Source organism: Desulfovulcanus ferrireducens (genome assembly GCF_018704065.1).
Lineage (GTDB): Bacteria > Desulfobacterota > Desulfovibrionia > Desulfovibrionales > Desulfonatronovibrionaceae > Desulfovulcanus > Desulfovulcanus ferrireducens.
In genome coordinates, this window is sequence record NZ_JAGUQP010000001.1 from 114,879 (window position 1) to 172,549 (window position 57,671).

The 57,671-nt window shown below is 41.0% G+C and carries 48 protein-coding genes (1 of these 48 only partly in view); 23 read left to right on the forward strand and 25 right to left on the reverse strand.

The features are described from left to right. From KFV02_RS00555 to dapA, 9 genes are all read left to right on the forward strand, one after another. Positions 1–777, forward strand: the 3' portion of a protein-coding gene (locus KFV02_RS00555) for a hemolysin family protein (RefSeq protein ID WP_252379579.1). The gene continues 63 nt to the left of window position 1, outside the view; only the last 777 of its 840 coding nucleotides appear in the window; its start codon lies beyond the left edge, outside the window; it ends in the stop codon at positions 775–777. Next, positions 765–2,276 carry an apolipoprotein N-acyltransferase gene (gene lnt, locus KFV02_RS00560; protein ID WP_252379580.1) on the forward strand — a complete coding sequence of 504 codons (1,512 nt, stop codon included), beginning with the start codon at positions 765–767 and terminating at the stop codon, positions 2,274–2,276. Before KFV02_RS00555 ends, lnt begins: the two co-directional genes overlap by 13 nt. Before the next feature lie 110 nt (positions 2,277–2,386). Beyond that, positions 2,387–3,503 (forward strand): peptide chain release factor 2 gene (gene prfB / locus KFV02_RS00565; RefSeq protein WP_252379702.1). Its coding sequence is split into 2 segments (ribosomal slippage): positions 2,387–2,461 and positions 2,463–3,503, totalling 1,116 coding nucleotides; the frame shifts between segments, so codons are not numbered across the junction. Positions 3,504–3,640: 137 nt separating this feature from the next. Further along, entirely contained in the window at positions 3,641–4,492 is an 852-nt protein-coding gene (locus KFV02_RS00570; protein WP_252379581.1) for a GGDEF domain-containing protein, read from the forward strand. Between the two features lie 202 nt (positions 4,493–4,694). Further along, positions 4,695–5,498 (forward strand): MinD/ParA family protein, encoded by an 804-nt coding sequence (locus KFV02_RS00575; RefSeq protein ID WP_252379582.1) that lies wholly within the window; start codon positions 4,695–4,697, stop codon positions 5,496–5,498. A 203-nt stretch (positions 5,499–5,701) separates the two neighbouring features. Continuing rightward, on the forward strand, positions 5,702–5,977 hold the full coding sequence (locus KFV02_RS00580; protein WP_252379583.1) for an HU family DNA-binding protein: 276 nt from the start codon (positions 5,702–5,704) through the stop codon (positions 5,975–5,977). After that, complete coding sequence (locus KFV02_RS11545) at positions 5,977–6,834, forward strand: UshA-like (seleno)protein family 2 (protein WP_420705202.1); 858 nt, start codon at positions 5,977–5,979, stop codon at positions 6,832–6,834. The genes KFV02_RS00580 and KFV02_RS11545 overlap by 1 nt, the downstream gene beginning before the upstream one ends. A gap of 2 nt (positions 6,835–6,836) precedes the next feature. Then, on the forward strand, positions 6,837–7,685 hold the full coding sequence (gene dapF, locus KFV02_RS00590; protein WP_252379585.1) for a diaminopimelate epimerase: 849 nt from the start codon (positions 6,837–6,839) through the stop codon (positions 7,683–7,685). Positions 7,686–7,775: 90 nt separating this feature from the next. Next, positions 7,776–8,660 carry a 4-hydroxy-tetrahydrodipicolinate synthase gene (gene dapA / locus KFV02_RS00595; RefSeq protein WP_252379586.1) on the forward strand — a complete coding sequence of 295 codons (885 nt, stop codon included), beginning with the start codon at positions 7,776–7,778 and terminating at the stop codon, positions 8,658–8,660. 108 nt (positions 8,661–8,768) lie between these two features. On the opposite strand, the gene KFV02_RS00600 is transcribed toward dapA, so the two are convergent. The 7 genes from KFV02_RS00600 to KFV02_RS00630 form a co-directional block, all read right to left on the reverse strand. Then, on the reverse strand, positions 8,769–9,473 hold the full coding sequence (locus KFV02_RS00600; protein ID WP_252379587.1) for an MgtC/SapB family protein: 705 nt from the start codon (positions 9,471–9,473) through the stop codon (positions 8,769–8,771). Between the two features lie 65 nt (positions 9,474–9,538). Continuing rightward, a complete protein-coding gene (gene pyrR / locus KFV02_RS00605; RefSeq protein ID WP_252379588.1) occupies positions 9,539–10,072 on the reverse strand; it encodes a bifunctional pyr operon transcriptional regulator/uracil phosphoribosyltransferase PyrR in 534 nt (177 codons plus the stop codon). Between the two features lie 961 nt (positions 10,073–11,033). Further along, positions 11,034–12,368 carry a TRAP transporter large permease gene (locus tag KFV02_RS00610; protein WP_434800275.1) on the reverse strand — a complete coding sequence of 445 codons (1,335 nt, stop codon included), beginning with the start codon at positions 12,366–12,368 and terminating at the stop codon, positions 11,034–11,036. Then, complete coding sequence (locus KFV02_RS00615) at positions 12,365–12,844, reverse strand: TRAP transporter small permease subunit (protein ID WP_252379590.1); 480 nt, start codon at positions 12,842–12,844, stop codon at positions 12,365–12,367. Before KFV02_RS00615 ends, KFV02_RS00610 begins: the two co-directional genes overlap by 4 nt. A gap of 185 nt (positions 12,845–13,029) precedes the next feature. Next, the gene (locus KFV02_RS00620; protein ID WP_289509938.1) at positions 13,030–14,010 is read right to left on the reverse strand and encodes a TRAP transporter substrate-binding protein; all 981 of its coding nucleotides are present in this window, start codon (positions 14,008–14,010) and stop codon (positions 13,030–13,032) included. Positions 14,011–14,028: 18 nt separating this feature from the next. Next, the gene (locus tag KFV02_RS00625) at positions 14,029–15,630 is read right to left on the reverse strand and encodes a hydantoinase B/oxoprolinase family protein (RefSeq protein ID WP_252379592.1); all 1,602 of its coding nucleotides are present in this window, start codon (positions 15,628–15,630) and stop codon (positions 14,029–14,031) included. A gap of 69 nt (positions 15,631–15,699) precedes the next feature. Further along, on the reverse strand, positions 15,700–17,664 hold the full coding sequence (locus KFV02_RS00630) for a hydantoinase/oxoprolinase family protein (RefSeq protein WP_252379593.1): 1,965 nt from the start codon (positions 17,662–17,664) through the stop codon (positions 15,700–15,702). A gap of 243 nt (positions 17,665–17,907) precedes the next feature. Here KFV02_RS00630 and hpt point away from each other — a divergent pair, with 243 nt between their 5' ends. From hpt to radA, 3 genes are all read left to right on the forward strand, one after another. Beyond that, positions 17,908–18,423 (forward strand): hypoxanthine phosphoribosyltransferase, encoded by a 516-nt coding sequence (gene hpt, locus KFV02_RS00635; protein ID WP_252379594.1) that lies wholly within the window; start codon positions 17,908–17,910, stop codon positions 18,421–18,423. Between the two features lie 30 nt (positions 18,424–18,453). Beyond that, positions 18,454–19,299 carry a DUF3426 domain-containing protein gene (locus KFV02_RS00640; RefSeq protein WP_252379595.1) on the forward strand — a complete coding sequence of 282 codons (846 nt, stop codon included), beginning with the start codon at positions 18,454–18,456 and terminating at the stop codon, positions 19,297–19,299. Positions 19,300–19,402: 103 nt separating this feature from the next. Then, positions 19,403–20,734 (forward strand): DNA repair protein RadA, encoded by a 1,332-nt coding sequence (gene radA, locus KFV02_RS00645; protein ID WP_252379596.1) that lies wholly within the window; start codon positions 19,403–19,405, stop codon positions 20,732–20,734. A gap of 513 nt (positions 20,735–21,247) precedes the next feature. On the opposite strand, the gene KFV02_RS00650 is transcribed toward radA, so the two are convergent. The 17 genes from KFV02_RS00650 to KFV02_RS00725 all read right to left on the reverse strand — a co-directional run bounded on the left by KFV02_RS00650 (position 21,248) and on the right by KFV02_RS00725 (position 39,642). After that, positions 21,248–22,459: a replication-associated recombination protein A gene (locus tag KFV02_RS00650; RefSeq protein ID WP_252379597.1), complete on the reverse strand. Its 1,212-nt coding sequence runs from the start codon at positions 22,457–22,459 to the stop codon at positions 21,248–21,250. Positions 22,460–22,466: 7 nt separating this feature from the next. Beyond that, positions 22,467–24,092, reverse strand: coding sequence for a citramalate synthase (cimA, locus tag KFV02_RS00655; protein WP_252379598.1), 1,626 nt, complete (start codon positions 24,090–24,092; stop codon positions 22,467–22,469). Between the two features lie 129 nt (positions 24,093–24,221). Continuing rightward, positions 24,222–25,439: an aspartate kinase gene (locus KFV02_RS00660; protein ID WP_252379599.1), complete on the reverse strand. Its 1,218-nt coding sequence runs from the start codon at positions 25,437–25,439 to the stop codon at positions 24,222–24,224. Positions 25,440–25,514: 75 nt separating this feature from the next. Further along, positions 25,515–26,000, reverse strand: coding sequence for a tRNA (adenosine(37)-N6)-threonylcarbamoyltransferase complex ATPase subunit type 1 TsaE (gene tsaE, locus KFV02_RS00665; protein WP_252379600.1), 486 nt, complete (start codon positions 25,998–26,000; stop codon positions 25,515–25,517). Then, on the reverse strand, positions 25,984–26,454 hold the full coding sequence (locus tag KFV02_RS00670; protein WP_252379601.1) for a CBS domain-containing protein: 471 nt from the start codon (positions 26,452–26,454) through the stop codon (positions 25,984–25,986). Before KFV02_RS00670 ends, tsaE begins: the two co-directional genes overlap by 17 nt. Further along, a complete protein-coding gene (locus KFV02_RS00675; protein WP_252379602.1) occupies positions 26,441–27,994 on the reverse strand; it encodes an NAD(P)H-hydrate dehydratase in 1,554 nt (517 codons plus the stop codon). The genes KFV02_RS00670 and KFV02_RS00675 overlap by 14 nt, the downstream gene beginning before the upstream one ends. Before the next feature lie 328 nt (positions 27,995–28,322). After that, positions 28,323–28,694: a holo-[acyl-carrier-protein] synthase gene (locus tag KFV02_RS00680; protein WP_252379603.1), complete on the reverse strand. Its 372-nt coding sequence runs from the start codon at positions 28,692–28,694 to the stop codon at positions 28,323–28,325. Between the two features lie 14 nt (positions 28,695–28,708). Next, complete coding sequence (locus KFV02_RS00685) at positions 28,709–29,434, reverse strand: pyridoxine 5'-phosphate synthase (protein WP_252379604.1); 726 nt, start codon at positions 29,432–29,434, stop codon at positions 28,709–28,711. 472 nt (positions 29,435–29,906) lie between these two features. Next, the gene (locus KFV02_RS00690; RefSeq protein ID WP_252379605.1) at positions 29,907–31,049 is read right to left on the reverse strand and encodes a pilus assembly PilX family protein; all 1,143 of its coding nucleotides are present in this window, start codon (positions 31,047–31,049) and stop codon (positions 29,907–29,909) included. Between the two features lie 16 nt (positions 31,050–31,065). Continuing rightward, positions 31,066–31,482, reverse strand: a complete 417-nt coding sequence (locus KFV02_RS00695) for a type IV pilus modification PilV family protein (RefSeq protein WP_289509943.1) — start codon at positions 31,480–31,482, stop codon at positions 31,066–31,068. A 143-nt stretch (positions 31,483–31,625) separates the two neighbouring features. Next, a complete protein-coding gene (locus tag KFV02_RS00700) occupies positions 31,626–32,375 on the reverse strand; it encodes a PilW family protein (protein ID WP_252379607.1) in 750 nt (249 codons plus the stop codon). A 171-nt stretch (positions 32,376–32,546) separates the two neighbouring features. Further along, a complete protein-coding gene (locus KFV02_RS00705; RefSeq protein WP_252379608.1) occupies positions 32,547–33,119 on the reverse strand; it encodes a pilus assembly FimT family protein in 573 nt (190 codons plus the stop codon). A gap of 844 nt (positions 33,120–33,963) precedes the next feature. After that, entirely contained in the window at positions 33,964–34,086 is a 123-nt protein-coding gene (locus KFV02_RS11475; protein ID WP_353617276.1) for a GIY-YIG nuclease family protein, read from the reverse strand. 169 nt (positions 34,087–34,255) lie between these two features. Then, the gene (locus KFV02_RS00710; RefSeq protein WP_252379609.1) at positions 34,256–37,804 is read right to left on the reverse strand and encodes a pilus assembly protein; all 3,549 of its coding nucleotides are present in this window, start codon (positions 37,802–37,804) and stop codon (positions 34,256–34,258) included. Positions 37,805–37,849: 45 nt separating this feature from the next. Beyond that, positions 37,850–38,437 carry a PilX N-terminal domain-containing pilus assembly protein gene (locus KFV02_RS00715; protein WP_252379610.1) on the reverse strand — a complete coding sequence of 196 codons (588 nt, stop codon included), beginning with the start codon at positions 38,435–38,437 and terminating at the stop codon, positions 37,850–37,852. Between the two features lie 20 nt (positions 38,438–38,457). Then, positions 38,458–38,784 (reverse strand): hypothetical protein, encoded by a 327-nt coding sequence (locus KFV02_RS00720; protein WP_252379611.1) that lies wholly within the window; start codon positions 38,782–38,784, stop codon positions 38,458–38,460. A gap of 96 nt (positions 38,785–38,880) precedes the next feature. Continuing rightward, positions 38,881–39,642: a PilW family protein gene (locus KFV02_RS00725; RefSeq protein WP_252379612.1), complete on the reverse strand. Its 762-nt coding sequence runs from the start codon at positions 39,640–39,642 to the stop codon at positions 38,881–38,883. A 1,693-nt stretch (positions 39,643–41,335) separates the two neighbouring features. On the opposite strand from KFV02_RS00725, the gene KFV02_RS00730 reads away from it, so the two are divergent. Further along, complete coding sequence (locus tag KFV02_RS00730) at positions 41,336–41,503, forward strand: hypothetical protein (RefSeq protein ID WP_252379613.1); 168 nt, start codon at positions 41,336–41,338, stop codon at positions 41,501–41,503. A gap of 70 nt (positions 41,504–41,573) precedes the next feature. Here KFV02_RS00730 and uvrA read toward each other — a convergent pair whose 3' ends face one another. Continuing rightward, positions 41,574–44,318, reverse strand: coding sequence for an excinuclease ABC subunit UvrA (gene uvrA, locus KFV02_RS00735; protein ID WP_252379614.1), 2,745 nt, complete (start codon positions 44,316–44,318; stop codon positions 41,574–41,576). Positions 44,319–44,938: 620 nt separating this feature from the next. On the opposite strand from uvrA, the gene KFV02_RS00740 reads away from it, so the two are divergent. From KFV02_RS00740 to KFV02_RS00785, 10 genes are all read left to right on the forward strand, one after another. Further along, entirely contained in the window at positions 44,939–45,721 is a 783-nt protein-coding gene (locus tag KFV02_RS00740; RefSeq protein WP_252379615.1) for a class I SAM-dependent DNA methyltransferase, read from the forward strand. A gap of 659 nt (positions 45,722–46,380) precedes the next feature. After that, the gene (gene hypF / locus KFV02_RS00745) at positions 46,381–48,699 is read left to right on the forward strand and encodes a carbamoyltransferase HypF (protein ID WP_252379616.1); all 2,319 of its coding nucleotides are present in this window, start codon (positions 46,381–46,383) and stop codon (positions 48,697–48,699) included. Between the two features lie 63 nt (positions 48,700–48,762). Next, entirely contained in the window at positions 48,763–50,361 is a 1,599-nt protein-coding gene (locus tag KFV02_RS00750) for a glycosyltransferase family 9 protein (RefSeq protein ID WP_252379617.1), read from the forward strand. Between the two features lie 48 nt (positions 50,362–50,409). Beyond that, a complete protein-coding gene (locus KFV02_RS00755; protein WP_252379618.1) occupies positions 50,410–51,015 on the forward strand; it encodes a DUF8043 domain-containing protein in 606 nt (201 codons plus the stop codon). Between the two features lie 4 nt (positions 51,016–51,019). After that, positions 51,020–51,370, forward strand: a complete 351-nt coding sequence (locus KFV02_RS00760; RefSeq protein WP_252379619.1) for a hypothetical protein — start codon at positions 51,020–51,022, stop codon at positions 51,368–51,370. A 623-nt stretch (positions 51,371–51,993) separates the two neighbouring features. Continuing rightward, positions 51,994–53,046, forward strand: a complete 1,053-nt coding sequence (locus KFV02_RS00765) for an ABC transporter substrate-binding protein (RefSeq protein ID WP_252379620.1) — start codon at positions 51,994–51,996, stop codon at positions 53,044–53,046. Between the two features lie 35 nt (positions 53,047–53,081). Further along, a complete protein-coding gene (locus tag KFV02_RS00770) occupies positions 53,082–55,283 on the forward strand; it encodes an ATP-binding response regulator (RefSeq protein ID WP_252379621.1) in 2,202 nt (733 codons plus the stop codon). 662 nt (positions 55,284–55,945) lie between these two features. Then, positions 55,946–56,104 (forward strand): hypothetical protein, encoded by a 159-nt coding sequence (locus KFV02_RS00775; RefSeq protein ID WP_252379622.1) that lies wholly within the window; start codon positions 55,946–55,948, stop codon positions 56,102–56,104. A 603-nt stretch (positions 56,105–56,707) separates the two neighbouring features. Then, positions 56,708–57,040 (forward strand): NUMOD4 domain-containing protein, encoded by a 333-nt coding sequence (locus tag KFV02_RS00780; RefSeq protein ID WP_252379623.1) that lies wholly within the window; start codon positions 56,708–56,710, stop codon positions 57,038–57,040. A gap of 213 nt (positions 57,041–57,253) precedes the next feature. Beyond that, positions 57,254–57,646 carry a hypothetical protein gene (locus KFV02_RS00785; RefSeq protein ID WP_252379624.1) on the forward strand — a complete coding sequence of 131 codons (393 nt, stop codon included), beginning with the start codon at positions 57,254–57,256 and terminating at the stop codon, positions 57,644–57,646. The last annotated feature ends 25 nt before the right edge of the window (positions 57,647–57,671 follow it).

The window sequence follows — 57,671 nt, forward strand, 5'->3', positions numbered from 1 at the left end:
GACCTGCCCTTGGAAGAAGCCATTCTGGAAGCCAAAGAGGAAGGGGAGCTTAAAAGCGATGAAGTGACAATGCTTCTTAATGTGCTTCGGCTTGAACAAAAACAGGCACATGAAATTATGATCCCCCGGACTGATCTTGTTTGTGCGGAAGTAGGGGATACTTTAGAGAAAGTGGCAAAACTAATTATTGAAAGTGGTCATTCACGTATACCAATCTATAAAGTCAACAAAGATCATATTGTTGGTATTATTCATGCCAAAGATTTACTAAGATACTGTTTAATAGATAAAAGTGGTGAAGTTGCGCTAACAGACATTATTCGTCCACCATTGTTTATCCCTGACACAAAAAATATTAAAGAAATTTTGTTTGAGTTTCAGAGCAAAAAAGTACATATGGCTATTGTTCTGGATGAATATGGTGGTACTTCTGGTATAGTGACTTTGGAAGATGTTCTGGAGGAGATTGTAGGGGAAATTGAGGATGAATATGACAGGCCGCGGCCCAAAGAAATTATAAAACAAAGTGACGGGTCCTACCTAGTTACAGGAAGGACCTATTTAGAAGATTTAAACGAACAGATAAACTTGGATTTAGAGTCGGAACAGGTTGAAACGATTAGCGGTTATTTATGTCAGTTGGCTGGGAGGGTACCTCAAAAGGGGGAAAAAATTGTTGATGATAGATATGAATACCAGGTTCAGGATGCAGATGCAAAGCACGTGCGATGGGTAATTATTAGAAAGCTAAAGTCCGAGCAAAAATGCAGTTCTTGAAGAAGAATATTTTTGGGATTTTGAGCTGTTGTCTTGGCCTTTTTTTAGGTTTTGCAAACCCTATATTCCATTTTCCGCCATTTATCTTTTTATTCCTTTGTAGCCTAAATTCCATTGCCTTAAAAAAGAATTCACCAGGCGAGGTTTTTAGGACAAGTCTTGTCTGTTCTATCCCGGCTTACTCTCTAGCCCTTTACTGGCTGGTTGTCCCAGTGCATAAGTATGGACAACTACCTTTAATTTTGGCCATTCCCTGCCCTATTTTAATGGGATGTTACCTAAGCTTATTTTCATCCTGCTATGCTTTGACTATAAATTTTTTTAAAAACAAGTTTTCATGGCCTATTTTAGCTCTTGCCGGTGCGAGTGTTTGGGCCAGCTTGGAGGTCGTAAGGGAATATTTATTCACCGGTTTCCCCTGGTTAGTTTTGGCCTCATCTTTTAGCGAGTGGCCTTTTTTTATCCAGCCAGTTAAGTTTATTGGTTCTTATGGCCTGGGGTTTGCTCTCGCTACTTGCTCCATTTGGATTAGCTTGAAAAGCAAGAAAACTATTTCTTCAGCGTTTGTTTTGATAATATCAATTGCTCTGGTGGGGCTAGTATCAAAAAATAATACTCAGGTAGGAGCAGAAAAGACAGTACTTTTGGTCCAGGGCAATATTAATCAAGATAAAAAGTGGGAAAAAACTTACCAGTTAAAGACCATTAACAAATATATTTTCTTGACCAAAAAAGGGTTACAGGAAGGGAGACCAGATTTAGTCATCTGGCCGGAAACAGCTCTACCTTTTTATTTTCAGGAGGTAACAGACCTGAGCTTAAAGATAAAAAATTTTGTTAGGTCTGAAAAAATTAACCTTATCACCGGCGCACCGGGATATAAGCTACTTTCATCACGGGATAAGTATAGATTATTTAACCGTGCCTTTTTAATAAACGAAAAAGGAGATGTTCAAGGATATTACGACAAAGAACATTTAGTTCCTTTTGGAGAGTATGTTCCACTAGGAAAATATTTGCCATTCTTACATAAACTGGTTGAGGGAGCGGGCGATTTTTCCCCTGGCCAGCACACTCAGCCAATGCGCTTAGGTAATCTTGCTTTGGGGATGCTCATTTGTTATGAAGCTATCTTTCCACAGCTAGCCCAAAAGCGAGTTGAGCAAGGGGCCAATATCCTTGTAAATATTAGTAATGATGCCTGGTTTGGTGATACGTCAGCCCCTGAACAACATTTGCATTTGGCCTTACTTAGGGCAGTGGAGCAAGGGAGATACTTGGTCCGTAGCACCAATACAGGAATTTCAGTTATAGTTGATCCTTACGGAAGAATCATAAAACAAACCGATTTGTTTACGGATGCTTTTTTAAGCGGTGAAATCCGTTTACTAACAAAGACTACTTTTTTCCACCGTTACTATTTTGGTATTCATTGTCTGCTAATTTTAAGTGCTATTATCTTTATTTCTTTGGCGTTTTTTAAAAGGTGGAGAGGTTAAGGTGTAAAGTTGTTTTAAAAGATAAGCAGATGAAAATTTTATCATCTCCCACCCTAGTTTCTTTAAATCTAAATTTTTAAAATGGTACTTTTAAAATGGCTAATAAGGATATGTTACAGTTCACAGACTTAAAGATACGAGCTTCCCAACTTCTTGATAAATTTTTGTCCTTTTGGGGGCGTCTTTGACCTGGACGGAAAGAAAAAAAAGTTAGCTGAGATTGAGGCAAGGATCAGCCAGCCAAAGGCGTGGGAAAATCCAGAAGCCTTGACCCCTATTTTACAGGAAAAGAGGCAATTGGAAGAAACTATTGCCAAGTTGGAAGAATTGAAAAAGAGTGAACAGGACGTGCAGGAGTGGCTGGTTCTGGCTGAAGAAGAGCAAACTCAGGAGGTATTTTCCCTCTTAAAGGAACATTTGGATATCCTTAAAAGAAAGCTGCAGCAGGCAGAAATGGAAACCTTGCTCGCTGAGCCAGAGGATAAGTCGTCGGCCATTTTAGAAATTCATCCGGGAGCCGGTGGGACCGAGGCTCAGGATTGGGCGGAAATGCTTTTGCGTATGTATACCCGATGGGCCGAGCGCAAAGGCTTTAAAATTGATTATCTTGACTATTTACCCGGGGATGAGGCAGGCGTAAAAAGTGTTACAATTCAGGTAAATGGCTCATATGCTTATGGTCTGTTAAAAGGGGAGAAGGGGATTCATCGTTTAATCAGAATTTCACCCTTTGATGCTTCAGGGAGAAGGCATACCTCATTTGCTTCGGTAGATACTTATCCACAGGTTAGCGGTGAAATAGAAATAGATATAAGGGAAGAGGACCTACGCATTGAGGCCTTTAGGGCAAGTGGACCTGGTGGACAACACGTGAATAAAACCAGTTCAGCTATCCGTATAACTCACCTCCCAACAGGAATTGTAGTTCAATGTCAGAATGAGAGGTCTCAAAGACGAAATAAAGAGTCTGCTCTTAAAATTTTAAAGGCCAAACTTTATGAAATTGAGATCCAGAAAATAAATGCCGAAAAGCAAGCCGAGTATGCCTCAAAAGATGCTATTGCCTGGGGTAGTCAGATTCGCACGTATACCCTGCATCCCTATAGGTTAGTAAAAGATCACCGCGTTGGGACCGAAATAAGTGATGTTGATAGTGTTTTGGACGGGAATTTGGACGAACTGATTCGCAATTATCTTTTGTATAAGGCCTCTAAGAGAAGTGGCTGAGTCCAATTCTAAACATCTGAGGAACTTGTTTGAGCGGTGATAAACATTAACAAGTTGAGATTTGACTCTCTACAACTAACTTTTCATCTGATGACGCAGACAAATAATTAGTCTGAGTCTTTAACGAATTACGAATAATGAAGGTTGAAAATTTTACTGACGAAGAAAGACAAAGGTTAATCCAAGAACTCAATCTGCTTGAGCAGCATATCCTGCGTCTTGATGAAAAAGGGGAAGAAAGACGTGAAGTTAGGAACATGCAGGTTCTGATTCGTCTTTGTCCGGACTTGGACGACAAAGAACTTTCAAGAATTCTTTCCTCGCTAAATTTAAATTCTTCATGGCTTAATTTTTCTTTAGAGGAAGATAAATATTTAGTACTGTTAAAGATCCAAGAATTAATAAGAACCTTAAGTCTGGCTAAGGACCATGATCCGTTAACTAACTTGTACAATCGTGGTTATTTTGAACACGTCCTTGCAAGAGAGTTACAGTATTCAAAGGAATTTAATACCCCGGTTACTTTATCTATAATGGATATTGATGATTTCAAAAAGATCAATGACCAATATGGCCATCTCTGTGGAGACAAGGTTTTAAAGACATTGGCTGGCATTTTACGTTCAAATATCAGATCTACTGATTATGCATCCCGTATTGGTGGTGAGGAGTTCGCTTTAATTTTTTCTGGTGCAGGGATGACTAGAACCAAGGCTATTTTAAATAGGATCATGAATCAAATACGAAAAACAGTTGTTTGTTGCTCAGAAGTAAACCAGAAGGTAAAGTTTACATTATCCGTAGGTGTTGCATGTTATAGCGGAAAAGGTCTTATTGATAAAGATGAATTTATGAATATCGCAGACAAGCAGCTTTATAAAGCTAAGTCAGAGGGTAAAAATACGATTAAATACACTCCTGTGATAGGTAGATTAGAAGATGATATTTTCATTGTCAAAGGTGAAGAAAAAAAATTTCTGCTTTCCTGATCTATGTTTGGAGTTATAGGTTATGAGTTTTGAGCATGAGACGCTGTGCTGTGTACATACTGTGTTGTAACTGCTTAAGGGGTGCATCCGATGGCTGCACTTGCGTTGAGTAGTTGAGTTGGTGAGTGGTTGACTATGTAGGACGGTCAGTGGATATGGGATTCCGTTAACTCAGAACCATGGACCTTAAAAAAGGTGAGATATGCAAAACAAGACATTAAGTATTTCTATATTTAGTGGTAAGGGGGGGGTTGGTAAAACCAATCTGGCTTTAAATTTAGGCTATGCTTTATTTAAACTTGCTCAGCCAACAATGCTCATGGATTGTGATTTAGGGTTAGCGAATTTGGATGTACTTTTGGGCATAACTCCAGACAAAAACTTTCAGGATATACTTAGGAAAGGGGCGAAACCAGAACAAATTATTGTTTATCTTGAAAAAAACGAGTTTGCTCTCATCCCTGCCGCTTCCGGAGTACCGGAACTTGTTGATCTGGATGAAGATTTGCAACTTCTAATTTTTCAAAATCTGGAGCAGTTATTTAAGAGATACAACTTTTTGTTGATGGATCTTGGCGCTGGCATAAGTTCAACGGTTTTATCTTTTGCCCGGACTAGTCACCAAAGGATTTTAATTATCACTCCTGAGCCGACATCTTTGACAGACGGCTACGCCTTAATTAAAGTTTTGTATTTAAAACATAAGGTGAAGGATTTTTGGATATTAGTAAATATGGTTCAATCTGAAAATGAAGCCCTAAAGACTTTTGAACGTTTACGTGCAGCTTGTGATAAGTTTTTAAAATTGCCTATTAGTTTCTTGGGCTTTGTACGTAATGACCCAAAGATACCTGAATCAGTGCGTAAGCAGGTTCCATTTTTAAAATACGCTCCTTCTTCTCCCGGTGCGACAGATATTTTACTTATAGCAAAAAGATTGATTGAAAAGCGAGAAAAATTATTATCTACTATATCCGGTGCCTCGGTTTTAAAAATGGATTTCTAGCCTAATTAAATTTTTTAACAAATATAATGTATTAAAAAGACTGAAGATATTTTTTATATCTGCCAAATCTATTCAAAATTATCTCTCATTTTTTTATTTATCTATTGATTTTACTTGATTTTATTTTGATTTTGAGAAAAATATTATTAAGAATCCAAAGCTGATTAGGTTTTTACAGGAAAAACACAAACAGGAGGGGGGCAATGAATAAGAGTGAACTAATTAAGACGTTGGCTGAGGAAAGAAATATTTCTGTGGAAGAAGCTACAGACATTGTGAATATTTTTTTTGATTCTATGAAAGAAGCCCTCAAAATTGGAAACAGAGTTGAAATCAGGGGGTTTGGCAGCTTTAAGATAAAGGAGTATAAAGGCTACCAAGGTCGAAATCCCAAGACCGGTGAAAAAGTCGAGGTTAAACCAAAAAGGCTTCCCTTTTTTCGTGCCGGAAAAGAGTTGAAGGAATATCTCAATAGCTAATGTTGAAGCTGAGGCTATTTTTTCTTTTTTCCCTTTTTTGTTTTCTGGTCTCACCGGTCTGGGCCAAAGGTTTAAGCATTTATTACACTGCTAATACATTTGCCAAAATCCGCCCCTGTCCAACCTGAGGCGGAAAGACACTAGGTGGACTGGCCCGGCGGGCTGGTTTTTTTGAACAAAAAAGGAAAAGTTTTACTTTCTTTGTCTTTGGTCCCTATGAATTTTTAAAGCCAGCTTCAATATCTCGAAAGCCAGAAGGATTTTACACTTCTTTAGTTTCTGCTTTTAGGTCTTTAAAGTATCATGTTGGTTTTCTAACCAGTTTAGAAAATGATATTTTGAAAATAAACTCGAGCTCTATTCCTGAAAATTGGCGTGTAATGCCCAAGGAAAATCCGACGGTCTTTAAGTATAAAGTGAATAAAGATGAGATTTTTTTTGTTCTTTTTCCAGAAAAGACAAGTAAATTTGAACAGGTATGTAAAAAAGTAAATCTGTTAGCTAAAAGTATTAGTCTTAGCAATAAAGGGGCTTTGATTATTGGTCTTAGTCCCTGGGGGGCTGACCTCGAGAAGAGGTATCTAGAATTTCCAGGTTGTTTTGTGCATGTTTTATTGGGCTCTGGGGAGGGTTTTGGCACACGAGGGAAGATCGTCAACAATGCTTATACTCTTTGGATTAGACCTTATCCCCAGGGCAAGGCAGTGAATTTACTCAAAATTTTGAAGTTTCCTTCCGAGGATTCAAATTGGCAATGGAAACAAGGGGATAATGTAATTCTCGATATTTTCCCTTTAAATGATCGAGTTCCTTCAGATGAAAAAATTTTAACATTATTTAAAGGTGTTAGAGATTAATTATGACGGAGAATGAATTGGATACAGCGCAATTTTTTAAGATGCAAGGCAGTGGTAATGACTTTATTCTTTTTGATAACCGTGAATTGAGGCTTAGCCCGGAGAAGATGGGCCTTTGGGCCAAAAAACTTTGTCCACGCGCATTTGCTATCGGGGCGGATGGGATGATTTTTTTAGACGAACCGGATAAACAGGGCATTGATTATCGATGGCATTTTTTTAATTCAGATGGGTCTCGGGCGGAGATGTGCGGAAATGGGTCCAGGTGCGCGGCCAGATTAGCTTATGAACTGGGCATGGCACCCAAAAAGCATATTTTTGGAACAGATGCCGGTCCAATACAGGCTCAGGTTCTGGAAGAAGGTCAGGTTAAGGTGCAACTTACTCCTCCACGAGATTTACAACTTAATCTGTCTTTGACACTTGATGAACAAAGGGAACTCAATGTCCATTTTGTAAATACTGGAGTACCTCATGCTGTTGTTATCACAAAAAATTTGCAAAAAATGGATGTCCAGAAATTAGGTCAGACTATTCGTTTTCATACACAATTTTCACCTGCTGGCACTAATGTAAATTTTATCGAAATAAAGGATAATGACAAAATATTATTACGCACCTATGAAAGAGGGGTCGAGAGCGAAACCTATGCATGTGGAACAGGTGCTGCTGCCAGCGTTGTTGTAGCTAATAGGCTGGGATTGCTCAACAATTCTGTTCAGGTGACCACAACTGGCGGGGAAGTTTTACGTATTATCCTTGAAGATGATAAAGTTTTCTTACAAGGTAAAGCTGTTCTTGTTTACGAAGGGCGAGTTTTTTTAAAACAGTTTGGTCTGGATGAAGAGTAATTAATAGTTTCGAGTTAGGACGCGCCATACCTCGAAACTCGGAAATAATTTTAATCTTTAAACTCTAAACTTTTACTGGGAGGATATTAGATGCAATTTAAGGGCGCATTTACAGCTTTGGTTACTCCTTTTAAGGACGGCAAGCTAGATGAGGAAGCTTATAGAGAATTGATTGAGTGGCAGATAGAGGAAGGCATTAATGGCCTTGTTCCTTGCGGTACTACAGGTGAGTCCGCAACCCTTAGTCATGAGGAACATAAACAAGTGATCAAAATTTGTGTTGAACAAGCCAAAGGAAGAGTGCCGGTTCTGGCAGGTGCCGGGTCAAACTCTACCAGTGAGGCCATTGATTTAACTCGTTATGCCAAAGAAGCCGGGGCAGATGGAGCACTGCTTATAACACCATATTATAACAAGCCGACACCTGAAGGAATAGTCGCCCATTTTAAGGCCATTGCCAAGGAAGTCTCTATTCCTATGATTGTATACAATGTCCCCAGCAGGACTTCTTTAAACGTTTTACCTCCAACAGTGGCCAGGCTCTTTAAGGAAATACCTGAGGTAGTTGGTATAAAAGAAGCTACAGGAGATCTAAAGCAAGTTTCTGAAGTAATTGAGGAGTGCGGTCCGGAATTTATCGTTTTGTCTGGTGATGATTTTACAGTTTTGCCTCTGTTATCTGTTGGTGGACATGGAGTAATTTCCGTAGTCTCTAATATTGTGCCACGAAAGATGAGTGATTTATGCAAGGCGGTTTTTCAAAATGATCTGGAAACAGCTCAAAAACTTCATCAAGACATGGCTCCCCTTTGTCGGGCTATGTTTCTGGAAACTAATCCAATTCCGGTTAAAACTGCTCTTTCATTAATGGGAAAGATAAGGTTGGAGTTGAGATTACCTCTGGTACCGTTGCTTGCGGCCAATGAAGAAAAATTAAGAAGTATTTTGGTGAGCAAACAATTGATCTCTGGTTGAATGGTTTATTAGTTGAGTAGCTGAGTGTTTTATTGGGTAGTGTCCATACTCAGCTACTCAATTTTTTATCAACTCAACCATTTAACTAATCAACTAGTTCCTGCTATATTAAGGCACATCTGCTTCTTCCCAGGAAATAGCCTGTATCTGAGGTAAATCAAGTAGTTGAGATACAATCTTGTTCCAAGGCAGAGTATCTTTACTGTGTAATCTTATTTTGTAGGTTACATAGCCTTCCACTTTATCTTGATAATAATTGATAAATTTTATCCGCAAGCCGGGTTCGTAAAGGGATAGAACCGCCTTGACCATGTTCAAAGGAGCTTCGGAACATTCACATCTGAGAGTTAAAAGGGTGTGTTGATCATGGGTTATGGTTCGGCGAAAAAAACGTAAAGGGTAGAGGACAAATATACTGATGATAGTGGTTAAAATGGCTGGAATATATAATCCAGCTCCTACAGTGAGGCCAATGCCGGTTACTAGCCATAGACCTGCAGCAGTTGTTAGCCCTCGTACGGATCCTTTTCCCTTAATAATTGCTCCCGCGCCTAAGAAACCCATGCTGGCAATAGCGTAAGAGGCAATGCGCGCGGGATCAAGGCGAATAACGCTGTTTACATTATATTCTTTGAATATATCAGTGATTGCTAAAGAGAGAATCATCATCAAACAGGCTCCTATGGCAACCAAAAGGTTGGTGCGAAAGCCTGCGCTTTGTCCGTGTGATTCACGTTCAAAGCCAATAACTCCACCTAAAATGGCCGTTAGGAAGAGTTTAAATATATAGGTAGAAAGTTGAGGGTAGTCCATTAAAAAGTACCTTAACTATTTAAAGTTAAATGTGTTTGTCTTTCCAGGTTTCTATTTTTAGCCTTCTATCCTTCTAAAACAACCATGTCTTCACCGTCATGCTCTTTAGTTAGAACATGTACGAGCTCTCGTCTGGAAGTGTTTAACTTTTTGCCCACGAAGTCTGCATGGATGGGAAGTTCCCTGTGTCCCCGGTCAATTAAAACCAGAAGCTTGATGGTTTTGGGACGGCCAAAGTCTAAAATGGCTTCCAATGCTGCCCGGACAGTACGGCCTGTAAAGAGAACGTCATCTACCAAAACAATATCTTTTTCACCTAGGTCAAACGGAATATCGGTCTTATTAATAGAGGGGGTAGAGGCCAAATTGGTCCAGTCGTCCCGGTAAAGATTAATGTCTAGCTTACCTAAGTCTAATTGTTTTTTTGTTTTTTGTTCCAGGATTTTTTTTATGCGTTCGGCTAAATCAACGCCGCGTCTTTGAATACCAATAAGGGCTAATTTGGAAAAGTCAGATATACGTTCTAGAACTTCATAGGCTAGTCTTTCCAGAGTTTTTTGCATTTGTTCGGCATTCATTATTTGCTTTTCGTTTTTCATAATCTCACCTCAAAACATTTTGGTTATTAATTATGCCTTTAATTTAGACGTTCGTCAAAGTTTTCTCAGCTATATATTCTTAAATTTTTTCATTTTGACCTGGTTTAAACAGAATTTTACTTATGAGTTTGTGGCTGAAACTTTAAATCAACTCAATTTGCATAGTTTATTTCAGTCTTAGTTTCTTTCATGCTGGTACAAAAACGTGGACCCATCTATAACTTGCTTGCGGACAGAGCATAATGGGATACTTTGGGTAAACGAATAGTCTTTTAATTATACCTAAGTTTAGCGATTTTCACTCAATGGGTGATGAGATTGCCACGGGCAGCTTTGCTGCCCTCGCAATGACGATCTCGCTCCTGTCATTGCGAGTGGAACAAAGTGTAGCGAAGCAATCTCAAAGTTTGAACTGCAAAAAAATCGCACAATTTAAATTATAGATAGTTATGGTAAGTCTCGCAAAATATTTAGCCCATTTCTCCCGATGCTCTGTTTTTTCGCAAGCTTCCCTAAGATGGGTTACCCAAGCCGTTTGTAATGCATTTCAGAAACCAAGACTTTCAATCAGCGGTTAAAATGATGCGCCTGCAAAAAGGGACTTTTTGCAGGCAATGTTGAATTTTGAATTATGAATGTTGAATTATTTAAATGGGTTATATGATATTTTTGCCAAAATTGTAAATTTTTAATGTTGGCAGTTGCATCTTAAAATTGGGTTTGGCCACAGACTCTGTAGTGAAGATGTTTGGGTAAAGCTATAAGCTTTAGTTTGGGGAAAGTATCTAACAATAACAAAAATATAGTAATCTAAAATTTTAATTTTAAAATTTTTCTCAAAATTTAATTTTCATGTAAAAAGGCAGGACTTCTGCCCTGCCTTTTCAACGATGACGTCCCATTTATTAATAAAACTGCTCTAATTTTAAGTTTAGAGTTCAATTGGTCGTCTGTTAAAAAATTATCGGATCATTTTTTGCGGTAAATAAAAAACTACCTCCGGGAAAACTGTAATCAAGATAACCATTAAAATCATAATTATAAAAAATGGGAAGGTTGCTTTTAAAATATTTCCCACCTTTTCGTTGGATATTCCTTGAATAACAAAAATGCTAAATCCTACTGGAGGGGTTATTTGTGATAATTCAACCATAAATACTAAAAATATTCCAAACCATAATGGTTTAAATCCAGCAGCTAATATAATAGGCAACACAATAGGTAAAGTCATCACAACTATAGAGATGCCATCAAGTATCATTCCTAAAACAAGATACATAGATCCAATAACAAATATCAATAAGTATGGAGATAAGCCAAGGCTAGCAATATATTCACTTAAAGCTCTAGCTATGCCCACAAATCCGACAACTTGAGACAAAAATGCAGCTCCGGTAATTATAAATGAGATCATTGCTGTTGTTTTAACTGCATTCAAAGCTGCCTCAATAAATCTCTTTGTGGTTAAATTTTTAAAAATTAATGCTAGTATTATAGAGCCTACAACTCCTATGGCAGCAGCTTCGGTTGGCGTTGTATAACCAAGGTAAATACCGCCTAAAACAATAAAAATCAGAGAGAAGACTGGTATTAACTCTTTTAAAGATTTAATTTTTTCTTTGACTGAATATTTTTCGTCACTTTTAGGGACTATATCTGGATTGGTTATTGCTTTAAAAATAATAAAAGCAGAATAGCTTCCAGCAAGCATTAAACCCGGGATCACCCCTCCGATAAAAAGTTTACCAATCGAAGTATCAGACAGGATGCCGTAGATAATCATTATCAAGCTCGGGGGGATGAGAAATCCTAATGTCCCTGCACCGGCCAGAGAGCCTATGGCAATCTGCCTGTCATATCCTCTCTTTGAAAGCTCGTCTAAAGTAATTTTTCCAACTGTTGCTGTTGTGGCTGCGCTTGAACCAGACACTGCTGCGAAAAGAGAGCAAGCCACTACGTTAATATGCAGAAGCCTTCCAGGAATATTAGACAGCCACGGCAATAGTCCATTTAGCAGTCTGGTGGAAATAGCTGTTCTGTATAGGATTTCTCCCATAAATATAAACAGAGGCAGGGCTGTCAAAGACCAGGAGTTGATACTGTTCCAGACTGAATTAGCCATCAACCCGCCAATCTTTTGCCAGATTGAAATAGTTGGCGGAAGATTAAGTTTAAATATCAACATCCCGGTAATGCCCGCAGCAAAAAGGGAAAAACCTATCCATAGTCCTGAAAGCAGGAATATGAACATTATGCCGAAAAGGACAAATGTTAAGATTAAAGGATCGGTAATTATGGTAGCCTCCTTATGAAGTATGATATTAATTGTAAATCAAAAACAAAAAAGCCAATCGGAAGAAAAAGTTGAGGTAGGTATAAAGGTGTCTCTGCAATAGTATCAGCTGTCATTTCAAGTGAATATGTATCGTAAGCCATTAGTATTGAGTGGTACAAAAGAAAACTACAAATTAAGACCGCGATTAAAGTTACTGATAAATCTAAATACTTATTAATTTTTTTATTTAATCTTGAAGAAATAAGAGTAATTCTTATATGTGAATTTTCTTTTAATGTGTATGCAAGACCAAGCATGACAACGCCAACAAAAAAATATGCACTGTATTCGTCGGCGATTAATGTAGATGTATTAAAAAAAGCCCTTAGGAATATTTCAAATGTTATCAAAATTACAATAAGAATCATCAGAATACCAGATAGGTATGCACTTATATTAGATAATTTGTCTGCAAGCTTAATAATGTTTGTTTTCATCAAAATAACCTTATACTGGAAATGCAGCTATACAATCCGGCTATCAGCTGGATTGTATAGCGCTAATAATTTTAATTATTTTAGCGTGTTGCGATAAAAAATATTTTTGTATTGGTAAATCAAACTTTGAGTATTGGTAATAAATACGCCTGCAAATAGTATAATTACAGGCGCATTATTTAATTTTATTTTACAAATTTGCTTAATACTTTCTTTTCGCTACTTTTAGCCTTTTCTAAAAACTCATCTATAATTTTCTTTGCAGCTTCATCCATTGCCTTGTTTAATGCTGCATCCGGCTTTGAAACTTTAATTCCATGTTTGCTAATTATTTCTAGGGCCTTAACTGTTCTCTCCTCTGATGCCTTCCATTGTTTTTCTTCTATTTCAGCGGCAGCCTTTTCCAGAGCATTTCGTTGGTCTTTAGAGAGAGCCTTATAGTAATCCATGTTAATGGTTACCATATTTAGAGGGAAAGCGTAATTTATGTCTTTAAAATATGATAATACTTCCCAGAATTTTCCATTTTTTGTTGATTCAGCAGAAGTTAACACTGAATCTATCATTCCTGTCCGCAGGGAGGAATATACTTCACCCCAGGGCAAGGACAAAGGTGAGGCACCCAATTCTCTTAAAAATTTAGCGCCATTTTTATCATAAGTGCGTGTTTTAAGGCCTTTTAAGTCAACAACGCTATTAATTGGATTTTTGGTTACCAAGCCGCTAGGAGGCCAGGGTGCAGCATATAAAAATTTCTGGTTCCATTTCTTTGCCGCTTTTTGGTACAAGGGTTTACACTCATTATATAATTTTTTCGCTTCATCAAAACTTTTTACCAGTCGCGGGAGAGAACTAATTCCAAAGACATGCTCACTACCTGCAACAACCCCCATTAAAATGTCCGACATTGGAACCTGACCGTCTTTGACCACCTTTAGCAATTCGGGCCCCTTAAATCCCAAACTTCCACCAGGATGCACCGTGATTTTAACCGTGCCCTCGGAATATTTTTCCACCAACTTCGCAAATTCAAAAGCACCTTGGGTATGGAAACTGGTTGGGCCATAAATAGCATTAAGATCCAGGTTGATCACCTCGGCACGAACTGGAGCAGCGAAAAAGACCAAAATAAAGATAAATGTCAAAATCCTTGTAAATGTTTTCATGTAGTTTCCTCCTTTTGTTTATTTTGTGGCAGACGAAGTTTTTTTAGATGCGTTATTATCCATCTGTCCATATCCCCCGCCACCTGGTGTTTCTATTCTCAGAATATCTCCTTTACGCAACTTTACAAAGAATTTGCCAGGCATTTCCTTTTTTTGCCCATTTTGAATTATTATATTTTTACCACACCTTCCACTCTCTCCTCCAAAAAGGCCATAAGGTGCATTGGTTCTCCTTTCTGACAGGACGGTCACTTCTGCATCGGAAATTAACTTTATTTCCCTTATTAGACCATCTCCACCGTTGTATTGTCCTTTTCCTCCCGACCCTCTACGAATAGAATATTCGGTAACTAAAAATGGATAACTGAACTCCAATGCTTCTACAGGTGTGTTTAAAGTATTTGTCATATGTGAGTGTACTGCAGAGTCACCATCCTGTTTAAAAGTAGCGCCCATACCTCCTGCTAAGGTTTCGTAATATGCAAAAGGAGTATCATTTCTATCATCTATCCCGCCTATGGCAAGGTTATTCATTGTTCCTTGACTTGCCGCAGGAATCCTTTCAGGCAAAGCTTGAGACAAAGCTCCCAACACAACATCTACTATTCTTTGTGATGTTTCTACATTTCCGCCGGCCACCGCTGAAGGAAATGTGGCATCAACAATAGTTCCCTTTTTGGTTATGATTTTTATAGGACGCTGACACCCTGCATTTGTTGGTATATCTTCTTTAATAAGTGATCTAAAGACATATAAAACTGCAGATAAAGTTATTGCATAAACAGCATTTACGCTGCCATCTACTTGCCTGTCTGACTTTGAAAAATCTATTGTTGCAGTATCGTCCTTAATTGTAATGCTAACATGGATTTTTATATTGCTGTTTCCATAACCATCGTCATCAAGAACATCTTCAAAAGAATAAGCACCATCTGGTATTTCTAAAATTGTTTTTCTGGTAATTTTTTCAGAATAGTCAATTAAGCTTTTTGCATAGAAATTTACTGTTTCTAAACCATATTTTTGTATAAGGTCTTGTGTACGTTTGACACCAGTAATGTTGGCCATAACCTGCGCGGCAAAGTCTCCTTCTCTTTCCTGGGGAGTCCTCACATTATTTAGAAAGAACTTCATCACTTTTTCATCAATCTTGTTGTTTTCTACAATCTTTAGGGGTGGAATTATTACCCCCTCTTGAAAAATTGAACTTGATAAGGGCATCGAGCCAGAACTCATCCCTCCAACATCAGAGTGGTGGGCCCTATTTGCGACATAGTAGACTGGTTTTTCCTCTCCGGCAAAAACAGGAGCAACTATCGTAATATCAGGTAAATGAGTACCGCCTTTAAACGGGTCGTTTAAGATGATCATATCCCCTTCATTTAATTCATATTCCTGAATCGCTGCCTTTACGGACAAAGGCATTGAACCTAGATGAACAGGAATATGGGCAGCTTGGGCTATCATATCTCCCTGTGCGTCAAAAATGGCACAGGAGAAATCCCTTCTTTCTTTAATATTTGGAGAAAATGCCGTTCTATTCAAGGTAACTCCCATTTCCTCTGAAATGGAGGCAAATCTGTTTTTGAAAACTTCAAGCAAAATGGGGTTTACTTTCATAACAATCCCTTGTGCGATTATTTAAGTTAAAAGTTTGATGCCATGAACTAAAACTGACTATTCATTTCATTAGTTTATGGAAATGATTATGTTCCCATAGCCATCAATTTCTCCGGTAGCAAATGGAGGAATAACAATAGTCGAGGTATACTCAACAACAATTGCCGGCCCTTTTATCAAGTTTCCACAAATTAATTTATCTCTATCCAAAATTATTGTCTGTTCTTTTTTGCTGTCAAAGATAACAGTTTTTTTATCAATAATGGCCTCGGAGGGAATATCCTTTTTAGTGAGTTTACTTTTTGGAAATTGAGGTTTGTCCGGAAGTCCTCTCGCCCTCAACCTGATATTTACTATTTCGACCTGTTTATCTCTATTCGAATAACCGTATGTCTTTTCATGCAATTTATGAAAGGTTTCTTCATAATTTTCATTAAAGGGAACAATGATTTCATAAGATTGGCCCTTATATCTCATATCCAGGTATTTATCCAAGATAATGTTATCTTTATTTATGCCCTCAAACAACAAATCATGGATGGCCTTGTCTTCCATAGGAGAAAATAATTTATTTATTTCTGCAAACTCCATCTTTTCCTTAAGCATTACTGTCTGAGAATAATCCTTTATAATATCGGCCATCATCATGCCAATAGCAGAGAGAATGCCTGGATTTTTAGGGACCAGCACTTTCGGCATATTGAGAAGCTTCGCTAAAAACGCCGCATGCATTCCTCCTGCTCCACCAAAAGAAAATAACACGAACTCCCTTGGATCAAATCCTCTTTCCACAGAAATTACCCGAATAGCCCTTTCCATAGCCGTATTGGCTACCGACAAAATTCCTTCTGCCAACTCAACAGGGGAAAGCCCAATTTCTTGAGACATTTTATTAAAATAATTATTTAATCTATCAACATGTAACTCCATTTTCCCGCCCAGAAAGTTATCCGGAATGAGTCTTCCCAGAAACAGGTTTGCATCTGTAACGGTGATGTTTTCTCCTTTTCCGTAACATATCGGACCAGGGTCAGCCCCAGCACTTTCAGGACCAACCTTTAATGATCCTCCCGCATCAATATGAGCTATTGAGCCACCACCTGCTCCAACAGTATGTATATCTATCATGGGCACTTTTACGGGAAATTCTGCAATACTTGACTCCAGTGTGAGCGGCAGACTTTGATCTAAAAGTGCAACATCTGTAGATGTTCCGCCCATATCAAAAGTTATTAATCTATCAAATCCAGCCATCTTGCCTAATTCGTATGCTCCAACAGCTCCTCCGGCAGGACCGGACAATATAGTCCGCACGGATTCTTTCATTGCTGTTTCAGCAGAAATAGTTCCTCCATTGGACTGCATTATGCTAAGTTTGTTATCGCCTATACTATCCTTTATATATGTAATATATTTTTTCATTTTTGGAGAAACATAGGCGTTGATAACTGTCGTTGATGTTCTTTCATATTCTCTGAATTCAGATAATATTTCGTGAGATAATGATATAGGGATATTCAACTTTTTAAGAATTTCTTTTACTTTTAGTTCATGCTCTGGATTTTTGAACGAGAAAAGTAGAGACACTGCTATGGACTCAACCTGGTCGCTTTGCAGTTTGTCAATTAATTCGAATAGGGCTTGTTCGTCTATTTCTTCCAGTACACTGCCCACATAGTTTACTCTACCGCTGATTCCAAATCGTAATTTTGGCGGGATAAGAGGCTCATTTTTTTTGTATGAGAGATTATATAATTCACTTCTGTTTTGTCTGCCAATTTCAATAATATCTTCAAAACCTTTATTGGTTATGAGTGCAGTCTTGGACCCTTTTTTTTCTAAAATTGCATTTGTCGCAACAGTAGACCCATGAATAACCCGGAATTTACCTTCTTTAACGATATGTCTAATTCCTGCTAATACAGCCTCTGCTGGATTCGATGGGGTAGATAACAATTTATACACACCCCACTCATTGCCGTCCTTGTAAATAAAATCAGTAAAAGTTCCTCCTGTATCAACACATATTATCATTAATTCCTCCTGATCATTATAATGCCTGGATAGCAATATAGAGAAAAAAAGTTTTTTGAAATTTCTTGAGTTCGGCTCTTTTTATGGCAGGATTTGCCGTAGCCAAGTTTAAATAACAGAGGATGAACTCTGGACAAAAGAATTAAGTTTAATTAGCCAGTTAGGAGCAAAAAATGATTCTAGCCAGTTTTTGGGTAAAGGTCAAAAAAAGAAAATTTATTATTATTTCTAAGGAGTTACAGAATGCAATTTAAAGTCGTTTATAGTCAGAGGGATATTCAGGCAAGGGTTCAGGAACTGGGCGCGCAAATATCCAAAGATTATGCCAATGAGCCTTTAGTTGCTGTGTGCGTGCTAAAAGGAGCATTTGTATTTTTTGCTGACTTGATGCGGGCTTTGACTATTGATCCAGAAATGGATTTTGTTCGTTTATCCAGCTATGCTGACCAGACTTCAACTACCGGAAAGGTTGTTTTTTCCAAGGACATGGAAATTTCCGTTGAAAACAAGAATGTGCTCGTCGTGGAAGATATTGTGGACTCAGGTCATTCTATAAATTATTTAACTAAGGTACTTGAGGCAAGGAAACCAAAAAGTATAAAAATTTGTGCATTATTGGATAAAAGAGAGAGACGAGAAGTGGATGTTCAGGTTGACTATCCGGGATTTGTTCTGGAAAAAGGTTTTGTTGTTGGTTATGGTTTAGATTATGCCGAGAAGTACAGGAACAAGGATGGAATATATGAATTGGTCTTTTGACAAAAAAAAAATCATTCTAAGAGGTGGTTTATGATTGTACAATGCCCGCAATGCAGCACAAAATACAAAATAAACGAGTCCAGATTGCAACCCGGAGTTAAGCTCAAATGTACCAGATGCGAACATATTTTTGTTCCTAGTTTGCCAGAAGATGATGGGATAAAGCTGGACGAACCCGAAATAGATGGTCTCGGGGATGTTGCCCCTGAAAATGAAAAGGAGACCGGGAAGGGGAGGGAGTTTGAAACGGAGGAAAAAGAACCTAAAGATATAGAAATAGAGATTTCGCCACAAAAGAAAAAAAAGTCCAAAAAAAGATCCAGGTTTTTTGTTGTTTTTATTTTATTGGTTTTCCTGTTGATCGGGCTCGGCGGTGGCATATACTATTTTTTCCCTCAATTAATAAACTATATTCCTGGTCTGAACACTATTAAACAAACTCAGGAAAGTTTGGAACAAAAGCAGGTGGTCAATGAAGAGAGAGTGAAAAATATCTCCCTGGAAAATGTGCGCCAATATTTTGTGACCAACGAAAAAATCGGTCAGCTATTTGTTATTGAAGGCCAGGCCGTGAACAGATTTAACCAACCTAAAGAACTTATCAAATTAAGGGCCAGCTTGTACGATAAGCAGGGCAATGTGGTTCAATCCAAAGAGTTTTATTGTGGCAATGTTGTTTCTCTGTTCCGATTACAGGTGTTGAGCTTGGAAGAACTGGAATCAGCTTTGAATGCTAAAGTTGGCATTCTGACCAATAATACCTATATCAAACCCGGTGGCTCCACTCCGTTTATGGTTGTCTTTAAAGATCCTCCGAAAGGTGTAGAGGAGTTTGGTCTTGAGGTTATTGATGTCAAAGACCCGCCGAAGAAGTGAATAGGAGAAATTGAGAAACGGTGAAACAGAGAGGCGGATGAAAATTAAAGCAATAGTGCTAGCGTGGCCGGAATAGTGCATTAATCATAATAGAAGATTGGGTGTGAAAAGTAAAAAAGTATATATTTGTACAGCCTGCGGGGCAAAGGCCTTACAATGGCAAGGGCAGTGTGTGCAATGCGGAGAATGGAATACCCTGGAGTTAAAAGAAGTTGCTTCGTCTAGGCTTGTTGTACCTAAATCTAAGGCCAAGCCTGAAAGGCTTGATACCGGTCAAGTACTCAGCGCGCAATTTTTTAGCACTTCTATTGCTGAACTGGATAACCTGTTGGGTGGAGGGTTTGTTCCAGGCGGGGTTATCCTTTTGGGAGGAGAGCCGGGCATAGGCAAGTCCACTTTGCTCTTGCAACTGGCAGTTAATGTAGCCCGGGAAGGGAAAAAAAGTATTTATATAAGCGGAGAAGAGTCTTTATCTCAAATCCAGTCCAGGGCTGAAAGATTGAATCTTCTGCCATCGGCTATGTTGGCGATGGCCACCAATTCTCTGGAAGAGATTCTGGCTCTGTTTGAGTCCGGGGATATCCCTCAGCTATTGATCATTGATTCTGTCCAGACCATAGCCTGTACATCTGTGGATTCCATTCCCGGATCTCCATCTCAGATAAGGGCTGTTGCCACGGAACTTATCCATAAGGCCAAGGAAAATAACACCTGCATTATTCTAGTGGGTCATGTGACCAAGGATGGACAGATAGCCGGCCCTAAGCTTTTGGAACACATGGTGGATACGGTACTTTACCTGGAAGGGGACAAGGAGCATTTATTCCGGGTTTTGCGCGTGGTTAAAAATAGGTTTGGGCCCAGCAATGAGCTGATTTTATGGCAAATGAAAGCTTACGGTATGGAGATAGTTCAGGATCCGTCCACATTTTTCCTCCAGGCTCGAAATGCCAGTTTGAGTGGCTCTGCCATTGTCATGGCTGTGGACGGACAAAAACCTTTCGCTGTTGAAGTCCAGGCCCTTGCCAGCAATACTTTTCTGGCCATTCCCAGGCGTACGGCTTTAGGCATTGATGCCAATAGGCTCCACTTACTACTCGCTGTTATGGAAAAAAAGCTAAAGCTCAACCTGGGTCAAATGGATATTTATGCTAAAATTGGTGGAGGGCTTAGGATTAATGACCCGGGTTTGGATTTGGGGTTAGTGGCATCTGTTTTGTCTTCTTTTTTTGAACAGCCACTTCCAGAACAGGCAGTTTTTTGGGGGGAAGTGGATTTAAACGGTCAGATTAGACCTGTGTTAGGGCATGACCTGCGTTTGCGTCAGGCAGAAAAGCTGGGTTACAAGCCTATATTCTGCCCTAAAGTTAGAAGCGATGCTTCCTTAGGGTGCGCTACGATTATGGATCTGAAAAGGATTTTGTTTACCACCTAACCAGGACCCTAAACTCCTTAAACTTCAGCTCTTTAGAGCCTGTAGCCGAACCTTTATATCAACTCAATTTCCATGGTTTATTCCAGTCTTGGTTTCTTTCATGCTGGTACAAAGTCTTGGACCCATCTAAAACTTGCTTGCGGGCAGAACATAATGGGATATTTTGGGTAAGCGAATAGTCTTTTAATTATACTAAGTTGAGCGATTTTCACTCAATGGGTGAGATTGCCACGGACAGCTTCGCTGCCCTCGCAATGACGATCTCGCTCCTGTCATTGCGAGTGGAACAAAGTGTAGCGAAGCAATCTCAAAGTTTGAACTGCAAAAAAAATCGCTCAATTTAAACTATAGATAGTTATGGTCAATGTCGCAAAATATTCAGCCCATTCATCCCGATGCTCTGTTTTCCCGCAAGCTTCGTTGAGATTGGGTTACCCAAGCCGTTTGTAATACATTCCAGAAACCAAAAGACTTTCAATTTGGTGGTTAAAATAGGTGGTGGCCACAGGCTCTTTAGCCTTTTGACCTCTTCTTGTGTTTTCTAATCCATGCAAGCAATCTTGGCTCTTGCCCTTGATCTTTTGGATGGTAAAAACGGCGGCCAAGTAATTCCTGAGGCAGATAATCCTGTTCTACCCAGGATCCTGGATAGGAGTGGGGATATTTATAGTTTTTTCCATAGCCCCATTCTTTTTGCAGCCTGGTAGAGGCATTGCGCAGGTGCAGTGGTACTGACCTGGGGCCATTTAACCTCACCTCTTTTTGGGCAGCAAGATAGGCTGCGTAGGTGGAGTTGGATTTAGGTGCCAGGGCCAGATAAACCACTGTTTCGGCCAGAGGAATAAAGCCCTCAGGCATACCCACAAATTCAACAGCGTGTTGGCAAGAAACAGCTAAAGGCAAAGCCATGGGGTCTGCCATGCCGATATCTTCTGAAGCCGATAAAATCAGGCGTCGACAGATGAAACGGGGATCTTCTCCTCCTTCGAGAAGGCAGGCCAGGTAATACAGGGCAGCATCAGGGTCACTACCGCGGATGGATTTGATCAGTGCTGAAGCAAGTTCATAATGGGCATCGCCAGCTCTATCTCCCCGGATAACTATTTCCGGAAGAATAGTTTTCAACTTTTTGGGAGAGCGTTCATTTTCCTTAAGGCTAGCTGTATATTCTAAAAGATTCAGTAGGGTTCTGGCATCACCCCCGGCAAGAGAAGCCAGAAGTTCAAGGCTTTGGTCAGGAATAGCTATGTCCAGGATTTCTTTTCCTTTCTGGGCAATCTGTAGTAATTCGTCTTGGTTTAAACTATGTAGCCTAAAAACACTTAGGCGAGACAATAGTTGTCTGGTTACACTAAAAGAGGGATTTTCAGTAGTTGTGGCCAAAAGCACAATCTCACCGCTTTCCAGCAGGGGAAGAAAAAAATCCTGCTGCGCCTTGGAAAAGCGGTGCAACTCGTCCAGAATAAGGATGTCCAGGCCAGAAATTTTTTGGCGAAGCTTAGCAATGCCAATTTCCGGAGCGCTGAATCGGGCAAAGTTTCGTCCTGAAGCCTTGGCAATGAGTAAAGCTAAGCTCGACTTTCCGCATCCGGGCGGTCCAAAAAAGAGAGCACTTTGCAGCCTCTTACCCTGAATAATGGCCCTGAGCCTGGATTTTATATGCTTCTGACCCACAAATTGGTCCAGGTTCTGGGGTCTTAGTTTCTCAGCCAGGGGAGTATGCATGTTTTAGTTATTTTTCCTTCACTTCTATAATCGCCTTGGTTAGTTTCTCCTTGTCATCTTTAAACAATTTATAGTTTAAAGCGTCTTCCAGGGCCTGACGGCTGGCTTCAATTATATTGTAAGATACTCCCACAGTTATCCATCTGGATTGGTGGTCGCCGGATTCGATGAGGACGCGTACTCTGGAAGCTGTACCGGAAAGATCTCCGTGAGTTAGAACAGAAAATACTCTTACCTTAAAGTCCAGTAGCTCTACTTCTGAAAGGGCTGGGTAAAATTTTTCCAGGGCCTTGCGCAGGGCATTGTCCAGGGCATTGACTGGCCCTTTGCCGGTAGCTGCCGTGTGCTCAAGCATTCCACCTACGCGAACCCTGACCGTGGCTTCAGAGATTGGCTCCCTGTCTTCAACCCGCTTAGTTTCCAGGATACGGAATTCTTCCAGTGTAAAGTAGCGGCGCGCTCTGCCCAGCGTTCGATTAAGTAGAAGCTCAAAAGAGGCTTCCGCAGCCGTGTATTCATAACCCTGGCTTTCAAGGTCTTTTAATCTGGATAGAAGGTCTAGAACAAAAGGATCATCCTTATCGAGATGAAATCCATATTGTCTGGCCTTAAACAAGATATTACTCTGTCCGGCCAGATCTGAAAGAAGGATGCGTTGTTTGTTGCCGACTGACTCGGGAGTGATGTGCTCGTAGGTCTTGGGGTTGCGGCGTACAGCACTGACATGGACACCGCCCTTGTGGGCAAAAGCAGATTTACCTACAAAAGGTTGACGATGAAAAGAGGGTAAATTTGCTACTTCCGAAACAAAGTGAGATATTGAGGTTAAGAGATTGAGTTTATCTTCCGGCAAACAAGTATAGCCCATCTTCAGTTGCAGGTTGGGGATAATAGAACACAAATTGGCATTGCCGCACCTTTCCCCATAGCCGTTTATGGTTCCTTGTACCTGGACGATGCCTTTTTCTACAGCAATTAAAGAGTTGGCTACAGCCAGCTCTGAATCATTGTGAGTATGAATGCCTAAGGATGCTTCTGGCAATTCTTTTTGGACCTGCTCAATAATAGCTGATAATTCGGAGCAGATAGTCCCGCCGTTGGTGTCACATAAAACCAGGACATCGGCTCCTGCCTCAAAGGCTTTTTTCAAGCAAGCCAGAGCATAGTCTCTGTTGGCTTTAAAGCCGTCGAAGAAATGTTCGGCATCAAAAAATAATTCTTTTACCTTGGGCCTTAAATAGGCAAGTGAATTGTAGATAAGCTCTAAATTACGTTCAAGAGTGGTTCGAAGTGCTTCCCGAACATGAATGTCCCAGGTTTTGCCAAAGATAGTGACAACAGGGGTCCGGGCTTGAAGTAAAGAATTCAGATTCGGATCGTTTTTAGGAGACTTCTTGGCAAGATGGGTGCTGCCAAAGGCAGATATCTGTGCATTTTTCAGGTCATAGTTTTTTATTTCCTGAAAAAATCTTTGATCTGTAGGATTAGAAGCAGGCCAGCCTCCTTCAATATAGTGGATGCCCAATTCGTCTAGTTTTTGGGCGATACGGATTTTGTCTTCAGTGGACAAATGCACGTCTTCAGACTGGGTGCCGTCCCTTAAAGTTGTGTCATAGATTTTTACTGTTTTCATTGGTTTTGCCGGTTATTTGGGGGTTGAGTAGTTTTGTTATTGAGTCGTCTTTATGGCTCGTAAACCCGCCTTGGTGGAAATCAAGGGACCATCTCCTTTGACCTATCAACTTCATAATTTCTCATTGTCTTAAGCCTGGTCTAGACCAAAGGCTTCATGCAAGGTACGCACTGCAAGTTCAGTGTACTTCTCCTCTATAAGACATGATATCTTAATTTCCGAGGTACTAATGATCATTATATTAATATTTTCGTTTTTTAGAGCAGAAAAGGCAATGGCTGCAACACCAGAATGATTGCGCATGCCCACGCCAATAACAGAGACCTTGGCCACATTGGGATCAGAGAGTACACCCCTGGCTCCAATCTGGTCTTTTATTTTTTCAATAATATCCAGAGTCTCTTCAAGAGAACCTTTAGGTACTGTAAAGGTCATATCTGTTCGTCCCTCGCGGCTTGGGTTCTGGACAATCATGTCCACAACAATATTAGCCGCGGCAAGTGGTTCAAAGACCGTAGCGGCAATACCTGGTTCATCATAAACGTCAACCAGGGTAATTCTGGCCTGGTCTTTATCGTATGCAATACCCGAAACCATTGCAGCTTCCATTGTTTCGTCCTCCTGTACAACTAAGGTTCCTGGTTCATCAGAGAATGTGGACCTCACATGAACCGGGACATTATACTTTTTAGCAAATTCCACTGACCGGATTTGTAAAACTTTTGCCCCCATACTAGCCATCTCCAGCATCTCATCATAGGCAATTTTATGAATTTTTCTGGCCTTGGAGCAGATATTGGGATCAGTGGTATATACTCCATCTACATCCGTATATATTTCACACAGTTCAGCATTTAGGGCCGCAGCCAGGGCAACCGCTGAGGTATCTGAACCACCACGGCCCAGAGTAGTGATCCTTTGTTCGCAGTCACAACCTTGGAAACCGGCAGCAACCAAAACATCAAAGCGTGTGAGCATATGTTTTAGTTTTTCAGCATCAATGTCCAGGATGCGTGCCTTGCCAAAGCTTTTATCTGTTTGAATAGGGATTTGGTAACCTAATAAGGATCTGGTTTTAACACCTTTATCCTTGAGAAGCATAGAGAACAGAGCCACTGAAGTTTGTTCACCGGTGGCCAAAAGGACATCCATCTCTGCCGGATCAGGCTTGGAAGACCATTTTTTGGCCATATCGATAAGCCTGTTGGTTTCTCCGGACATGGCCGAAAGAACGACCACAACCTTATACCCTTTATCTAGTGCTGCTAAGACTTTTTCTCGCACTTTGAGCATGCACTCCAGATTGGCCACAGAGGTTCCGCCAAATTTCTGTACCAGAATGCGCATGGCTTATTTTTACTCCTTTAAAGTTTATAATAAAAGTTTAAGGTTTATAGGCTTGTCCGAGTTTTATACACTTACTCAGCCCTCCAACCCTCTTACATCCCAATTCTGCAGACAAGTATAAATCTTTTCCCCTGAGCCTTTGGCCTTAATCTCCATTTTTCTGCCTTTAGTGCAATAAGAAAGAGATATAAGGAGATAATCTTCTGGCCAAAGGTCTTCGGGCAGGTATTCGCTCCATTCCATGAGAATAAAATATTGGCCAGAATAGAGATATTCTTCCATCCCTTCATCAAGACCACAAGCTTGAAGACGGTATAAATCAAAGTGTGCTACTTCAGGCTCAGTAGGATAAATATTGACAATGTTAAAACTCGGGCTGCTAACTTCTGCCTCATTTCCATGAGGTAGGCTGGCAACAATTCCTCTGATGATTGTAGTTTTTCCTACGCCTAGCTCTCCCTGAAACAAGAGAGGGGGAAAACAATTTTCCTGGCAAAGGCAAGATGCAAGTGCTTGCCCGAATTTAAGGGCCTGTTCCGGCGAGTCAAGAATCAGCTTCATTTTTTCTGGTGAATAAGGTAGCGAGGACATCCTCCTTGCCCACTACACCTATAAGTTTGCCATTATCTACCACTGGCAGGGTATGGAATTTTTTTTCTGCCATGAGTTGAGCAATTTCTTCCAGAGAGGTGTCCGGTTCAATAGTTTGGGGATCAGGAGTCATGGCCTGTTTTACTTTTACCGCAGCCATCTTTTGTAGTTCTTTCTCGACCTGGGACAGAGAAGAAAGGGGAAAGAAGCCATCTAAGATGGTGAACATGGAGGGGAGAGGGAACTTTTTTTGCATGGCTACCAAGTCACTTTGACAGAGTATACCCACTACATTCATTTCTTTATCCACCACGGGCAACCCATTGATGTGTTCAGAGAGTAAAATTTTTACTGCTTCAGCAATATCTGTCTCTGGATAGACAACAATGGGATTGGTGGTCATTATGTCTTTAGCCTTGATCATTTTTAGCCTCCGCTAAGGTTTGAGGCAAGATGTGGGCAATTTCCTGGGCTAGGTTTCCTCGATATGGAAAATCTGTTTTAAGTTTTTTACCGGCCAAACCGTGCCAGTAAACAGCAATAGAACAGGCATCCAGGGCTGAAAATCCCTGGCCCAAAAGAGAACCAATCATTCCTGCCAGTATATCTCCTGAGCCGCCGAGAGCCAGATTGGGAGTTGCAAAAGGAGAAATTAAAATGGGTGAGCTAGGACTGGAAATAATAGTTGCTGCACCTTTTAAGACTAGGTTGGTCTTAAATTTTTGCGTGAATTCGCGGGCAAACTTGGCCCGATGGCGATTGATTTCAGCAGCCTCAGTGTTAAAAAAGCGGGCCATTTCTCCGGGGTGCGGGGTGAAAATGACTTCGTTTAGGCTATGGATTTTGTCGAATAGTTCCGGATGGTTGGCAAAGAAATATAAGGAGTCAGCATCAAAAATGGTTTTAGGATGGGTTATGCTTAAATATTTTTTCAAGAAGCCCAAAGCGCCTGAAGTTCGTCCCAGACCAGGGCCAAAGACCACGGCATCAAACTTGAAAAAGTTTTCTTCTACGTTTTTAATGCACGTTTCATCCCAATCTTTTCCCTCTCCCAGAGGCAAAGTCATAATATCCGGCCAACTGCATTTAACTTCATGGGCCAGGTCTTTGGGGCAGCCAATAGTTACCAAGCCGGCGCCAGAACGTATGGCCCCTAAAGCAGCCAGCAGAGGAGCTCCGGTTAGTCCGGAAGAGCCGCCTAAAATTAAGACATGACCTGCTTCGCCTTTGTGCATAGTGCTTTTGGGCTCTTTGACCATATCCAGGACTTTAGTTGTCAGAGCGTAGTGGGTACAGGGATGATCTTTTTTTATTTTTTTGGGGATACCTATTTTCCCAACGACAAGTTCGCCCACAAAAGGCTTGGCAGGTGGAAGAAATAGACCAAGCTTGGCTTCTTCAAAGGTGATAGTAGCATGAGCCTCTACAGCTATAGGACTTGGTTTTCCCGTTAATCCGTCTATGCCTGAAGGGATATCCAGAGAGAGAATAAAGCCGTCCTGCCCCAGTTTATTGATGGCCTTGATCCAGGAAATATAGTCCTCTCGTAGTTGTCCGGAAAAACCTGTTCCCAACAAGCCATCAACTATGATATCAACTTTATTTATGAAGTCCATGTGATATTCGGGCAAATGCATGAGATGGATGCCCATTTTTTGGATTAAAGACAGGTGATATCCTGCTGTGCCAGTGTACTCTTTTTGCCGCCTGGTGTGCAGAACCATTGTTTTCACTTCATGGTTATGTAAATGCCGGGCCAGGGCAAAGGCGTCTCCTCCATTGTTACCAGATCCGGCAAATATAAGAGCTGTTTTTCCTTTGAGAGAGCCGAGTTTTTGTTTGAGAAGATTCAATGCTTCGCGACTGGCATTTTCCATTAAAATTTCTGGGAGTAAACCAAACTCTTCCATGCAAAGTCGGTCCCATTGGGCCATTTCTGAAGGAGTTGGCAGGGGTTTGTACATAGTATCTTCTCCGAAAAAAATGTTAAAAGTTTGGAGCTTAGACATACATGCAATCTCAGCAGCGGCAGAGTGCATAGGCTTTAAAAGATGCGCCTGCAAAAACTACCTTTTTGCAGAGTTTGTTCAAAATTCAATGTTCAATGTTTTCCAACAGTTATGCGCTAAGAATTTTGTAAAAAAGTTAGTTTTTTGGTTTTTGCAGTAACATCTTAAAATGTTAAATTGCCTTAACGTGTTAACTTAATCAATATATTGTCCGAGTTATAAAAATTAGTTTTTTGTTGTTACATTATCCTCTTGAACTAATAAAGCCGGTCAAACAAAATTTTCATCCCTCTAAAATGACAACAGCCGCGGCTGTGTTACGGCTATGGGTGATAGATAAATGTACTCTTTTACAACCTAGGGATTGAGCTTTTTTGTAGGCCGGGCCTAGAAAATATAAATGTGGTTGACCGGATTTTGAGGATTTTATTTCCAGATGCTGAAAGGTAATACCCTGAGCAAAACCTGTTCCCAAAGCCTTGACGCCAGCTTCTTTTGATGCAAAACGCGAAGCTAAGTAGGAAATAGGATTTTGAGGTAGATTTTCTATTTCCTTTGGTGTAAGAATTTTATGTACTAACCGATCTTTAAATTTGGCATAACTATGAGATATGCGATTAATTTCAACTATATCTAGCCCTAGCCCAAGTATCATGTGTTTAGACCTGATTACGATACGAATTGACTAATGATATTGACCATTTGTTGTACAGCCTTGAACATACCGACAAAAACAGCCCTGGAAATAATGCTGTGACCAATAGAGTATTCACAGATCCCTGGTACTTTGGCAAAGGCTAAAATGTTGTGATAATTTAGACCATGTCCAAGATTGACTTTGAGCCCTAGCTCTCTCGCAAATTCGATGCCTGCAACAATTTTTTTAAACTCATTTTGTTGATCTTCCGTGTTTTGGGCATCTGCATAATGACCGGTATGGATTTCTATGTATTCGGTACCAATTTTGGCTGCGGCCTCAATCTGTTCTTTTTCAGCGTCTATAAAGAGACTGGTTTTTATCCCCTTGGCCTTTATTGGAGCAAGAAACTCTTTTAGTTCTCCTTCACGACCCAGGCAGTTTAAACCTCCTTCGGTTGTCAACTCCTGGCGTTTTTCCGGAACCAAGCAGACCATGTGAGGAACAGTGTGTAAAGCGATTTTTTGCATTTCTTCAGTGGCTGCCATTTCCAGGTGCAGGTTGGTCTTCAATGTTGTTTTTAAAAGCTCAACATCTTTGTCCTGGATATGACGCCGGTCTTCGCGCAGGTGAACAATAATGCCATGGGCTCCAGCCAGTTCAGCTAGATGTGCCCCGGTGACAGGGTCTGGCTCTTTGCCTAGCCTTGCCTGACGCAAAGTAGCTATATGGTCAACATTGACAACTAGAACAGGCATAAGTGATTCTCCTTAACGTATGAAAACTTTGTATCTCGCCCATGAATGATGAAAAGTCAAGTAAATCAACCAATGTGTCTACGATGAGGTCAAACTTCAGGCTTTGATGATTTGATGAGTGATAGTTTGGTGTGTCAGTAATGAGTAGAAGTTACTAGGTCAACTTTCCGTGTTAAATGACGGGCACATTTTCTTTGTTAGCAATAAAGAAAATGTGTTTTTTGAAAATCCTGTAATATCAATGAGTTGAACAAGTAGGAAAGTTGAGTTACTAAAAGATAAAATGTAGATTATGACTGAAAACTTGTCTTTTCAGAAAGAATATTACTCCCACTATAGGCAATAAAACTCGCCTCTACTGCAGGGCTTTTAGTAAATGTTTTTATGCAAGTCTCGGTAAGACAATTTATGGTTCCGCGACTTGGATGAACATTGGAGTTGAACCTGATTAAAGAAAGTTTCTACTAAAATTTTACCTGACCTCCCGCCAGGAGGTCATGCTTACGGTGTATAACAATTTATTACCCACGTTATTCAGTGCCTGGCTGCTGTAACGGATTTTGGCATTTCCCCTAAGCTCCACTTCAGAATCGGCAACATTGTTGCCAGCTACCACAACTGCGCCAAACAGATAGGCGTTCCCTTTCCCTAGATCCAGGTCCCAGGTACCAACATCCCAGGTTTTGTTTAAGACGATAATCAATCCCTCAAAATGAAAAGTTCCTTGAAATGTTGCACCCTCTTCCACGATCAATATGCCTGCCCCGTCCACGCTGCCCGCGAACTTTGTGTCGTCTGTTACATAGGTGATCTGAGGATCGTCTCGCGTTCCAAGGGTCAGGGAACCAGCTATGGTTGGTGTACCGTTGATAGTATTATCGGCCAGAGGAATAAGCTCATTTGCAAAATCTTGCCAGTCTGTTGCCGTCATGTTCCCTCCGCCTGTCTTTACGGGCGGGTCGCCATACACATTTTGTTTCCATCCCGAGTCATACACGTTGCTAAGCGTGGGGGTAGTGTTTTCGGTATACAAGCCGGGCTTTGCCGGTTTGCTAGTAAGTGTTCCCGCGCAATTTGCACCTGAACAGTAAAAATTGGCCGGCGGGTCATAATCACGGCCATCGACAAAATTTTTGTGTGCACCGCTACCGGCGAAATGGATGGTCGAGTTAGGTCCATAGACCCCCATGGCCCCGTCCGGAGGGGGAAGCGTATTGGAGGTTTTTTGAAAAACTACCCGGATGACTGCCTTGGCTCCCTGGGGGCCTCTGCCTGTACTTGTAAAGCTGTAGTTAGTACCGTTTTTCGATATGGCCGAAATGGTAAAATCATAACCGTTCGGCACTGTATAGGTTGGGGTTACAGAAGTGTTGTCTGTTACGGGGAGGGGAAAAGTTTTATTATTAATCTGGGCCAGAGTGTACTGGACGCCTGCTTCGGCATTAAAAAAAGCCGTTTTCTGAGCCTTGTCGCTAGCGGCGATTTGGGTTTCTGTTCTACTGATGTTGGTGGCGGATATGCCGATAATAACAAGTAATGCCATTACCAAAAGGGAGACTATGAGGACGTAACCTTTTTCACTTTTTTTTAAATGACTTGATGATTCTTTCTTCATATGCCCCCCGTCCCTATTAATATGGCGCTTTAATACAATTAAAGGAGACGCGTCTTGATTTTCCACCGTCTGTCCAGGTCACAATGACCCTTATGTTTTTGGTATTAGATATTGGTGAGTCCAGCGCGACGTTCCAGGAAATACTATATTGGCCTTGAGTTATGTTGAAATCTGCCTGTGCATCGGTTTTGTCCAGGCCGGTAGTACCGTCTCCGTTCCTATCATTTAGTAAGGGATCGTTATATGGTAAGGTCGTCAGGAACTCCAGCTGGCTTGCAGCCAATGCGCTGGCCTCGGTGATACGGCGGCCGATGGCGTTGTTTTTAACAGCAGTAGTCTGCATGCCGCCAACGGCCAGAATGCCAATGACAAGTATCGTCATGGCTATTAAAACCTCTATCAGGGAGAAACCTTTTTGACTCTTTTTATTCATGATGCAACTGCAATAATTAAAATTTTACAGTTTTGATAAACATCCTCATCTTGTAACCTGTTCAAATAATTCAAAATTCATCATTCAAAATTCAACATCGCCTGCAAAAAGGGACTTTTTGCAGGCGCATTATTCATAACCCATTAAAGACCCATGTTCCGACAATGTACGATCCCGGTAAGAAGGCGTCGACGGAATTTGTCATTAGGAGTTATGACCTGATTGCCGATCACGTACGTATTTGTGTTCTGAAAATCCGGGTCCTCCTTGTCTGCCTTGGCGAGGATCCAAATCCTGACCGCCCGGATCCGGTCAATGGCAACTGGACTTATGGGAGAGTTGTCGAAGATACTGTAATCCAAACTGCCATCGTTGTTAGTATCTATTGCCCATATGATATCACTGGACGAGTTGGTTTCCAAATTACCGTCGAGGTCTTTGTCATAAGCATAGGCCAGGCCAAAGTACTCTATGTTTTCGGCCAGTAATTGCCGTCCGCTGCCGTCGTCCCTTGCCAAATCAAGATTACTATCACTATCGAAATCATACAGGGAATAGGAGATGGTTTCATTTGGGTCGACATTGCCGTTGTCGTTCATATCACTGGTAAACTTGATGATGTTGAATGCAGCGTTGGTTATACCAAACTTTCCGCTACCTGTCGGATCATACCCTGCCATCCTGATCTCCATGGTCATTATGTCCATGGCCGCCCTTAGATTCTGCTGCATCTCAGCGACCTGTTCCTGTACATGATAGTTTTTGTGCTGCCACTGAAATGCCGAGTATATCGCGGTTAGGAGGACCCCGGATACAGCTATCACGACAAGGAGCTCTATCAAGGTAAAACCATTATTTGACTTAAAATGATAAACTTTACTCATCTTTTTCATTTTATTCTATTTTTGTTTGGAACCGATGAGTTGAATTGCGTTATTTATTGAGTCTGTGGCCAAACCTTACTTAAGAGGACAATTTTTCATAATTTTTTACAATCCTGATTTCTAATCTGGTAGTCAAAATGGCGTTTGGGCACAGACTCTATTTATCAATATAGACGCAGATCACTCCCAATCGGTTCCGTTCCAGCTTCTTAAGACAATTGCCCCTGAAGACCTTGCTCCTATGGCGACGGCGTCATTGTTGTTATTTGACAGATAACAATAGCCATTAAAGCCCGATAGAAGTCCCCTTGCGTTAAACACGGCCACGTTATTAGTAAAGGTAACATGGTCGCCCCAAGTTGTGTTATGTGCTACGTCAAATGCGGCGTTTCCATGGCCATAACCTACTCCACTTTGATAATCATCTAAGTTGACTGTTTCCTGTATGACATTGTCACTATGTGCAGCCCAGTTATTGTCTGGCCCCTTGTCTGAACAAATGAGGTAACGGTTATTGGGAACATCAAATACTATGGCCCACTCCTTACTTTCCCGGACAGCGTTCAATCTGATTTTTTGCATATTTGACAACAGGTCCCTGGCCGCCGACTCCAACCGGTGGCGGGGAAACCAACTGACAATATTTGGCACGGCAAGGGCGGTCAGGATGCCCATGATGGCAATGACGACTGCCATCTCAATAAAGGTAATTCCCGCCTGGTGAATAAGATTGTGAGAAAGACGATGTTTCATTCTTTTTCCCATGGTACAGTTGGTTTATTGTCGCCCGGAGTTAAAAGTATAAGTCATCGCAAGCTTTGCCGACTTTGTAAAGTTTGTAGAGAACCTACCTGTATTTACCTCCTTAATATTTTACGCATTGGTATTTCGAGAATTTTATAATCTTTTACGACCCCGAACGCCCGCCTGGTTGCTGGTTTTCGCTATGTTTTTATATAAAAATATATATTCATATTTAATGTTGAGTCAACTAGAATGTAAAGAATAATTAAAGGGGCGAATATACTTGTAGTTACACTCCGGCTCAGAGGAGATGTCGTGGTTTCAAGAGATGAGAACAGCGGTTCTTATGTTGAGGGAGTGCCAGTGGTCACGCAAAAAGGAAGAACCAGAATTCAGTCCGGATAACAGCTGGCTGCACTTGGGTCGAGTAGTTGAGCAGGTAGAGTAGTTGAATGGTTGAGTGGGGTTATTTTAATGTTGGATGTTTAATGCTTAATGTTGAATGAAAAAGAAGAGAAAAGGGCGTATTGAAGAGGAAGCTCTGAAGTTGAGAAGATGAGAAGTCAGGTGGGGTGGGTTGGTTAGGAGAGTAAGGTGAGCAGGGTGGAGCTGGATGATATGAAAATGACTTTTTTGAGACTTTAGAAGCTTGGCCAATCCAGACGGAGTAGAGTGGATATGGGATTCCGTAGCAGAATTTTCCCCGGATTGTCGTCAGATTCCGGATTATTACCGCTTCACAGAGCATCTGAACAGGTTTGATTGCTCAATCATGACAAAATTACGCTAAATATGAACAACAAAAGAGAAACCAATCAGCAGATGCAATGCCAAAATTAAGGCTTGCCATAAATCATTCCAATTGGGATTTTTTGACTGAATCAGCTACTCTTCTTACTAAATCGTTTGTTACGCCAGTATAAAGTACTTTATCGCTTTTGTTGCTCATTATGTAGACGCAGCCACCCTTTTTCATAATCTTCTCATTCTTGAGATTCTTCGGTCGCTTATTACACTCCCTCAGAATGACAAGTATGGATGCACGTCATCCTGAGTTCCGCTAAAAGCGGGACGAAGGATCTCATTGCTTGTCTCTGTTTCGCATAAAAACCGTCATTCTGAGTCCCGCATCTTACTTGTTGAGGTTATTGCCAAATTTCTCGCCAGCTCTGCAGGATCACTCTGTTGCCGGGTGGGGCGGTAAAATTTCCATCACCAATCTGGATGACCTGGTTGTCTATGGTGGTCAGGTAGACATGTTTTCTGTCCACGTAAGGGGCGCCGCGGCTTTTTCTTATGCTGATGGACTCGACTAAACCGTCATCGGTGACCCATCCTCCGGAGCCATCCGCTAAATTAAGATTATACAAGTAGCCGGTCCCCATTTTATCATTGGCCGGGTCGTGGCTTTCCATCGTGCCTGTGGCTGTGGATATATAAATATGCCTTGCGGCAACAGTGGGCGAGGACCATACTTTTTCTCCCACCCCGGTATCCTTCTCCCACAACAAGGTGCCGGCGCCAGCCAAGGCCGGATCCCTGGGATCCGGATTCGGATTTTTGTCCGTGGCGTCTATGGCCAGAATTTTATACCGTTCATTATTGTCCGTCCAGTCTGCGCCGCCGGTGCCGAAGATTACTACCACGGGGTTAAAGCGGGTAACAGCCGGTGACACCGAGATAGGGTTGCCCACGCCGGCGTCCCAAAGGGGAACCTGTTTGTCAGCATATTCAGGGTATTTAAAATCGTCATAAGTACCGTTAGGGTTGAGTCTATGACCTACATAGTAACCAACGCCGTCTGGTTTCCGTTCATATTGGCCGGGATGGAGTTCATTCTTAAATTCCCAGTTTGATTCCCACAAGGTGTTGAGTTCCCACATCCTGCCTTCCATGTCTCCCACATAAAGTCGATCCGCAAAAGTATCACCGTCAATGTCAAAAAGGCTTATGGCCCCGGGGATGTCATTTATTGCGCTTTGGTAGTCTTGAGAAAAGCGCCACAATTTTTTGCCAGTTTTCAAGTCATAGGCAAAAATACTGATTCCCCCGTGGTTCTCTGCAATTTTTGCATAGCCCGTAGCTACAAAAACCACCCATTTTGTTTCGTAAGCATAGGGCATCTTGGTCTTTTCGTTCAGGACTATTTTGCCTGGATCGTCTATATACTTAACAGGCCATTTCACCTTGCCAATGGCGGCGCGATACGCGTGTCCCATGCCACCTCCGGGATCTTCTTGGTCGGTGACTTCCCAAAGCACCTTCACGTCGTCAGGGTTAGTGACGTCAAGGGCAAAGAGGTATCTGCCTCCCATGCCCTCGGGGCACACGAGGATGGTGCGCCATTCCTTGTCGCCGTCGTTGTCATGATCGTAGTAGATATCTCTGACCGTTGGTGATGCGTCTACAGCGGCAAAGTCCGGGAATGCATAGGGATCGGTTCGGTCATTTTTGAGTTTGCCAAGCAGGTTTCGCGGGATAAAGGCCCACTTTTCCCTGCCGGTTTTGGTTTCAATGGCATGCAGCATGCCGTAGAGGTCTCCAACATAGGCGATCTCTTCCCTGTCTTTGTTGGTACGGCTGTTGGGTCCAACAATCGCAGGAGCTGAATGCATGATTCCGCCTAGCTTGTTTCCTCTCACCCGGTTGATGAGTTGTATTTCATCTGTGTCATTGCCGCCTTCGGCCGGCGTTTTCGGCGTGAGATTGAGAAGCGCTCTGAGTTCCTCGATATGGTTTGCATCAAAGCCTGTCCGGGACCAGGTCCCATCTCTTTCCTGCCTGGCCGTAAATATCTGTCGGGTATCTGGGTCTTTGATATGATCAGCAGTATCCCATATGGCCTCCTCGGGGTTGGCGCTACCCTTTCTCACATCATAGCAGCGAAAGTGCCCTTTAAAGCTAGGATATTCGAAGCTCCCCTGGTATAAATAAGGGAATGATGTAATGGGGGTTGCGCGCGTGTATTCTTGTTTAGTGAGCATGTACTTGATGTCAAAAAGGGTATTGAGAACATACCGGACTCCTGCGATGTTTTTCCAGGAGCAGTCGTCGTTATAGGTACAAATGGTGGATTCGCCGCCAGTTGTATCTATGGTGAAATTCGCGGTTAGCTCAACGCCGGATGAAACCCCTCTTTTGTCATTGTAAAGTTCATAATCGGTTTTAGTATCGGTAATCTTTTTGAGCGTCTGAGAAGTATCGCCGCCGTTCCAGAAAAGAGTGATGGAATCCACGGTGATGGTGCTATCCCCTTTATTCCTGAAGGTTACTCCGGTGAGCTTCTTATTTTTTACCGAGGCAGTGGTAAGATCAAGCTCCAGAGGGCTGCCGGCCTTGGCAGTGAGTTCGTTTTTGTTGAAAGTTACCGTGCTGTTGGAGCCCCCATTATATTTGACCACGAGAGTGAAACTTTCATTGCTGATATTCTTGTTAAATTCAAAATCGAGGCGGTGGATCTCCGGTTCAGGATTTACATTTTCGCTGACATTTTTTTTGCACGAGGCATACTTATGGCCACCAAGATAAACCACATACCCATAATCACGATTGCCGTAAGCATAACCGCCTACGTAGTAGTCCCATCCAGTATTGTCTATTGTAAAACGGGTTACCGTCTCCCTGTAAGCGCTGGGATTACTCACTGTAACTTTATCTTCGTCCCAATTACTTGGTGGGTCGCCGACGTTAGAGTACGGGTCGCCATATACATAGGGGCGCCAGTTGTGCAGATGACCGCCTTCAGGCACAAACAGAAAGTCGCCGATCTGAGAGTAGGGAAGAGACTTATCGTTATAGATTATATCCTCCGCTTTATTGGTACCGCCGTTATGACCAAAACCCTTGGTGCTGAGAAAGCGGCCGTTTTTGCTGTGTTCGAACGTTTCAATGGAAGCACATTCGGCAAGCATGCCCTTCCCGGCCAGGAGGAATTTTTTTATATTGGCAACAATTTCTTCCACGTCGGAAACGCCATCTCCATCCGCGTCTTCTGAATAGCTATTATAACCCTCCCAGTGTGGTGCCCAGAGAAAATCATAATCTTTTAGTTGCAGAATACCGTCCCTGATTTGATTTGGCGTCACTACCTCATAGATATCCGTACAGATGCCGGCCAGCCGCAGATAGGATTCCAGAATGGCGGCGTTGCCTCCTTTCTCGCTGCTGTCCATCAAGGCGATTTTTGGCAGTGCGCCCTCCATCTTTCGGTAGACAGGGGCTTTGAATGGCACTTGAGCTTCGTGCACCTCGACTGCTGCCCAGCCGTCCTGGTTGATAACCTCCTTGGCTTTCTCCGCATCTGAGCCGTCCACTATAAACGGGGCGCCGATATATGTAATTTTTTGGGGGTTGTCGCCAGGCTTAAAGGTAAGATTGGTGGTTCCGCCTTTATGGTCATAAAGTTTGACCACTGCCTTGTCTTTTTCCAGAGAGAGGTCCTCGATCACGACGTCAGTGCCGTTGATCTCGGTTTTTTCAGTGTTAATTACCCAGTATATCGAGACTCCGGCCTTCAGCAAGTATAAGGTCAGGCCGTATGCTTCCAGTATGCCCCCGTCTGTATCTGGTTGGTAAAAACTATCCATGGGGATGATAAGAGAACCAGCCGGAAAATTGTGTTCCACGGCCAGTGCCTGCAACGGCAAGCAGAGTAGTGAAACTAGCACCATTAGAATACGAATTTTGCTTCCCATAAGTTACATCTCCTTAAACTAGTTGGCCGGGGCCAGCACTTTTTGTTACCAGCGCTGGTTGGTTGCTGTCACCGCAGAGACTTCGTTTTTTGCCTGGCCCGTATTCTCTGCTCCGTAACGTTCCTGTGGGGCTTCATCTGCAGCACCAATGTAACGCACTCCTGCCTGGATTTTGGTCTGTGCGTTCTGGTATGAGGTTGCGGTGGAGATAAGAATAACGGTATTGTCAGTATCTACCAGTGGGTCACCGTCCAGGTCATTGTTGTCAACAACTCGCAGAGTATAGGTAGCGCCGTTTACATTACGCCCGTTAGGATTGAGCTTATCAATTACATCGTTTAAGGTGTTATTACCCCCATATGGCCCGACAAGATCCTTCCCGGCAAGGAGATTGTCCCAGTTGCCGCTATCGACACTTTTGAGAATGTAGAGCGCTGCACGGCCAGCTTCAATACCCGCGTCAGCGGCGCAGAAGACAGTTTTATACGTTTTATCACTTCCGGCTATTCGAGTTTCTACTCTACTGGTTTTATTGGCGGTTATGCCGATAATAAGAAGTAATGTCATTATCAAAAGGGCGACCACAAAGACAAAACCCCTTTCTTCTTTTTTAAACGATATTAAATTTTTCATCCTCTATTCTCCCTTCCCGATTAATTGTCCGCCTTAATGTAATCAATGGAGACGTGTCTTGATTTTCCGTGCCCTGTCCAGGTTACAATGACCCTTACGCTTTTGGTATTATTCATTGGCGAATTTGTCGCTACGTTCCAGGAGATGGTATATTTACTTTGGGTTCTCTGGTGATCTGCACTCGCCCCGATTTTGTCCAGGCCAGTGGTACCGTCACCGTGCGTATCGTTCAATAGTGGGTCGCTATATGGTAACGCCGCCAGCAACTCTATCTGGCCCGCGGCCAATACACTGGCTTCTGTGATGTCGCTGGCAATAGCGTTGCTCTTGACGGCGGTAGTCTGCATCCCGCCGACGGCCAGGATGCCAATGACGAGTATTGTCATGGCCATTAATGACTCTATCATGGAGAGACCTTTCTGACTTTCTTTATTCATAATCCACTAAAGCCCCATGTTCCGACATTGTACGAACGTGGTAAGAAGACGTCGACGGAATTTATCATTACGTGTTATGATTTGATTGCCGACCACGTACGTATTCGTGTTTAGAAAATCCGGGTCCTGCTCGCCTGTCTTGGTCAGGATCCAGATCCTGACCGCGCGTATCCGGTCAATGGCAACAGATGTGGTAGAATACTCCAGTTTACCATCGTTGTTCTTATCAATTGCCCATATAATATCATTGGAAGCGTTGGTTTCCAGTTCACCATCACGGTCGTCGTCATAGGCATAGGCCAGGACAAATGAGTCTATGTTTTCCGCCAGCAATTGCCGGCCGCTACCTCCGATTTTTCTTGCCAGATCAAGATTATTATCATTACCATAATCATATATGGAATAGGAGATAATTTCATTTGAGTCGACAGTGCCGTCGCCATCCAAATCAGTAGTAAATGTGATGGCGCTGAATCCTGAAGAGTTAAGGTTGCCGTTAAGGTCGTAGCGCCTGATATCTGTTATGCCAAATTTTCCGCTATTTTTTGGGTCATAGCCTGCCATCCTGGTCTCCCTGACCATTATGTCCATGGCCGCCCGCAGATCCTGCTGCATCTCAGCGACCTCTTCCTGGATGTGGTAGCTTTTGTGCTGCCATTGAAAAGCCGAGTATGTTGCGGTTAGGAGAATTCCGGATATAGCTATGACGACAAGAAGCTCTATCAGGGTGAAACCATTGTTTGATTTATCATGGTTGATTTTGTTCATTTTTTTACTTCAATAATTTTGATTTGAATTGTAGATCTGAATTGTTTCATTTATTCTCGAGAAGAGTGCAGTGAACTTCCACGTAGTCTCTGGTCCATTTTTAAACACGATCACTTATGCCGAAGCGATCCTCTATTGCTAAATTTACTTATGGTAATGGATTGGTTTCTATTCTTTTTTTCTATACTTCTAACTGGTTCGTTGTTTACGAAAATATTAAAAATTCAATTTGTAACTATTTCTAATCATTGTAATATTTATTTTTAGGGCAAAAATGTAACTAACGATTAGGTTTTAAGTGTTATGATTTTAAAAGGTTGTTAAGTTTATTAATCTAATATGTTTTTATTTACTTAGTACACATGTTTTATATTAAAAGTCAACTAAATCCTAAAAATGAGAGGATACTTGTTAGTTATTTATACTCATTAATGCCAGTTTAAAAGTTTTAGTAAAGGAAGGTAGTTAGTATTTAATTTTACTTGTTTGTATTTTTGTTTAAGTAATGCCAGAAGGTTGTAGTTTGTGAATAAGTTAGGCTGAAGGACTTGAAGTACCACTTAAAGATTTAAAAATTAGTTGGGACTTAAGCGGACATTAGTGATTATGACCAGAGCATGTCGCTAATTCGAGAGAAGTTGCGGCTGTCCACTTATTAGAGGAATGGGCGGGATGATGTGTTCTATCGAACCAGGATTTGTTTGTGCAAACTATGATGCTTTATTTTTTCGATTTTTGTTGATACACGTTTTATATTATATACGATGCCAGTCACCGCCAATAAGTGTATTTTTTTTACAAACTAGGGGAGTGTGACCGCGGTTAATCTTGCTCATATGATGTTTTTTGGCTATTTGCTGGTCAATAAAGAATTTGTGTAGGTTTGGAACATCTTAGGCGTTTTGTTCCCTAACCAGGCTATAAGCTTAGGCTCGAGTAAAATTTTATTGTTTCTAAATTGAGTGATTTTTTGTAGTGTAAAGTTTGAGATTGCCACGGACAGCTTTGCAGCCCTCGCAATGACAGAATAAACGCTAAATCATTGCGAGAAGCGTTAGTCTTGACGCAATTTTAGAGCTTGTAGCCGAACCTTTTTATCAACTTAATTTCCATGAGTTATTCTAGTCTTGGTTTCTTTCATGCTGGTACAAAGACTTGGACCCATCTAAAGCTTGCTTGTGGACAGAGCATAATGGGATATTTTGAGTAAACGAATAGTCTTTTAATTATACCTAAGTTGAGCGATTTTCACTCAATGGGTAGAGATTGCCACGGACAGCTTCGCTGCCCTCGCAATGACGAGCTCGCTCCTGTCATTGCGAGCGGAACAAAGTGTAGCGAAGCAATCTCAAAGTTTGAACTGCAAAATAATCGCTCAATTTAAACTATAGATAGTTATCGTAGGGCTCGCAAGATATTTATCTTTGTCGCCCCGATGCTCTGTCTTTCCGCAAGCAAAGTTCAAGATTGGGTTACCCAAGCCGTTTGTAATGCATTTCAGAAACCAAGACTTTCAATCAGCGGTTAAAATGGGGTTTGGCCGCAGATTCTTTACCCGTTGGGTGTAAATCGCTGGCTCAAAATGTAGTTTTGCTCCAATGTGTTTAATGTAAAACTAAGTTAAAAGTCATTCAACTTAGGTTGATATAAAAAAATCAACAAAGAAAAATTTTATATTCAGGAAAATAAAAGCATGGATACTAACAGTGCTGTTTTGCGTGGAGTTATTTTGGGCGGTTCTATTGGGTTAATAGCCGGGTGGACAGGTATGCACGCTGGCCGGGCTTTGGCTTTAGGAATTTTATGTGGCCTCCTGGCCGGACTTACCAAATTTTTTTTGGACAAAAAGAAAAATAAATAGTTGATTACGCCATAATAGACTAAACAGCTAGCTCAGGCTGTCTCCCTGACATCCATTATTTGGCTAGCATCTATAAAAATTTGCCTGTAATCGAGTGTGGATTGTTCTTGATCTCTTCAGGTGTTCCCTGGGCCACGATCTGGCCACCGTTTTCACCTCCTCCAGGGCCTAAATCAAGCACATAATCAGCGCATGCGACCACATCCAGGTTATGTTCAATAATGACAACAGAAGCCCCTTTATCCACCAGTTGATTTAAGACCTGGATCAGCTTGCCAACTTCATCCATATGCAGGCCTGTGGTCGGTTCATCCAGGATGTACAGCGTTCCGGGCAGGCTTCGTTTGCTAAGTTCTCTGGATAATTTTATGCGCTGGGCCTCACCGCCGGAGAGGGTGGTTGCGGCTTGCCCCAGTTTTAAATACTCCAGGCCGACCTGTTCCAGGATGCCTAATTTGCGTTCCAGGATGGAATAATGGCTGAAGAATTTTTTGGCCTGGCGCACTGTAAGGTCTAACACCTGGGCGATGTTCAGGCCTTTATATTCAATATCCAGTGTCTCACGATTGTACCTCTTGCCTTTACAGACTTCACAGGTAACAAAGACATCGGGCAGAAAATGCATTTCTACCCGGATTTGTCCGTCGCCCTGACAGGCTTCACATCGACCTCCTCGAACATTAAAGCTGAACCGGCCCGGTTTATATCCACGTTTCCTGGCTTCTTTGGTCCCGGCAAAAATTTTGCGAATTTCATCAAATATTTTGGTGTATGTAGCCGGATTGGACCTGGGTGTCCGGCCAATAGGTGTCTGGTCGATGGCAATGATCTTTTCAATCTTTTCCTGGCCTTCAATACCCTTGATAACTCCCGGGTTTTCTACCTTGATCCCTTTTGCCATAGCCAGGTGTTTATACAATGTGTCCATGACCAGAGAACTTTTACCAGAGCCTGAAACTCCGGTTACAACCACCAGACAGCCTAGAGGAATCTGGCAATCGATATTTTTCAAGTTATTGGTTTGAACGCCTTTGAGCACAAGATAATCCTTAGGTGTTCTTCTTGCCTGTGGCTTTTTGATTTTAAGCTCACCGCGCAGATATTTACCGGTCAGTGAATGTTCACACTTTAATAGTCCCTCTACATCCCCGCTGTAAACCAGATCTCCGCCCAGGGCTCCGGAACCGGGGCCAAGCTCCAGAACATGGTCTGCGGCCCTAATCGTTGATTCATCGTGTTCCACGACCAATACGGTATTGCCCCTGCTTTGGAGTTCGCGCAGCGTCCTGAGCAACCGGTAGTTGTCCCTGGGGTGCAGGCCAATGCTTGGCTCATCCAGGACATAGGTAACCCCGACCAGCCCCGAGCCCAATTGACTGGCAAGCCTTATCCTCTGTGCCTCGCCGCCGGACAGAGTGGACATGTTGCGCGACAGACTCAAGTAATCCAGGCCTACATTGACCAGAAATTCCAGCCTGTGTTTTAGCTCCCTGGTCAATGGGGCAGCGATCTTGTTTTGTACTCCGGAAAAATTCAGTTTTTTTAGCCATTCAAGTGCCCGGGCAATAGAGAGATTAGTGAAGTCAAAGATATTTAAGTCCTGGATATACACGGCCAGGGCTTCTGGTCTGAGCCTAGCCCCTTTACAATCCGGACACGGTCTTGTCTGCCGAAAACGAGCCAGTTCGTCCCGCCAGATGCGGCCCAGGTGATAGCCCTGTTCAAGCAAAACAATTACTCCCGGCCAGGATAGGGGAGCATGGCCGTAAAAAAGGGCATCCAATGCTTTTTGGGAAAATTTTTGCAATGGCGTATCCAGGGTAAAGCCAAACTCCCGGCCCAGTGGCTCAAGGCTTTGTATGTAGCGGTCAAAGATTTTTGGCCTTTTCCAGGGGATAATGGCCCCTTGAGCAAGGCTCAGCCCCTTGTTCGGTGCGATAAGGTCAGGTTCGAAGTAATCCACGCTGCCAAGACCAGAGCATGTGGGACAGGCACCCTGCGGGCTATTAAAAGAGAAAAGTTGTGGGCTGGGCCTGGGTAAAGATAGTTTGCACCTGGGACAAACAGCCTGGGTGGAAAGCAATATGTCTTCACCATCAACCAGGGAAAGAATCAGGCTGCCCTGACCATAGTTTAAGGCCAGTTCAACAGAATCCGCCAATCTTTTGCGTAAATCTTCTTTCATGACCAGGCGGTCCACCACCAGTTCAATGGTGTGGCGCTGGTTTTTATTTAACTCTGGCAAAGGGTCTAAAATGGTTATTTCTCCATTTATGCGTACGCGTACAAAACCCTGGCTTTTAAGTTTTTTTAGAAGCTCCTGATGGGTTCCTTTCTTGTTATTTACCAGAGGACTTAAGATGAGAAATTTCGTTTTTTCCGGCAAGTCTAAAATGCGGTCGATGATTTCATCACTGGTTTGCGCGGAGATGGGCTGATGGCACTTTGGGCAAAAGGGTGTGCCCAGGCGGGCAAAAAATACGCGCAAAAAATCATAAATTTCAGTTGTTGTCCCTACAGTGGAGCGGGGGTTCCGGGAAACGGTCTGCTGCTCTAAAGAAATGGCAGGGGAGAGGCCTTCAATTTTATCCACAAGGGGTTTGTCTAGTTGGGGCAAAAATTGACGAGCGTACGCAGACAGAGATTCCACGTATCTTCTTTGCCCTTCAGCATAGATAATATCAAAAGCCAGCGTTGACTTTCCTGAACCGGACGGGCCGCAGATGACCACCAGTTTATCCCTGGGGATGTCCAGAGTCAGGTTTTTGAGATTATGATGCCTGGCACCTTGAATATGGATGAATTTTGAGTCCATTTTTATTTTAAATGATGTTGTTGCTTGGAAAAAGGCTTATATTTTAGTTAGTTGGATAAAAGGTTGTTGGATTTAATCCCGTGTCCGTTCACCTGCTTCTATTCAAAAGCAAAGCATAGCTGCTCGTCAACTAATTTTAATAAATCTCCGATCAAGATTTTTCATCAAGTTTCTTCTAAAAAATTTGTGTGTGTTCGTATTGGGACATGGAGACTTTTGATGCAGGCCTGAGATGGGTATATCAAAAGGTGTCTCCTTATTTCGCCCAAGGAATTAAGTTTAACTTAATATTATCAATAAAAAAATAAAAAAGTTATAGTGTGAATGGGAGTAAATATTTTTTTAATTTATTGATATGGTTGAAGTTTTGAGGTTAAAGGATGTTTTTATGAGTGTTTGTTGACATTAGGTTAATGATTTGTAATTAAATAAAATAGAAATTAAAAATAAAGACATAAAAATAAGATATACAAAAAGATAACTTGGAAGAAGTACTTAATTGTACTCTCTCATTGAAGATGTTATTTGTTATTACTGCAATGGGTTGTGATATATATTTTTAGTATAATAGTGTTTAATTTTTAATATATAACAGCGAGAAGATATAGGAGTAAATGAATATGGATAGTAATTATTCTGTTACCATACCATGGAATGAAACGGTTGAGCTTCAGCAGGACAAAGAATACTGTATTGTATATGATAAGAAAAAACAAGAAACCTACAAGATTGGATTTCATGAATACAGGAAAATATATTCAATACCTGGACTTTATGAGTATCTTTTCTATGATAAGCTTAAATGTTGTTCACCCGAAAAGGTTTGTAGCTTTCTTGAACGTGCAATCAAAACTGAGTCTCTTGATATGATTGATCTTCATGTATTAGACCTCGGTGCGGGAAATGGAATGGTTGGAGAACAGTTGCGCAATGTAGGTGTCAAAACAGTATACGGACTTGATATAGAAAAACTAGCAGAAAAAGCGGTAAAAAGAGATCGTCCAACGGTATATAATGATTATTATGTGGCTGACCTAACCCACTTACCTCAATCTCTGCGTGATGAGCTCAACAAAAAAAGATTTAATTGTTTAGTTGCGGTTGCAGCCTTGGGATTCAGTGTTCCTCCTGAAGTGCTTATCCAAGGAATAAACCTGCTCTCGACTCCAGGATGGGTTGCTTTCAATATTAAGGAAGACTTCCTTTCAGGTGATGATTTAACCGGATTTTATTTTTTAATACGAAATATGATAGAAAATGATATTCTTGATGTTCGCTTACAAGAAAGATATCAGCATAGATTATCAATTCAGGGGAAACCGCTTTACTATATTGCTATAGTAGGAAAGAAAAAAGCGGATATCCCAACTGAATGGTTAAGTAAGTTTAAATTGTGTATGTAAATACCATTTAATGACCCTTTCAAATTACGATTTCACTGTCTGTCGGACGAAATAATAGAGCTATCTGAACAATTTCTGTACCAAAATCTGGTATGTTCAAAAATCAGAACAATTAGCAGATGCAAGCGGTTTTACAGACATAAACACTCTGGCCCAAATTTTTTTTGGGGTCATGAATATCATAATCTGCCAAGCCAAAATCCATCCCGGTTATTAGTCTGGGCATGATAACTCAAAAATAACCGGCGGTAATCCTCTGGTTTTTTGATTGTCAACTGAACCTCCTCAGACATATCCTCATGTTTGTTTTCAAAGCCAAGGTTGACCCCTTACTATACTTTGTGCCATGGTATCCCCTTTTGTTTATCTAACCCCGTTGTTATAGGCGGGAGGGCGCCTACGTTAGATAGTCTCAATCCAAAAAAATTTTCCTCCGTCATTCTGAGGGAGCATAAGTTCCGCTTTGGCGGTAATCTCTAAAGTTGAGAACGAGATTCTTCTTTTTAGAATGACATAATTAGAACTTCTAGCGGGTGTACCCAAGGAGGGATGATTTTGAACGAGTAATTATATCACTTGCTTAGAAGTTGAATGAATTGTGCAAATGTTATACTCTCCATTAAGGTCAACCTATTCAATAAACTGATTAAAAGGATTCAATGAACTCAAAAAACATTCTTTTAAAGCGAAACTCATATATTGTTAACGGTCAGGTTCAAGGTGTTGGATTCAGGCCTTTTGTGTATAAAATGGCCATGGATTTAAACCTGACCGGAATGGTTAAGAATACTTCTGCCGGGGTACTTATCGAGGTTCAGGGCAGTGAAAGTCAGCTAAGCCAATTTGAATTTGCCTTGAAGCATAAGCTGCCCCCTCTGGCCAGAATTGTCCACCTGGAAAAAAAGGAGATCCCTCTTCACGATGACGAAACCCGGTTTGTCATTTTAAAAAGCGAAGGCGGTGAGGGACATCAGGTTTTGATAAGTCCGGATGTATGTATTTGTGATGATTGCCTGCAGGAAATCTTTGATCCTGAAGACCGGCGTTACATGTACCCCTTTACCAATTGCACCAATTGCGGGCCCAGGTTTACCATTACCCGTTCTATTCCCTATGATCGAGACAAGACCTCAATGGCCTGCTTTCCCATGTGTCCTCTATGCCAGAAAGAGTATGAGGATCCTTTAAACCGTCGTTTTCATGCCCAACCCAATGCCTGTTCAGAGTGCGGGCCCCATGTCTGGCTAATAGATAAGCAGGGAAAGACCTTGAGCAGTGAGAAGGAGGCGTTAGAAGAAACAGCCAGACTTTTGACCCAGGGGCGTGTTCTGGCCATAAAGGGGTTGGGCGGATTTCACCTGGCCTGTGATGCCACAAATGATACCGCGGTAAACTCCTTGCGCCAGAGAAAAAACAGGCCGGCCAAGCCTTTGGCGATTATGGTTCCGGACATAGCTACTGCCCGCCAGGTTGCCCATATTGATCCCCATGAAGAAGAACTCCTTCTGGGCCGGGAGCACCCCATAGTAGTTCTTAAGAAAAAATCAGATACTGCCTTAAGTCCATATCTGGCCCCGGATACCAATTACATTGGCCTTATGCTGCCTTACACGCCACTTCATTGTATTCTTCTTTTTTTGTATCAGAAATATATTGGAGCGGAGAAGTTGCCGGCCCTGGTAATGACATCGGGCAATTTCAGTTCTGAGCCTATTTCTTTAGGTAACCGGGAGGCTCTAAAGAGACTTTCAAAAATTGCCGATTACTTTCTTGTCCACAATAGAGATATTTTAATTCGCTGTGATGATTCGGTCGTTTATACCAGTGAGGGTAAAAGGCTTTTTTTCCGCAGGGCCAGGGGATATACTCCATCGCCTGTTTTTTTGGCCTCCGAAGGAGAGACAGTCCTTGGAGTTGGCCCGGAACTTAAAAACACCATTTGTCTAACCAAGGAAAACCAGGCCTTTGTTTCCCAGCACATTGGCGATTTAAAGAATCTGGAGACCTATGAATTTTTTCTGGAGAGCATTGCGCACTGGCAAAAAATTCTCCAGGTAAGTCCAAAAGCCATAGTTTGTGACCTTCATCCCGATTATTTAAGCACCAAATATGCACGTGAGCATGGCTTGCCGGTATATAGTTTGCAACATCACTTTGCCCATATTCATGCAGTCCTGGCAGAAAATAAGTTTTCAGGTCCTTGTCTTGGGCTGGCTCTTGACGGGACAGGGTATGGCGAGGACGGCACTTTATGGGGTGGTGAGCTTCTTCTGGTCGATAATGTTCGACTTTCCCATGCCAGGCTTGGTTGCTTCAGCCCAATTTCCTTGCCCGGCGGAGAAATGGCTATCCATGAGCCGTGGCGCATAGCTCGCAGTTTTCTCTATTCAATAGGGATAGATGAAAGCAGGGAGAAATTGCCATGGCTGAAGAGTTTTGCAAAGGCGGATCAAATTGTCATTCAAATGCTCTCAAAAGATATCAATTGTCCTAAATCTTCCAGTTGCGGCCGGTTTTTTGATGCAGTGGCAGCCCTTTTGGGTCTTAGGTTAAAAATAGATTATGAAGGACAGGCCGCTATTATTTTGGAGAGGGTGCAGGATTTTTCTGAGAAAGATTTTTATGAGGCAAAAATAAAAGAGAAAAATGGTCTTTTAGTGTTTGATACCGTAGAATTTATGGCCCAAATTGTTGATGACATGGAAAAAGGGTTGGATAAGGGTCGGATAAGCCGCAGGTTTCACCTGGGACTTATGCATGGTTTATGTAGCTGGGTAAAGAAGGCAAGTGCCAGGACAGACATTAAGCATGTGGCCTTAAGTGGCGGGGTAATGCAAAACCTGACCCTGCACAGGGAATTGCCAGAGATGCTAAAAAGGCAAGGACTAAAGCCTCTTATGCATAGAAAGGTTCCACCAAATGATGCTTGTATTTCTTTGGGACAGGCTGTTTATGGGCAAAAAATGTTAAAAGACTAAAAGGTTGGGTAAAAGGCGAGACTGGCTCGTTTCATCTTTTTTAACCCAGGACTCAGAATTCAGATGAGAAAGAATAAAAATGTTTTGGTCATAAATTTGACGCGATTTGGGGATCTTTTACAGACCCAGCCTGTTTTTACTGGTTACAAGAAAAAGGGATATGATGTCGCTCTGGTCTGTCTGGAAAATTTTGCCGGTGCAACCTGCCTGCTTCGGGATGTGGACCATGTTTTTCCCCTGCCCGGAGCCAGGCTACTTGCCCTGCTTGATAAATCATGGCCACAGGCCCTTAAAGAACTTCACTTGTGGGCAAGAAATATCGGCGATAATTTACCAATTAGCCTGGTTGTTAACTTGACACCCTCCATAAGCGCCCGTCTGCTTTCACGTTTATTTTCTGGTGTAAAAACTAGCGAAAGCGGCGAACCAAGCCGGAGCGTTGGTTTTGGTCTGGATGAACTTGGTTTTGGCTATTACTCCAATAATTGGGCAGCTTTTTTACAGGCATCCTCAAAAGCCAGAGGGTGTAGTCCCTTTAATCTTGTGGATATTCAGGTTCGCGCCGCAGAACTTGAGCCGGGAGACATTGTTTTTAAACTCAAAGACCCAGAGCCTGGAACAGTTAAAAAATGTCAACAAAACTTGAAAGGTCTGGCTCCTGAAGGAGCCAAGGGGTTTATTGGGTTTCAACTGGGAGCCAGTGATGACAAGCGGCGTTGGCCTGTTGCCCATTTTGTCCGCCTGGCTGAGTTGTTGTGGCCAAAGTTAAAACTTTCTCCTGTTCTGTTTGGGGCCGAGTCAGAGAAGGGCCTGGCTGACCGGTTCAAACAAATGAGCTCCGGGCCGTATATTGATCTGATTGGTCAGACAGATCTTGTGCATCTGGCCGGGTACTTGCGTCAGTGTAAGCTGTTGGTCACAAATGATACAGGAACCATGCACCTGGCAGCAGGTTTGAGTGTTCCTATCGTGGCTTTTTTTCTGGCTACTGCCCAGCCTTGGGATACCGGGCCTTATTTAGAAAATAGCCTATGTTTGGAGCCGAAAGTTTCTTGTCATCCCTGCTCTTTCGATCAGGTGTGTGAACATAAATTTAAATGCAGGAAAACTATTGGCCCGGAGGTTGTGTTCAAGGCTATTGAAAGTTTTTTAAATTCAAAGTGTTGGCCTGAAATTTTAGAACCAAGGGTTTTGGCCTGGAAAAGCATAAAGGAAAGTCACTTTATGGGGCTCGAGCAACTTGGAGATGATGTGCCGGATAGAGTCAAATGGATGCATTTGCAGCGTTACTTTTATGCTTCTTTTTTGGATAATAGACTTTGTCTGTCTCCGGATAGAAAATTTTTTCCTGGCTCTGAATTTGGCCAGAAACTGATTGAGGATATTGTAAGGATAAACTCGCTTCTTGAATTACTGGTTCAGCAGGCCAGAGTATTACAACAAAGCCGGGTAAAGACTTTACAGCATAAGTTCATGCAGACCTGGCAGAGACTTGGACAATTATTTGAAAAAAATAAATATTTTTCTGTGCTTGGTTTGCTCTGGACTTATCAGTCCCAGGAGGCAGGCAAGAATCTGGATGCGTTTGTCCGCCTCTGTTCTAATTACTCAACTCTGTTAACGAGCATGCTTAATTTTTTTTCTGTTGACCGTGGCACGTAAATTGAATTAAATTTAAGAAAATACCACTGTTAAGCCAGGAGGGGAAAAATGATTATAATTGATGGCCAAAGAAGTGACTTAAGCGTAAAAAATTTTGATAATCTGGAAGATTTATTGGTTAAGCTCATGGAAGATGAACAGATGAATGATCGCGTTGTCACAGATGTTTTAGTCAATGATGAAGCTTTTTCAGAAATTTATCCTCATCAAGCTGAGGATGTAGGCGCAGAGGAAATTGAAAAGGTAGAAATCAAGACTGTGCCCATAAGTGAGATGGCCGTGAATATTACTCGCGAACTATATAAGGTGATTAATCTTATGGGTAAGGGTGGTCGTGAAATTGCCAGTCTTTTTCGTCAGGCTGACGACATGGAAGCTCTGGATATGTATCAGGATTTACTGGAAGTGACCAGGGATTTTTTGGGTATGGTTGGAGTGTTGCGCACTGAGTTTAGGTTACAGGATATTCCTGAGTTTCAAAGCTCCTTAGACAAACTTTCCGAGCTTTTTTCTGAAATGATGGAAGTACAGGAAAATGAAGATTGGATACTGCTATCTGATTTAATCGAATATGAATTTTTGCCTTTAGTGGAAGAATGGAAGAAGATAGTTGCTTATTTGCAAGATGAAATCAAAAAAAATGCTAAGGCATAATATAATGAATAAGGCAAATGAATATTTTGAACAGGCGATTTGGTTAAGTCAGGAAGAAATCTCCTCTCTTCAAGATGAAAATGTGGAGCAAGCTCAAGAATTGGCCCAGAAAAGAGGGGAGGTGTTGGAGCGTTTTTTTGCGCAAAAGGATAGTTTTTCACAGGATGAATTTTTACAAAAATTAAAACAACTGCAAAGACTCCAAGGCCAGGTAGTGGCCACAGCCCGAGGGCTTCACGCAACTTTGCAAAAAGAGTTAATCAGAGTAAAAGGAGAAAGAAAAAGGTTTTCAGGCTATAAAAAGGCTACAAAAGTGACGCCAATCCATAGTTATTATGTGAGCAAGAGGGGATAATTAAACAAACATTGTTTAAGAAAAAGGCTATGTTTGTGGAGATTGAACCTTGACCAATTAAATATCAGATCACTTTCATTACAAATTCACGCCTTCCTGCCCAGGATAAAGTTGTCGGTAGATTGACACAGGATCTAATAGGCTAAGAAAAGTTAGTATGAAATGCCTATTAAAAAATCCGATTCAATCACCAACGGTGCTCCTGGGCTTCTTTTTTGAGTCTGTTGCCAAACCGTAGTTAAGAGGATAATTTTTCATAATCCTGATTTCTTTCATGCCGGTGCAAACGCCCGGACCCATCTATAATTTGCTTGCGGGCAGAGCATAGTGGGGCAATTAGGATAAATGAACATTCTTTTATTGTCGATACTTATGGCAAATAGTCCCGGATATTTAGCTTTGTCCACCCGATGCTCTGCTTATCCGCAAGCTTCGCCAAGATGTCTTACCCAGCCCTTTGCAATGCTTTCAATAAGCCAGGATTTCTAATCTGGTAGTCAAAATGGGGTTTGGCCACAGACTTTTTTATCTTTTTTGTTTGTACCCTACTTGACCCAGCAGTCCTTTCTTTTTAAGGAATCCTATAAAAAAATAAGCTAATTAATATTAAAACAGGTGAGATTATGTATATCAAGCTGATCCTTTACCTTTTGAGTATACAGATATTTTTTCTATCTAACCTATGGGCAGCGCAGAAAAAATTTAATCTGGTTTTAGTGCATAGTTATGCCAGCGACGATGTGTGCGGAAGGCCACAGTACGAAGGAATGCTAAAGGTATTAAGAAGATCAGAGCCTTATGAACAAATGCAGACTATAAACTTTTATATGGATACCAAAGCTACTTACACCACCAGAGAACAGATCAGAATGCAGGCTCAAAAGGCCTTGGAAATCATAGCCAAAAATAAACCAAATGTGGTGGTTACTTTTGATGATGCAGCCTTTGCTTATGTGGGATTGAAACTTGTGGGAGATCCTCGCATTTCCGTGGTGTTTACCGGGCTAAATGGTCAGCCTGAAGATTATGATCGACAAAGAGATTTCATGCTTACGCGAGCCAGGCCAGGTTATAATGTAACCGGGGTTTATGAAAAATTGTATATCCAGAAATCGGTCAATGTACTACAAAGTATTTGTCCGAGGGTGAAAAGGGTCATTGCTATTGTGGATTCTACCATTACTGGCAATGCCATAAAGAAGCAGATTGCATTGGAAACAAAAAATATTGATGTCGACTGGAAAACCATTCAAGTGGAATCCTATGAAGAATACCAAAATTTGGTATTAAAGATAAACAAGCAGCGTTTAGCTGATGCTCTTTATCCTGTGGCCCTATCTTTACCCAGTGCCCGGGGTCAGGTGACATTTAAAGAGATTTTCAGGTGGACGATCGAACATTCAAGGTTGCCAGATTTAGCTTTAAATTATTATTTTTGTCGTTTAGGCTTGTTTGGCGGAGCAGCAGTGGATTTTACTCAGATGGGTATGCAGGCAGGAGAAAAAGTGCTTTGTATTTTACAGGGGAAAAAGGCTGGTGATTTATCCATTGAAGATGCCAGGGAGTATGCGATAGTTTTCAATCGGGCTAGAGCCAGGATGCTAAAAGTAGAAATCCCTAAAGAAATTTTACTAGCAGGAGATGTAATATATGAAGATATTGCTTTATTGCCTTGAATTAAAAACTATAAGTTATTGTTAGGCTTGCAGATATGAATTTCAATCCTAAAGAATCATTAAAGGTAAAAATTTTTTTACCTTTTTTAGTGTTAATTTTTTTAGGTTTAGTCTATAATTTTATTTTTGTATATAGTTATAAGAAAATATTAAATATATACGTTGAGCAGAGTTTAGAGAATGATATAAAATATGTTAATGAAGTGTTGCGGACAGAACTGATTTCTTTTGAAGAGAAAGTAGAGCAGTTAACTAAAGACAATGTCCTAAAAGTTGTTTTGAAATTGGATTTACCTGGTTATGGCAAAAATTATTTTAAAGGTTTGACCGCTAACACTAAAATTTTGGGGTTAGTTATATATGATATAAACGGAAAAGAAAGATTTTCTACTTTAAATAGGGAATTTTATCTAGAGCTAAATAAAAATGAGTCAATAAGATTTGTCAACGTTAAAAATAAGATCCTAGCTTTGGTTACCAAAGCAGTAGTTTTCGATAACAACATTGTTGGTTATTTAGTTGCCTATACTCATTTTCCAAGAATAAGTAGAATTGAAAAATTATCTAGAAGCAGAGAGCATGGCCTTGCTTTTGGTTTAGATAACGAGGTAATATTATGTTCGAGCTGGATAAGAGAATATATCAATTCAATCAATTTAGAAAATAGTAATAAAGTGTCTAGGTATTCTTTCGATATTTTTTATTTTTTAGAAAAGGAAAATAAGAATTATGCTTTTCAAAAATTTAATTTTAAATATAAAGGAGCTCATTTAGTAGGATTAATTCTGCAGGAAATTAAGAAGATTAGAATCCCATTAAATAGATTATTAGAAATTTTTATTATGGGTTCATTGTTTTTAATTGTTTTGTTAATTTTTAGTCTTAGATCTCTGCAGAAAAAATTGTTTAAACCAATTGCTCAACTTTCCAAAATATCGCAGGAAATTAAAGAAGGTAAAAATATTGATTGGTATCATATAGACAATATTTATTCTTCACATGATGAGATTCATATTTTATATTTTAATTTTAAACAAATGGTGAAGAGTTTAAACGAGGCTATAGACAGGGCAGAGAAGGCTAACAAGATGAAGGATGTTTTTTTGGCAAATGTTAGCCATGAGATTCGTTCTCCAATTAATGCTGTTATGGGAGTAGCTCAGTTATTAGAAAGATCTGAATTAAGTTTGGAACAGAAAAAATACGTACGCATGATAAAAAATGCATCACAAGATTTGCTGAGGATTATCAATGATATTTTAGATGTCGCCAAAATGGAAGCTGAAGGTTTAGATATTAAAGTTGAAAATAATAATCTACATCAGTTAATCAATGAACTGGCCGAGATTTATCATCATCAAGCTGAAAATAAGGGGTTAAGATTTATAACAGATATAGAACCTGCCATACCTCAGTGGATGCTTTTCGACGAGACGCGTTTGAAACAAGTTTTGATGAATCTTTTATCAAATGCCATAAAATTTACCTCCAAAGGAGAAGTCAAACTCTCAGTTTCAGTTAAGGACAAAAAGGTTGGGGCTAATAACGAGGTTCTTGTTCGATTTTCCGTTCAGGATACGGGAGTGGGAATCCCCGAGGATAAGATCAATGATATTTTTTCTCCTTTTGTCCAGGCCAATCAAGGTTTAAACCGTGAACATGGTGGAACTGGTCTGGGCCTGACCATTGCCAATGAGTTGGTCAAAAGAATGGGTGGTAATGGTTTGAGTTGTTTGAGCAAAGAGGGGAAAGGGAGTACTTTTTGGTTTGTTTTGCCTATGCAACTAGGTAAAAGAGAAAAGGATTGGACCGAGACCCGGAAAATTGAAGGAGCAGGATTCAGCAAAATGCGTGTTTTAGTGGCTGATGATAGTCAAGAGAATTTGGAAGTAATGGAAGACGTTTTAAATATTTTAGGAGTACAGGAAGTACTATGTGTAAGCAACGGACAAGACGTTTTGGATCTGATTGAGCAGGATGAAAAGAGATTTGATGTTTTGATTTTAGACTTGGAGATGCCTGGTGTTGATGGATTAACGTGTGCACGAAAGCTTCGCCAGAAAGGAATTAATATTCCTATGATAGCTATGACTGGTCACGCCTTTGAGAGCTATAAAAAGAAGTGTTTTGAAAGTGGTATAGATTACTTTTTGACCAAACCCTTTAAGATAGAAGAGCTGCAGGGTATTTTAGCCAAAATTGTGGCTGGGAAGACACAAAAAGATAGTGATACTTAGGTGGTAGCTGGGTTGGTTGGTTTTGTTTGGTTCTCAGGACATACTATGTGATTTTCGGGAAATTTAAGTAAAAAATGGCGGAGAGGGTGGGATTCGAACCCACGTGCCCTGCCTTCACAGGACAAAGCGATTTCGAGTCGCCCCCGTTACGACCACTTTAATACTTTTTGCTTCAAATCAACAACTAATTAGAAAGATTACACTAATTTCAAGCTCATCACTTTTGTTGTGTTAAAAATTTGTATAAAATTTTATGTTCAACTAAAAGGCTTGTCAATCTGTCCTTTCCCTTTTCTTTAAGACTACCTGATGTATACCTGACGGTAAAACTGACATGAATACTGATGCTAGTCCTTCTTAAATCCCTACCTTTTTATATTCATAACCTAGTGAAATAATTAAATTTAAAAGATTATCGCCGGACTTCGAATCCGTAGGTCGCACGTTCGAATCGTGCAGGGCGGGCCAAAAATTTCAATAACTTACAACCCAAAAATAAAAGCTATGAAATTTAGGTGACGGGACTTTTGACGGGAGTTAAAGACGCCTTTTAGAGAGAAAGGAAAGGGAAAAACATTCCTTTAAAATTAAATTTAAAGTTATTTTTAAGTTTAATTTAAAGGAATTTTTTTGTCCTTAACTAATCATAAAGGAGTAATTAAATGCAAAATATTAGTTTCTCATCGCTTGGAGAAGTAAAGGACAAAGATTTACAAACTAAAATCAAGAAACAACTCGAACTTGAAGAGGAATCTATTACCTTAGGAGTTAAACGGTACAGAGATAAGCTTCAAGAAGCTAGAGAAAAGGGAAAGATTTAACTCAATTACAACCTGAGAATATTCTTTACTTTCTTATCTTTTCCCTGAGAAAGACAAAGTTCCTTTGATGGGAGTTTTAAGTTTCATCTTGGGTAGAAAAAGAAATACTAACAAAAAAACAATTATATAAATAATTACAGATAGTTATAAAACATTTTGTTGGTGCAAATCCTAATCTAAAAAAGGGTTCTTTGTGGACTGAAATTTATTAATAATTTTGAAGGGTTAATCAATAGGCGCACTACTAGGGAGGGCTGAAAAGGAAAGAACCCAAAAAAAGGAAAGGAAAACACTTATTATAAATATAATTATAAATATATAATAAATATATAATAAATATATAATTAAAAATATACCAGAAAAAAATACCAAGAAAGTTTTATTAAAAAAGAAAAAAGAAGATAATACCACCAAGAAGAAGATACCTAAAAATAAACTTTAGAATATATTTTAAAAAAACCTATGAAATAGAATTCTTTAAAAACTAACCTAAAAAAAGGATTTAGAATAAGTTTCTTAATTCCATTTCTGGTGATGGTCTTTATAAAAACCTAACTAAGAAAATCATAATCAAAGAGTAACGAAGACACGCTAAGGAGAATTATGGCAGAACAAGAAGTTTGGAAAGACGTCAAAGGCTTTGAGGGTCTTTATCAAATTTCAAATTTAGGAAGGCTTAAAAACCTTAAAACAGGTAAGTTCCTTAATCCTGGTTATAAAGTATGTCTCTATAAAAATAGAAAATGTAAGCAATACGCTTTCCACCGTTTAGTAGCTGACCACTTTGTCCCTAACCCTAAAAACCTTCCTATAGTTATCCATAAGAACTGTGATAGGTCAGATAACAGAGCCAGCAATCTTAAATGGATTGGCTATACGACTGAAAGATATTTTTGTAATCGTGAAGGTTATCGGGATAATCAAAGAGAGACTTAGTCTCGCTAAAGAGAGGTAAACATCTTTCTCTTTCTTAATAGATAGAAATTAAAATATTCTCCCCCTTATATAGGCTCAAAGAATGAAGTTTTTTATTTTGTTCTTTGAGCCTTTTTTATTATTTATTATTTTATTCTACTGTTAAAAAGAAAGGGGGAGTTAAAGATATATTACTAAAAAGATAAAACTATAAAAAACAAAGGGGGAGACAACATGAAAAGACTTACTCCATTACAAGCAATCAGGAAGCAGTGTTTAAGTTGTATGGGCGGTAGTTATAAATTTGTAGAAGAATGTCAAAATCAAGATTGTTCACTCTTTCCTTATCGTTTAGGTCGTATTGAACCTGGTACAGATAGACGGACACTAAAGGCTATCCACAATTATTGTCTTGATTGCTTAGGCAGTGTCAAAGAAGTTAAAGAGTGCCAAGGCAATGAACCTTATCTTGATAATGAGCCATGTTTCTTATGGTTGTTCAGACTGGGCACAAATCCAAACATAACTAAAGAGACACGGGAAAAGAGAAGAGCAATTGCTCAAAATCATAAATTTAAGCCTATGGACAAGCGAGTTTTTGTTCTAGAATGCTCGAAAATGGATTAACCTATAGTTTAGGTCATCTAAGTAG

What these genes read in the sequence shown, in the direction of transcription:
- lnt (WP_252379580.1), top strand. Translation starts at nt 765, where the DNA reads ATGCAGTTCTTGAAGAAGAATATTTTTGGGATTTTGAGCTGTTGTCTT.
- KFV02_RS00570 (WP_252379581.1), top strand. Translation starts at nt 3,641, where the DNA reads ATGAAGGTTGAAAATTTTACTGACGAAGAAAGACAAAGGTTAATCCAA.
- KFV02_RS00575 (WP_252379582.1), top strand. Translation starts at nt 4,695, where the DNA reads ATGCAAAACAAGACATTAAGTATTTCTATATTTAGTGGTAAGGGGGGG.
- KFV02_RS00580 (WP_252379583.1), top strand. Translation starts at nt 5,702, where the DNA reads ATGAATAAGAGTGAACTAATTAAGACGTTGGCTGAGGAAAGAAATATT.
- dapF (WP_252379585.1), top strand. Translation starts at nt 6,837, where the DNA reads ATGACGGAGAATGAATTGGATACAGCGCAATTTTTTAAGATGCAAGGC.
- dapA (WP_252379586.1), top strand. Translation starts at nt 7,776, where the DNA reads ATGCAATTTAAGGGCGCATTTACAGCTTTGGTTACTCCTTTTAAGGAC.
- KFV02_RS00600 (WP_252379587.1), bottom strand. Translation starts at nt 9,473, where the DNA reads ATGGACTACCCTCAACTTTCTACCTATATATTTAAACTCTTCCTAACG.
- pyrR (WP_252379588.1), bottom strand. Translation starts at nt 10,072, where the DNA reads ATGAAAAACGAAAAGCAAATAATGAATGCCGAACAAATGCAAAAAACT.
- KFV02_RS00615 (WP_252379590.1), bottom strand. Translation starts at nt 12,844, where the DNA reads ATGAAAACAAACATTATTAAGCTTGCAGACAAATTATCTAATATAAGT.
- KFV02_RS00620 (WP_289509938.1), bottom strand. Translation starts at nt 14,010, where the DNA reads ATGAAAACATTTACAAGGATTTTGACATTTATCTTTATTTTGGTCTTT.
- KFV02_RS00625 (WP_252379592.1), bottom strand. Translation starts at nt 15,630, where the DNA reads ATGAAAGTAAACCCCATTTTGCTTGAAGTTTTCAAAAACAGATTTGCC.
- KFV02_RS00630 (WP_252379593.1), bottom strand. Translation starts at nt 17,664, where the DNA reads ATGATAATATGTGTTGATACAGGAGGAACTTTTACTGATTTTATTTAC.
- hpt (WP_252379594.1), top strand. Translation starts at nt 17,908, where the DNA reads ATGCAATTTAAAGTCGTTTATAGTCAGAGGGATATTCAGGCAAGGGTT.
- KFV02_RS00640 (WP_252379595.1), top strand. Translation starts at nt 18,454, where the DNA reads ATGATTGTACAATGCCCGCAATGCAGCACAAAATACAAAATAAACGAG.
- KFV02_RS00650 (WP_252379597.1), bottom strand. Translation starts at nt 22,459, where the DNA reads ATGCATACTCCCCTGGCTGAGAAACTAAGACCCCAGAACCTGGACCAA.
- cimA (WP_252379598.1), bottom strand. Translation starts at nt 24,092, where the DNA reads ATGAAAACAGTAAAAATCTATGACACAACTTTAAGGGACGGCACCCAG.
- KFV02_RS00660 (WP_252379599.1), bottom strand. Translation starts at nt 25,439, where the DNA reads ATGCGCATTCTGGTACAGAAATTTGGCGGAACCTCTGTGGCCAATCTG.
- tsaE (WP_252379600.1), bottom strand. Translation starts at nt 26,000, where the DNA reads ATGAAGCTGATTCTTGACTCGCCGGAACAGGCCCTTAAATTCGGGCAA.
- KFV02_RS00670 (WP_252379601.1), bottom strand. Translation starts at nt 26,454, where the DNA reads ATGATCAAGGCTAAAGACATAATGACCACCAATCCCATTGTTGTCTAT.
- KFV02_RS00675 (WP_252379602.1), bottom strand. Translation starts at nt 27,994, where the DNA reads ATGTACAAACCCCTGCCAACTCCTTCAGAAATGGCCCAATGGGACCGA.
- KFV02_RS00680 (WP_252379603.1), bottom strand. Translation starts at nt 28,694, where the DNA reads ATGATACTTGGGCTAGGGCTAGATATAGTTGAAATTAATCGCATATCT.
- KFV02_RS00685 (WP_252379604.1), bottom strand. Translation starts at nt 29,434, where the DNA reads ATGCCTGTTCTAGTTGTCAATGTTGACCATATAGCTACTTTGCGTCAG.
- KFV02_RS00690 (WP_252379605.1), bottom strand. Translation starts at nt 31,049, where the DNA reads ATGAAGAAAGAATCATCAAGTCATTTAAAAAAAAGTGAAAAAGGTTAC.
- KFV02_RS00695 (WP_289509943.1), bottom strand. Translation starts at nt 31,482, where the DNA reads ATGAATAAAAAGAGTCAAAAAGGTTTCTCCCTGATAGAGGTTTTAATA.
- KFV02_RS00700 (WP_252379607.1), bottom strand. Translation starts at nt 32,375, where the DNA reads ATGAAAAAGATGAGTAAAGTTTATCATTTTAAGTCAAATAATGGTTTT.
- KFV02_RS00705 (WP_252379608.1), bottom strand. Translation starts at nt 33,119, where the DNA reads ATGAAACATCGTCTTTCTCACAATCTTATTCACCAGGCGGGAATTACC.
- KFV02_RS11475 (WP_353617276.1), bottom strand. Translation starts at nt 34,086, where the DNA reads ATGAAAAAGGGTGGCTGCGTCTACATAATGAGCAACAAAAGCGATAAA.
- KFV02_RS00710 (WP_252379609.1), bottom strand. Translation starts at nt 37,804, where the DNA reads ATGGGAAGCAAAATTCGTATTCTAATGGTGCTAGTTTCACTACTCTGC.
- KFV02_RS00715 (WP_252379610.1), bottom strand. Translation starts at nt 38,437, where the DNA reads ATGAAAAATTTAATATCGTTTAAAAAAGAAGAAAGGGGTTTTGTCTTT.
- KFV02_RS00720 (WP_252379611.1), bottom strand. Translation starts at nt 38,784, where the DNA reads ATGCAGACTACCGCCGTCAAGAGCAACGCTATTGCCAGCGACATCACA.
- KFV02_RS00725 (WP_252379612.1), bottom strand. Translation starts at nt 39,642, where the DNA reads ATGAACAAAATCAACCATGATAAATCAAACAATGGTTTCACCCTGATA.
- KFV02_RS00730 (WP_252379613.1), top strand. Translation starts at nt 41,336, where the DNA reads ATGGATACTAACAGTGCTGTTTTGCGTGGAGTTATTTTGGGCGGTTCT.
- uvrA (WP_252379614.1), bottom strand. Translation starts at nt 44,318, where the DNA reads ATGGACTCAAAATTCATCCATATTCAAGGTGCCAGGCATCATAATCTC.
- KFV02_RS00740 (WP_252379615.1), top strand. Translation starts at nt 44,939, where the DNA reads ATGGATAGTAATTATTCTGTTACCATACCATGGAATGAAACGGTTGAG.
- hypF (WP_252379616.1), top strand. Translation starts at nt 46,381, where the DNA reads ATGAACTCAAAAAACATTCTTTTAAAGCGAAACTCATATATTGTTAAC.
- KFV02_RS00750 (WP_252379617.1), top strand. Translation starts at nt 48,763, where the DNA reads ATGAGAAAGAATAAAAATGTTTTGGTCATAAATTTGACGCGATTTGGG.
- KFV02_RS00755 (WP_252379618.1), top strand. Translation starts at nt 50,410, where the DNA reads ATGATTATAATTGATGGCCAAAGAAGTGACTTAAGCGTAAAAAATTTT.
- KFV02_RS00760 (WP_252379619.1), top strand. Translation starts at nt 51,020, where the DNA reads ATGAATAAGGCAAATGAATATTTTGAACAGGCGATTTGGTTAAGTCAG.
- KFV02_RS00765 (WP_252379620.1), top strand. Translation starts at nt 51,994, where the DNA reads ATGTATATCAAGCTGATCCTTTACCTTTTGAGTATACAGATATTTTTT.
- KFV02_RS00770 (WP_252379621.1), top strand. Translation starts at nt 53,082, where the DNA reads ATGAATTTCAATCCTAAAGAATCATTAAAGGTAAAAATTTTTTTACCT.
- KFV02_RS00775 (WP_252379622.1), top strand. Translation starts at nt 55,946, where the DNA reads ATGCAAAATATTAGTTTCTCATCGCTTGGAGAAGTAAAGGACAAAGAT.
- KFV02_RS00780 (WP_252379623.1), top strand. Translation starts at nt 56,708, where the DNA reads ATGGCAGAACAAGAAGTTTGGAAAGACGTCAAAGGCTTTGAGGGTCTT.
- KFV02_RS00785 (WP_252379624.1), top strand. Translation starts at nt 57,254, where the DNA reads ATGAAAAGACTTACTCCATTACAAGCAATCAGGAAGCAGTGTTTAAGT.